This window comes from Microbaculum marinum, from assembly GCF_037855135.1.
Classification (GTDB): Bacteria; Pseudomonadota; Alphaproteobacteria; order Rhizobiales; family Tepidamorphaceae; genus Microbaculum; species Microbaculum marinum.
On sequence record NZ_JAZHOF010000001.1, the window covers coordinates 398,803 to 453,711 of the forward strand.

The 54,909-nt window shown below is 67.2% G+C and carries 58 protein-coding genes and 1 tRNA gene (2 of these 59 cut by a window edge); 21 read left to right on the forward strand and 38 right to left on the reverse strand.

All coding sequences use genetic code 11. The features are described from left to right. The 9 genes from V3328_RS01840 to V3328_RS01880 form a co-directional block, all read right to left on the reverse strand. Positions 1-182: the 5' portion of a GGDEF domain-containing protein gene (locus V3328_RS01840; protein WP_340327936.1), read on the reverse strand. Its footprint begins 1,006 nt before the window's first position; the window shows 182 of its 1,188 coding nt (coding positions 1-182); its start codon is at positions 180-182; the stop codon falls past the left edge of the window. Between the two features lie 172 nt (positions 183-354). Then, positions 355-1,251, reverse strand: coding sequence for a 3-hydroxybutyryl-CoA dehydrogenase (locus tag V3328_RS01845; RefSeq protein ID WP_340327937.1), 897 nt, complete (start codon positions 1,249-1,251; stop codon positions 355-357). Positions 1,252-1,345: 94 nt separating this feature from the next. Beyond that, complete coding sequence (locus V3328_RS01850) at positions 1,346-2,290, reverse strand: electron transfer flavoprotein subunit alpha/FixB family protein (protein WP_340327938.1); 945 nt, start codon at positions 2,288-2,290, stop codon at positions 1,346-1,348. Continuing rightward, positions 2,290-3,039, reverse strand: a complete 750-nt coding sequence (locus tag V3328_RS01855) for an electron transfer flavoprotein subunit beta/FixA family protein (protein WP_340327939.1) — start codon at positions 3,037-3,039, stop codon at positions 2,290-2,292. Before V3328_RS01855 ends, V3328_RS01850 begins: the two co-directional genes overlap by 1 nt. 212 nt (positions 3,040-3,251) lie before the next feature. Beyond that, complete coding sequence (locus V3328_RS01860) at positions 3,252-3,971, reverse strand: rhomboid family intramembrane serine protease (protein ID WP_340327940.1); 720 nt, start codon at positions 3,969-3,971, stop codon at positions 3,252-3,254. 30 nt (positions 3,972-4,001) lie between these two features. After that, positions 4,002-4,589 (reverse strand): cob(I)yrinic acid a,c-diamide adenosyltransferase, encoded by a 588-nt coding sequence (locus V3328_RS01865; RefSeq protein WP_340327941.1) that lies wholly within the window; start codon positions 4,587-4,589, stop codon positions 4,002-4,004. Positions 4,590-4,611: 22 nt separating this feature from the next. Then, positions 4,612-4,809 carry a twin transmembrane helix small protein gene (locus tag V3328_RS01870; RefSeq protein WP_340327942.1) on the reverse strand — a complete coding sequence of 66 codons (198 nt, stop codon included), beginning with the start codon at positions 4,807-4,809 and terminating at the stop codon, positions 4,612-4,614. A gap of 49 nt (positions 4,810-4,858) precedes the next feature. Further along, complete coding sequence (locus tag V3328_RS01875) at positions 4,859-5,368, reverse strand: TspO/MBR family protein (protein WP_340327943.1); 510 nt, start codon at positions 5,366-5,368, stop codon at positions 4,859-4,861. Between the two features lie 39 nt (positions 5,369-5,407). After that, a complete protein-coding gene (locus tag V3328_RS01880) occupies positions 5,408-6,340 on the reverse strand; it encodes a LysR family transcriptional regulator (protein WP_340327944.1) in 933 nt (310 codons plus the stop codon). Positions 6,341-6,517: 177 nt separating this feature from the next. Between V3328_RS01880 and V3328_RS01885 the strand changes: the two genes are divergently transcribed. Next, complete coding sequence (locus V3328_RS01885; protein ID WP_340327945.1) at positions 6,518-7,522, forward strand: NAD-dependent epimerase/dehydratase family protein; 1,005 nt, start codon at positions 6,518-6,520, stop codon at positions 7,520-7,522. A gap of 18 nt (positions 7,523-7,540) precedes the next feature. On the opposite strand, the gene V3328_RS01890 is transcribed toward V3328_RS01885, so the two are convergent. Continuing rightward, positions 7,541-8,581 (reverse strand): hypothetical protein, encoded by a 1,041-nt coding sequence (locus V3328_RS01890; protein WP_340327946.1) that lies wholly within the window; start codon positions 8,579-8,581, stop codon positions 7,541-7,543. Positions 8,582-8,777: 196 nt separating this feature from the next. Here V3328_RS01890 and V3328_RS01895 point away from each other — a divergent pair, with 196 nt between their 5' ends. Both V3328_RS01895 and V3328_RS01900 read left to right on the forward strand, forming a co-directional pair. Continuing rightward, positions 8,778-9,815, forward strand: a complete 1,038-nt coding sequence (locus V3328_RS01895) for an SDR family oxidoreductase (protein WP_340327947.1) — start codon at positions 8,778-8,780, stop codon at positions 9,813-9,815. 285 nt (positions 9,816-10,100) lie between these two features. Then, complete coding sequence (locus V3328_RS01900) at positions 10,101-11,189, forward strand: linear amide C-N hydrolase (RefSeq protein ID WP_340327948.1); 1,089 nt, start codon at positions 10,101-10,103, stop codon at positions 11,187-11,189. A gap of 42 nt (positions 11,190-11,231) precedes the next feature. Here the strand turns inward: V3328_RS01900 and V3328_RS01905 are convergent, their stop codons facing one another. From V3328_RS01905 to V3328_RS01915, 3 genes are all read right to left on the reverse strand, one after another. Next, complete coding sequence (locus V3328_RS01905) at positions 11,232-12,398, reverse strand: osmoprotectant NAGGN system M42 family peptidase (protein ID WP_340327949.1); 1,167 nt, start codon at positions 12,396-12,398, stop codon at positions 11,232-11,234. Continuing rightward, complete coding sequence (ngg, locus tag V3328_RS01910; RefSeq protein ID WP_340328257.1) at positions 12,395-14,164, reverse strand: N-acetylglutaminylglutamine synthetase; 1,770 nt, start codon at positions 14,162-14,164, stop codon at positions 12,395-12,397. The genes V3328_RS01905 and ngg overlap by 4 nt, the downstream gene beginning before the upstream one ends. Before the next feature lie 120 nt (positions 14,165-14,284). Beyond that, positions 14,285-16,060 carry an N-acetylglutaminylglutamine amidotransferase gene (locus V3328_RS01915; RefSeq protein WP_340327950.1) on the reverse strand — a complete coding sequence of 592 codons (1,776 nt, stop codon included), beginning with the start codon at positions 16,058-16,060 and terminating at the stop codon, positions 14,285-14,287. A gap of 271 nt (positions 16,061-16,331) precedes the next feature. Here V3328_RS01915 and V3328_RS01920 point away from each other — a divergent pair, with 271 nt between their 5' ends. Next, positions 16,332-16,877, forward strand: a complete 546-nt coding sequence (locus V3328_RS01920; RefSeq protein WP_340327951.1) for a MarR family winged helix-turn-helix transcriptional regulator — start codon at positions 16,332-16,334, stop codon at positions 16,875-16,877. Between the two features lie 30 nt (positions 16,878-16,907). Here the strand turns inward: V3328_RS01920 and V3328_RS01925 are convergent, their stop codons facing one another. Next, positions 16,908-18,167 (reverse strand): adenylate/guanylate cyclase domain-containing protein, encoded by a 1,260-nt coding sequence (locus V3328_RS01925; RefSeq protein ID WP_340327952.1) that lies wholly within the window; start codon positions 18,165-18,167, stop codon positions 16,908-16,910. 141 nt (positions 18,168-18,308) lie between these two features. Beyond that, positions 18,309-19,061 (reverse strand): hypothetical protein, encoded by a 753-nt coding sequence (locus V3328_RS01930; RefSeq protein ID WP_340327953.1) that lies wholly within the window; start codon positions 19,059-19,061, stop codon positions 18,309-18,311. Positions 19,062-19,333: 272 nt separating this feature from the next. Between V3328_RS01930 and V3328_RS01935 the strand changes: the two genes are divergently transcribed. After that, a complete protein-coding gene (locus V3328_RS01935) occupies positions 19,334-19,678 on the forward strand; it encodes a MarR family winged helix-turn-helix transcriptional regulator (protein ID WP_378758885.1) in 345 nt (114 codons plus the stop codon). 29 nt (positions 19,679-19,707) lie between these two features. Here the strand turns inward: V3328_RS01935 and V3328_RS01940 are convergent, their stop codons facing one another. From V3328_RS01940 to V3328_RS01950, 3 genes are all read right to left on the reverse strand, one after another. Further along, positions 19,708-20,178: a hypothetical protein gene (locus V3328_RS01940; RefSeq protein WP_340327954.1), complete on the reverse strand. Its 471-nt coding sequence runs from the start codon at positions 20,176-20,178 to the stop codon at positions 19,708-19,710. A 360-nt stretch (positions 20,179-20,538) separates the two neighbouring features. After that, positions 20,539-22,209, reverse strand: coding sequence for an acyl-CoA dehydrogenase family protein (locus V3328_RS01945; protein WP_340327955.1), 1,671 nt, complete (start codon positions 22,207-22,209; stop codon positions 20,539-20,541). An 83-nt stretch (positions 22,210-22,292) separates the two neighbouring features. Continuing rightward, positions 22,293-23,522, reverse strand: coding sequence for an alpha/beta hydrolase (locus tag V3328_RS01950; protein ID WP_340327956.1), 1,230 nt, complete (start codon positions 23,520-23,522; stop codon positions 22,293-22,295). A gap of 134 nt (positions 23,523-23,656) precedes the next feature. Between V3328_RS01950 and V3328_RS01955 the strand changes: the two genes are divergently transcribed. Next, complete coding sequence (locus V3328_RS01955; RefSeq protein ID WP_340327957.1) at positions 23,657-23,893, forward strand: hypothetical protein; 237 nt, start codon at positions 23,657-23,659, stop codon at positions 23,891-23,893. A gap of 21 nt (positions 23,894-23,914) precedes the next feature. Here V3328_RS01955 and V3328_RS01960 read toward each other — a convergent pair whose 3' ends face one another. From V3328_RS01960 to V3328_RS01970, 3 genes are all read right to left on the reverse strand, one after another. Then, positions 23,915-24,271, reverse strand: coding sequence for a hypothetical protein (locus V3328_RS01960; RefSeq protein WP_340327958.1), 357 nt, complete (start codon positions 24,269-24,271; stop codon positions 23,915-23,917). A 176-nt stretch (positions 24,272-24,447) separates the two neighbouring features. Further along, positions 24,448-25,614, reverse strand: coding sequence for a hypothetical protein (locus V3328_RS01965; RefSeq protein ID WP_340327959.1), 1,167 nt, complete (start codon positions 25,612-25,614; stop codon positions 24,448-24,450). 127 nt (positions 25,615-25,741) lie between these two features. After that, positions 25,742-26,659 carry a DMT family transporter gene (locus tag V3328_RS01970; protein ID WP_340327960.1) on the reverse strand — a complete coding sequence of 306 codons (918 nt, stop codon included), beginning with the start codon at positions 26,657-26,659 and terminating at the stop codon, positions 25,742-25,744. 171 nt (positions 26,660-26,830) lie between these two features. On the opposite strand from V3328_RS01970, the gene V3328_RS01975 reads away from it, so the two are divergent. Then, a complete protein-coding gene (locus V3328_RS01975) occupies positions 26,831-27,856 on the forward strand; it encodes a YihY/virulence factor BrkB family protein (protein WP_340327961.1) in 1,026 nt (341 codons plus the stop codon). A 21-nt stretch (positions 27,857-27,877) separates the two neighbouring features. Here the strand turns inward: V3328_RS01975 and V3328_RS01980 are convergent, their stop codons facing one another. Continuing rightward, entirely contained in the window at positions 27,878-28,345 is a 468-nt protein-coding gene (locus tag V3328_RS01980; RefSeq protein ID WP_340327962.1) for a hypothetical protein, read from the reverse strand. 113 nt (positions 28,346-28,458) lie between these two features. Next, complete coding sequence (ccrA, locus tag V3328_RS01985) at positions 28,459-29,757, reverse strand: crotonyl-CoA carboxylase/reductase (protein ID WP_340327963.1); 1,299 nt, start codon at positions 29,755-29,757, stop codon at positions 28,459-28,461. Between the two features lie 338 nt (positions 29,758-30,095). Here ccrA and V3328_RS01990 point away from each other — a divergent pair, with 338 nt between their 5' ends. After that, positions 30,096-30,353 carry a GlsB/YeaQ/YmgE family stress response membrane protein gene (locus V3328_RS01990; RefSeq protein ID WP_340327964.1) on the forward strand — a complete coding sequence of 86 codons (258 nt, stop codon included), beginning with the start codon at positions 30,096-30,098 and terminating at the stop codon, positions 30,351-30,353. 119 nt (positions 30,354-30,472) lie between these two features. Continuing rightward, positions 30,473-32,467, forward strand: a complete 1,995-nt coding sequence (locus V3328_RS01995; protein ID WP_340327965.1) for a protein meaA — start codon at positions 30,473-30,475, stop codon at positions 32,465-32,467. Between the two features lie 174 nt (positions 32,468-32,641). On the opposite strand, the gene V3328_RS02000 is transcribed toward V3328_RS01995, so the two are convergent. The 4 genes from V3328_RS02000 to V3328_RS02015 all read right to left on the reverse strand — a co-directional run bounded on the left by V3328_RS02000 (position 32,642) and on the right by V3328_RS02015 (position 35,313). Continuing rightward, positions 32,642-33,244, reverse strand: coding sequence for an OmpA family protein (locus V3328_RS02000; protein WP_340327966.1), 603 nt, complete (start codon positions 33,242-33,244; stop codon positions 32,642-32,644). 20 nt (positions 33,245-33,264) lie between these two features. Continuing rightward, a complete protein-coding gene (locus tag V3328_RS02005) occupies positions 33,265-33,684 on the reverse strand; it encodes a cysteine rich repeat-containing protein (protein ID WP_340327967.1) in 420 nt (139 codons plus the stop codon). Between the two features lie 171 nt (positions 33,685-33,855). Next, positions 33,856-34,497: a class I SAM-dependent DNA methyltransferase gene (locus tag V3328_RS02010; RefSeq protein ID WP_340327968.1), complete on the reverse strand. Its 642-nt coding sequence runs from the start codon at positions 34,495-34,497 to the stop codon at positions 33,856-33,858. Positions 34,498-34,695: 198 nt separating this feature from the next. Continuing rightward, a complete protein-coding gene (locus V3328_RS02015) occupies positions 34,696-35,313 on the reverse strand; it encodes a response regulator (RefSeq protein WP_340327969.1) in 618 nt (205 codons plus the stop codon). A 374-nt stretch (positions 35,314-35,687) separates the two neighbouring features. On the opposite strand from V3328_RS02015, the gene V3328_RS02020 reads away from it, so the two are divergent. Next, positions 35,688-36,653, forward strand: coding sequence for an AEC family transporter (locus V3328_RS02020; protein WP_340327970.1), 966 nt, complete (start codon positions 35,688-35,690; stop codon positions 36,651-36,653). A gap of 13 nt (positions 36,654-36,666) precedes the next feature. Here the strand turns inward: V3328_RS02020 and gluQRS are convergent, their stop codons facing one another. Next, positions 36,667-37,575, reverse strand: coding sequence for a tRNA glutamyl-Q(34) synthetase GluQRS (gene gluQRS / locus V3328_RS02025; protein ID WP_340327971.1), 909 nt, complete (start codon positions 37,573-37,575; stop codon positions 36,667-36,669). Between the two features lie 113 nt (positions 37,576-37,688). On the opposite strand from gluQRS, the gene V3328_RS02030 reads away from it, so the two are divergent. Together V3328_RS02030 and V3328_RS02035 are read left to right on the forward strand one after the other, a co-directional pair. Next, positions 37,689-38,342, forward strand: a complete 654-nt coding sequence (locus V3328_RS02030) for a DNA-3-methyladenine glycosylase family protein (RefSeq protein WP_340327972.1) — start codon at positions 37,689-37,691, stop codon at positions 38,340-38,342. Positions 38,343-38,569: 227 nt separating this feature from the next. After that, positions 38,570-39,124: an HNH endonuclease gene (locus tag V3328_RS02035; protein ID WP_340327973.1), complete on the forward strand. Its 555-nt coding sequence runs from the start codon at positions 38,570-38,572 to the stop codon at positions 39,122-39,124. A 79-nt stretch (positions 39,125-39,203) separates the two neighbouring features. Here V3328_RS02035 and V3328_RS02040 read toward each other — a convergent pair whose 3' ends face one another. The 3 genes from V3328_RS02040 to V3328_RS02050 form a co-directional block, all read right to left on the reverse strand. Further along, entirely contained in the window at positions 39,204-39,569 is a 366-nt protein-coding gene (locus tag V3328_RS02040; protein ID WP_340327974.1) for a hypothetical protein, read from the reverse strand. Between the two features lie 130 nt (positions 39,570-39,699). Next, the gene (locus V3328_RS02045; RefSeq protein ID WP_340327975.1) at positions 39,700-40,197 is read right to left on the reverse strand and encodes a disulfide bond formation protein B; all 498 of its coding nucleotides are present in this window, start codon (positions 40,195-40,197) and stop codon (positions 39,700-39,702) included. A 65-nt stretch (positions 40,198-40,262) separates the two neighbouring features. Next, positions 40,263-40,844, reverse strand: a complete 582-nt coding sequence (locus V3328_RS02050) for a YqaA family protein (protein WP_340327976.1) — start codon at positions 40,842-40,844, stop codon at positions 40,263-40,265. A gap of 170 nt (positions 40,845-41,014) precedes the next feature. On the opposite strand from V3328_RS02050, the gene V3328_RS02055 reads away from it, so the two are divergent. The 4 genes from V3328_RS02055 to V3328_RS02070 all read left to right on the forward strand — a co-directional run bounded on the left by V3328_RS02055 (position 41,015) and on the right by V3328_RS02070 (position 43,177). Next, positions 41,015-41,101: transfer RNA gene (locus tag V3328_RS02055), tRNA-Leu, on the forward strand. Between the two features lie 175 nt (positions 41,102-41,276). Next, positions 41,277-41,777, forward strand: coding sequence for a DUF421 domain-containing protein (locus V3328_RS02060; protein ID WP_340327977.1), 501 nt, complete (start codon positions 41,277-41,279; stop codon positions 41,775-41,777). A gap of 154 nt (positions 41,778-41,931) precedes the next feature. Further along, positions 41,932-42,600 (forward strand): hypothetical protein, encoded by a 669-nt coding sequence (locus tag V3328_RS02065; RefSeq protein WP_340327978.1) that lies wholly within the window; start codon positions 41,932-41,934, stop codon positions 42,598-42,600. A 142-nt stretch (positions 42,601-42,742) separates the two neighbouring features. Then, positions 42,743-43,177, forward strand: a complete 435-nt coding sequence (locus V3328_RS02070) for a CBS domain-containing protein (RefSeq protein ID WP_340327979.1) — start codon at positions 42,743-42,745, stop codon at positions 43,175-43,177. 265 nt (positions 43,178-43,442) lie between these two features. On the opposite strand, the gene V3328_RS02075 is transcribed toward V3328_RS02070, so the two are convergent. From V3328_RS02075 to V3328_RS02090, 4 genes are all read right to left on the reverse strand, one after another. After that, positions 43,443-44,306, reverse strand: coding sequence for a DUF305 domain-containing protein (locus V3328_RS02075; protein ID WP_340327980.1), 864 nt, complete (start codon positions 44,304-44,306; stop codon positions 43,443-43,445). 191 nt (positions 44,307-44,497) lie between these two features. Continuing rightward, positions 44,498-45,430, reverse strand: a complete 933-nt coding sequence (locus V3328_RS02080; protein ID WP_340327981.1) for a sensor domain-containing diguanylate cyclase — start codon at positions 45,428-45,430, stop codon at positions 44,498-44,500. Positions 45,431-45,778: 348 nt separating this feature from the next. Beyond that, entirely contained in the window at positions 45,779-46,360 is a 582-nt protein-coding gene (locus V3328_RS02085; RefSeq protein ID WP_340327982.1) for an EF-hand domain-containing protein, read from the reverse strand. A 145-nt stretch (positions 46,361-46,505) separates the two neighbouring features. Further along, complete coding sequence (locus tag V3328_RS02090) at positions 46,506-47,390, reverse strand: sulfotransferase domain-containing protein (protein WP_340327983.1); 885 nt, start codon at positions 47,388-47,390, stop codon at positions 46,506-46,508. Between the two features lie 289 nt (positions 47,391-47,679). Here V3328_RS02090 and V3328_RS02095 point away from each other — a divergent pair, with 289 nt between their 5' ends. Together V3328_RS02095 and V3328_RS02100 are read left to right on the forward strand one after the other, a co-directional pair. Continuing rightward, complete coding sequence (locus V3328_RS02095) at positions 47,680-48,399, forward strand: response regulator (protein WP_340328259.1); 720 nt, start codon at positions 47,680-47,682, stop codon at positions 48,397-48,399. Next, complete coding sequence (locus V3328_RS02100) at positions 48,396-49,763, forward strand: ATP-binding protein (protein WP_340327984.1); 1,368 nt, start codon at positions 48,396-48,398, stop codon at positions 49,761-49,763. Before V3328_RS02095 ends, V3328_RS02100 begins: the two co-directional genes overlap by 4 nt. 30 nt (positions 49,764-49,793) lie before the next feature. Here V3328_RS02100 and V3328_RS02105 read toward each other — a convergent pair whose 3' ends face one another. Continuing rightward, the gene (locus tag V3328_RS02105; RefSeq protein WP_340327985.1) at positions 49,794-50,300 is read right to left on the reverse strand and encodes a hypothetical protein; all 507 of its coding nucleotides are present in this window, start codon (positions 50,298-50,300) and stop codon (positions 49,794-49,796) included. A 464-nt stretch (positions 50,301-50,764) separates the two neighbouring features. Between V3328_RS02105 and V3328_RS02110 the strand changes: the two genes are divergently transcribed. From V3328_RS02110 to V3328_RS02120, 3 genes are all read left to right on the forward strand, one after another. Next, positions 50,765-51,760, forward strand: coding sequence for a sialic acid TRAP transporter substrate-binding protein SiaP (locus V3328_RS02110; protein WP_340327986.1), 996 nt, complete (start codon positions 50,765-50,767; stop codon positions 51,758-51,760). A 203-nt stretch (positions 51,761-51,963) separates the two neighbouring features. Continuing rightward, complete coding sequence (locus tag V3328_RS02115) at positions 51,964-52,530, forward strand: TRAP transporter small permease (RefSeq protein WP_340327987.1); 567 nt, start codon at positions 51,964-51,966, stop codon at positions 52,528-52,530. Between the two features lie 15 nt (positions 52,531-52,545). Next, on the forward strand, positions 52,546-53,823 hold the full coding sequence (locus V3328_RS02120) for a TRAP transporter large permease (protein ID WP_340327988.1): 1,278 nt from the start codon (positions 52,546-52,548) through the stop codon (positions 53,821-53,823). Positions 53,824-53,826: 3 nt separating this feature from the next. On the opposite strand, the gene V3328_RS02125 is transcribed toward V3328_RS02120, so the two are convergent. Both V3328_RS02125 and V3328_RS02130 read right to left on the reverse strand, forming a co-directional pair. After that, on the reverse strand, positions 53,827-54,792 hold the full coding sequence (locus V3328_RS02125) for a dipeptide ABC transporter ATP-binding protein (RefSeq protein WP_340327989.1): 966 nt from the start codon (positions 54,790-54,792) through the stop codon (positions 53,827-53,829). Then, positions 54,789-54,909, reverse strand: the 3' end of a protein-coding gene (locus V3328_RS02130) for an ABC transporter ATP-binding protein (RefSeq protein WP_340327990.1). Its footprint extends 905 nt past the window's final position; only the last 121 of its 1,026 coding nucleotides appear in the window; the start codon falls outside the window, past its right edge; it ends in the stop codon at positions 54,789-54,791. The genes V3328_RS02125 and V3328_RS02130 overlap by 4 nt, the downstream gene beginning before the upstream one ends.

The window sequence follows — 54,909 nt, forward strand, 5'->3', positions numbered from 1 at the left end:
GGCTTCAGCACATCGTGGAACGCGAAGATCCCGATGGCGATGCCGACAAGGAAGTTCGCTGCGGACCAGAAGAGGGCCGCGCTGGTGCCCCGGTACCACCACCACGCCAGCGCCAGAAAGCAGCCGCTGAGCATGGATACGAAGGAACCGGCGACCATCAGGGTATTGACGTCCAGGTGCATGTGCCCGGATCCGATCGATATTTGGAGGTCTTCCGATTGTCGTGCGCCCGCCGGAAGGGTGTCCCTGCCGGCGCGACGATGCATTGCGGCACCGGCAGAGCCTTAGCAAATTGTTAAGGAATGGGCAAAGGCGATATCCGGCCGGGCGCCCCGCGACCGGCGCGGCCGGGGCTCAGCGCGTCGGGACGGGAACGTCGCCGCGATAGTCGTAGAAGCCGCGCTGGGTCTTGCGGCCGAGCCAGCCGGCCTCGACGTACTTCACAAGCAGTGGGCAGGGACGGTACTTGGAATCGGCCAGACCCTCGTAGAGCACCTGCATGATCGAGAGGCAGGTATCGAGGCCGATGAAATCGGCCAGCTCCAGCGGCCCCATCGGGTGGCGGGCGCCGAGGCGCATTGCGGTATCGATCGCCACCACCGAGCCGACGCCCTCGTACAGGACGTAGATCGCCTCGTTGATCATCGGCAACAGGATGCGATTGACCATGAAGGCGGGGAAGTCTTCGGAAACGGCGATGGTCTTGTCGAGCTTGTCGACATAGACCCGTGCGGTTTCGAAGGTCGTGTCCTCGGTGGCGATGCCGCGGACGAGCTCGACCAGTTCCATGACCGGAACCGGATTCATGAAGTGGATGCCGATGAAGCGTTCCGGCCGGTCGGTCGAGGAGGCCAGCCGGGTGATCGAGATCGACGACGTGTTGGTGGCCAGCAGCGCTTCGGGCTTCAGCAGCGGACACAGCCGCTTGAAGATGTCGCGCTTGACCTCCTCATTCTCGACGGCCGATTCGATGACGAGGTCGACTTCGCCGAGGCCTGCAAGGTCTTCCGAACCGCTGATCCTCGCGATGGCCTGCTGGCGCTCCTCCTCGGTGATGCGGCCGGAGGCGACCTGCCGGGCCATGTTGCCGTTGATGGTGGCAAGACCCGACTCGATGCGTTCGAGGCTGACGTCGTGGATCTTCACGTCGAACCCGGCAAGCGCGCTGACATGGGCAATGCCGCTGCCCATCTGTCCGGCACCGATCACGCCCACCGAGCGGATTGCCGTATCGTCGCTCCCGTCCGTCACGCTCGCGTCACTCCGAATTGCAATGCGCACGAGCTAGCACGTTACCCGGGCCGCGTGAAGTACGTTCCTGCTGCATTGCAACCACGGCGCCCCGTCACTTTCCGGCTTTCGCCAGCTCCGCTTCGAGTTCCGGCAGCAGCTGGAAGAGATCGCCGACGAGGCCGTAGTCGGCCACCTGAAAGATCGGCGCTTCCTCGTCCTTGTTGATGGCGACGATCACCTTGGAATCCTTCATGCCTGCCAGATGCTGGATGGCGCCGGAGATGCCGACGGCGACGTAGAGCTCCGGCGCGACCACCTTGCCGGTCTGGCCGACCTGATAGTCGTTGGACATGTAGCCGGCATCGACGGCGGCGCGGCTGGCGCCGATCGCAGCGCCGAGCCTGTCGGCGACCGGCATCAGCACGGTCTCGAAGTTCTCGTGAGAGCCCATGCCGCGGCCGCCGGACACGACGATCTTCGCGGAGGTCAGTTCCGGACGGTCGGACTTGGTCAGTTCCTCGCCAATGAACTCGGAGACCGAGGGGAGGTCGGGCACGGAAACCGTCTCGACGGCAGCCGAACCGCCGGTGCCGACTGCCGGAAACGCGGTGGCACGGACCGTCACGATCTTCTTGGCGTCGTTCGACTTCACCACCTGGATGGCGTTGCCCGCATAGATCGGCCGCTCGAAGGTATCGGGAGCTTCCACCGCGGTGATCTCGGAGACCTGCATGACGTCGAGCAGGGCGGCGATCCGGGGCATGAAGTTCTTGGCGCTGGTCGTCGCGGCCGCGACGACGGCGTCATAGTCGCCGGCGAGCGACGTGACGAGCGCGGCCATCGGCTCGGCCAGACGATGCTCGAGCGCGTCGGCCTCGGCGACGAGCACCTTGCGGGCGCCATCCAGCTTGCCCGCCTGTTCGGCGGCCGCGCCGCAGCCCTTGCCGGCCACCAGCACGTCCACGTCGGAGCCGATCGCCGTTGCGGCGCTCATGGCCTTCGCGGTGAGGTCGCTCAGGCTCGAATTGTCGTGTTCCGCAATCAGTAGGACCGCCATCAGATCACTCCCGCCTCGTTCTTCAGCTTGTCCACCAGTTCGGCGACGCTGCCGACCTTGACGCCGGCCTGGCGCGCCGGCGGCTCGGTGGTCTTGAGCACCTCCAGCCGCGGCGCGATGTCTACGCCGTAGTCGTCGGCGGTCTTCTCGTCGATCGGCTTCTTCTTCGCCTTCATGATGTTGGGCAGCGAGGCGTAGCGCGGTTCGTTCAGACGCAGGTCCGTGGTGACGATCGCGGGCATGTTCAGCCTGATCGTCTGCAGGCCGCCGTCGACTTCGCGGATCACCGTCATGGAGCCGTCGCCGATCTCGATCTTCGAGGCGAAGGTGCCCTGTGGCCAATCGAGCAGGGCGGCCAGCATCTGGCCGGTCTGGTTGGCGTCGTCGTCGATCGCCTGCTTGCCGAGGATCACCAGCCCCGGCTGCTCGGCCTCGACAACGCCCTTGAGGATCTTGGCGACCGCCAGCGGCTCGACCGGACCGTCCGCCTTGACGAGGATGCCGCGGTCGGCGCCCATTGCGAGCGCGGTGCGGATCGTCTCGGACGATTGGGCGGGGCCGATCGACACGGCGACGATCTCCTCGACCTTGCCCGCTTCCTTCAGACGGATCGCCTCTTCGACGGCAATCTCGTCGAACGGGTTCATCGACATCTTGACGTTGGCAAGCTCGACGCCCGATCCATCGCCCCTGACGCGGATCTTGACGTTGTAGTCCACAACCCGCTTGACGGGCACCAGAACCTTCATGAAGCGAAACTCCCTCGGTGGAGAACCCGGACGGTTCTCGACATCGGACCGGACTCGGGCCGGGCCGGTCGCTGAAAGACGCGACGGATGGCGGATCCGTGCGACGAATGGCGGGCAGACGCCCGCTGTTCGAAGCGCGGCGGACGGTACTCACGCCATTCTGGCAAGTCAACGCCGTCCGGCGACCTCAATTGTCGCGCCGGCGGCACCGGTTACCGCCGGTTGGGCTGGGTGGCGGTGACGAGGCCGCGATCGAACAGCGGAACGCCCCGGCGGCGCATGAAAAGCACGAGGACCGCACCCGTCACCAGGCCGCCGATATGGGCCCACCAGGCGACCTCCTCGTCGCTGCCGGTGGAGGCGACCATGACCACCTGCAGGACGACCCAGAATCCGAGGACCCAGGAGGCGGGAAGTCTCAGAGGCAGCCGCCAAAGCACCAGCACCCAGACCTTCACCTTCGGATGCAGCATCAGGTAGGCGGCAATCACGCCGGAGACCGCGCCGCTGGCACCGACCAGCGGTGCGACGGAGCGGGGCTGGACAAGGTCGTGCGCAAGGCCGGCGCCGGCGCCGCAGAGCAGGTAGAAGGCGAGGAAGCGCCAGTGACCCATGGCGTCCTCGACATTGTCGCCGAACACCCACAGGAACAGCATGTTCGACACCAGATGCAGGAAGCCGCCGTGGACGAACTGATAGGTGACCAGCGTCATGCCTTCCGGCACGACGGCGTATTGGCTCGGGAGCTCCCGGAAGTCGTTGAAGACGGCGGGGATGACGCCGAAACTGTAGGCAACCGGTTCCAGCCCATCGACGAAGATGCCGCTGGTGAAGAAGACATACACCAGGACGTTGACGGCGATCAGTCCGACCGTGACGTACTGGTACGGCAGATGCCTGAGCCGGTTGTCGTCGCTGATCGGAACGAACATGGCATGTTGCCTCCGCTGCCCGATCGCTGCTCAGCGATTCTGGCCCTTTACCCACAGCACTTCGTCGGCCCCCTTGCCGTTTGCCCAGCGGCTGGCGACGAACAGAAAGTCCGAGGCCCGGTTGGCATATTTCAGGGCTGCGGCGCTCACCGCTTCGCCCTCCGTCATCGCCAGTTCGACCATCATCCGCTCGGCGCGCCGCATGACGGTGCGTGCGAGATGCAGATGCGCGGCAGCCGCGCTTCCGCCGGGCAGCACGAACGAGCGGAGCGGATGCAGATCGGCGTTCAACGTGTCGATTTCCGATTCCAGCCGCGAAACCTGGCTCTCTGTGATCCGCAGCGGCTCCCAACCCAGATCCTCGCCCGTATCGGGGGTGCAGAGGTCCGCGCCGAGGTCGAACAGGTCGTTCTGTATCCGCGCCAGCATCGAATCGAGGTCGGCAAGCTGCGGATCGGAACCGGTCGAAAGCCGGGCGAGGCCGATCGCCGCGTTGGCCTCGTCCACCGTGCCGTATGCGGAAACACGCAGGTCGAACTTCGGCCGGCGCTCGCCTGTCGACAGCGCCGTCGTGCCGTCGTCGCCGGTCTTCGTGTAGATCTTGTTCAGAATGACCACGTGCGTGCTTTCCCGGTTGCCGCTACGAGCGACCCATCAGCCATATCGTGACCACGGCCACGCAGATGGCCAGGAACTGCAGGCCGACACGCCAGCGCATCAGTTTCTGGGACGTGTTGGGACTGCCGCCGCGCATCATGTTCCACAGACCGGCCAGCAGCACCAGGAACACGACGCCCAATGCCACCGGCAGCGCATAGGTTACGAAGACTTCGGACATGGCACGACCTTATGGCCGGAATCGGGGTCGAGGTCACCCCTCCGTTTATTCAACTGTTCATCGTGAAAATAGCGAGATTGAGGGCGGCGGCGAAACAGACCCAGGCCAGGTAGGGCAGCATCAGGATGCCGGCGGGCCGGGAAATCCGCCAGAAGGCCCGGACGGTCCACGCGATGGCGGCGAGCAGCGCGGCAATGACGACAAGCCCCGATCCGGGGCTTTGGGCGGCGAAGAACGCCCAGGACCAGGCGCCGTTGAGTGCGAGCTGGACGCCAAAACCGACGAGCGCCCGCCGCTTCGATCCAGGATCCGCGGAGGTCCGCCAGACCAGCCAGGCGGCAACCGCCATCGCCACGTAGAGGATCGTCCAGACGATCGGAAACGCGACGTCGGGCGGCGTCCACGAGGGTTTGACTAGATTGGCGTACCAGGGCTCCAGATTCGGCGCGGTGGCCAGGGAGCCGAGATAGCCGACCGCCAGGCACGCCAGGACGATGCCGGCGAGGGCGGCAAGGTCGACGAGCGACGTGCGGCGTGGGGCCGTGGTGGGGGATCGCATCGTTTGCCGGACCTGTCGTTGCGCCTGTTGACGGCCTGTCTACGCGGAAATCGCCCTGCCCGGATCAACGCACCGGGTCGCGCTCAGCTTCAGCGACGACAACCGGTCGGCGAGAAAGTCGTAGACGAAGCGGATGCGGCGCGAATGGCGCAGGTCCCGGTGGGCGGTCAGCCAGATCGGCAGGTCCAGCGTCTCGTTGCGGAGTTCCGGAAACAGCTGAACCAGACCGTCGCGCTGGCCGAGGAAGATCGGGCCGATGCCGACGCCGAAGCCGCGCCTGACCATTTCCCACCCCGCAGCCTGCGAATCGCAACGGTAGGCGAAGACGTCGCGGTCGATCTCGACCCCCACTCGGCGGAAGCCGCGGATGATGACGTCGATGCGGTCGAAGCCGATCAGCGAGTGCTCCGAAAGGCCGGCGACGGTATCCGGCCGTCCGCGCCGGGCAAGATAGTCGGGGTGGGCGAACAGGCCGATGCCCATTTCCGCGACGAGCCGGGTGATGACGTCGTTCTGTTCGGGCCGGAACATCCTCAACGCGATGTCGGCTTCGCGCAGCAGCAGGTTCTCCGGCGTCATGCTGGCCACCACGTCGATCTTGATGCGGGGCTCCGCGATGTGAAGGTCCGCGAGGATGCCGGGCAGGACATAGACCGCGACCATTTCGCTTGCGGTGATCCGGACCGAGCCTTCGATCGCTTCGGCGCGACCTTCGGCGACCCGCCGCAGGCTCTCGGCCCGGTCGCGCATCGCCTGCGCATGCTCTACCAGCGACAGTCCGACTTCGGTGATGCGCAGTCCGGCGGAGGTCCGATCGAACAGGCGCACGCCGAGGGAGGCCTCGAGCTCCGCGATGTGCCGCCCGACCGTCGGCTGGCTGATGCCGAGGACGCGCGCCGCCCCGGACAGGCTCCCCTCCTCGGCGGTCGCCAGGAACGACGGTACGCGGCTCCAGTCGAGACTGCTGTACATGCCGAAAGTCCTCTGAGCATGCCCCCGCGCGCATCGCGCACCGCAACATATGGTGGGCGTCATTCATAACTGAATACCGCCAAGTCAATTCTGCTCAATTCCAAAGTTTTCCCGGTGCGCCCATTTCTGAATCCGAGGGTGCCCGCAGCGGCTGCTCTCGCAGAGAGGAGCAATACCATGGAATACCTGGCGAATACCCCCACGGCCCTGGTTGTCGGTGCACACGGCCGATTCGGCCGTGTCGTCGCCGGCGAGTTCGCGCGCCGGGGGTGGCGTGTCCGCGGGCTTGTGCGGCACGGCGGTGCGGGCGGCGATGCGGTCCTCCCCGCCACGGTGGACGTGACGGGTGGGGACGCCAGGTCTGCCCATGACATGATCGCCGCGGCGGACGGCGCAGATGTCATAGTGAACGCCGCCAACCCGGCCTACCGGAACTGGGACCCGGCGGTGCTGGAAATCGCCGAGGCGGTGATCGCAGCCGCGCGCACGAGCGGCGCCGTCCACCTGTTTCCCGGCAATGTCTACAACTACGGCTGGCCAATGCCGGAGCTGCTCAGCGAGATGACGGCGCAGCGGCCCTCGACCCGCAAGGGCAGCATTCGGGTGGAGGCCGAACGACGCTTCAGGGAAGCCGCCGACGTGCACGGCGTGCGCACGATCGTGCTGCGCGCAGGCGACCTCTACGGCGGCACCGGGCGCGGCAGCTGGTTCGACCTCGTCGTCGCCGAGCACCTGAGCAGCGGCCGGATGACCTACCCCGGGCCGCTGAACGTCCCGCACGCCTGGGCGTACCTGCCCGACCTTGCCGCGACCTTCGAGGCGCTGGCCAGACGGCGCGGAGAGTTCGACGCCTTCGAAGCCTTCCATTTCCCCGGCCACACGGTCACCGGCGAGGACATGGCGGCAGCCTTCGAGGCGGCGCTCGGCCGGCCGGTCCGCAGCAACCGGATGCCCTGGTGGGTCGTCCGCCTGGGGGCTCCGTTCGTGCGGGACTGGCGGGAAATCAGCGAGATGGCCTATCTGTGGCACGTGCCGCACCGGCTCGATGGCGCCAAGCTCGAAATGGCGCTGGGCGACATTCCGACAACCTCGTTCGAACGGGCGGTGTCCGACAGTCTCGCCGCCCTCGGCTTCGAGACGCGGCCGATGGAGCCTTCGGCGAGATCGCTGGTGCCGGTGTAGATAGCGGATCGCGGTCGCTCAGACCGGCGGGGGCGCCGGCGGTGGCGGGGCCTGAGTGGGATGGTCGGGATGGGTCCCGGGTCCCCCGTCGCTCCGGCCGAAATCCGGGGTGCGGACGAAGTCGCGCGCCTTCTCGCCGAGTTCGCGGAACTGCCCGGAGACCTCTTCGAGGTGCGCGCGCCAGTCCTGGCGGGGCGTCTGGCCCTCGGTGGCCCGGAAATAGACCTGCATCAGCGAGGCGATCGCGAACGGCTCCAGAACCGCGGCCTTCAGGCATAGCGCGAAGATGATCGCGAAGACGAAGCCGAAACCGGAAATCGTGCCGGGCAGCAGGTAGACGACGGCGGCGGCCGGCGCCAGGAAGATCAGGAACATGACGAAGGCAAGTCCCCAGACCATCGCCGCGAGCCAGACCGCGTTCTTCAGGATCCACACCGCGTTCTGGGCGTAGAGGACCAGCGCATCCTGGGCGGTCGCGTACGGGTTTTCCGATCGCACCTGGATATTGTGGGCGAGGATCACCTCGTCGACGAATCCGATCGCCACGCGCACCACCGCCCGGACGAAGCGGGCAAGGCCCTCGAGCCCCGGCACCGGCAGGATGGCGGCGACGAAATCGACGATGCCGGCGACGACGCGGATCACGCCCTTGACGAGCTGGTCGATGACGAACAGCACGTTCGCCTCGGCGAAGCGGGCCTGCACGATGGCCCGCGCCGCGCCGACCTGTGCCATGCCGCCCGGCGGATTGCCGCCGTCGAGGACCTCGACGAGCATGGCGATATGGCCGGCCTTGACCATGTAGAGGATCCATTCGCGGATGAAATAGAGGAAGGCCGAGACTATCGCGAACCCGGCTATCCCGCCGACGACCGTGGCGCCTGCCTGGAAATCGTCGGTCCCCAGGGCGCCTACGCCCCAGCCGACGGTGGCGCCGATGCCGGTGACGAAGACATAGGCGAGCGAAATGGCGCCGTAGACGATCATGCGCGCGATGATGAACGGCCAGGTCCGGACCAATGCCGAAATCGTCGTCGCAACCGAAAAATCCCAAAGCATCCGTACCTCACCAGAATGCGGGTGAATCGGGGGACTTCGTTAATGGCACCGAGGCGGACCCCATGGCAATGCCGAGCCGTCGCTATCGCACGCCTTTTGCCGGGCGCGTCCCGTGGGTCCGACCCCGTCGGCCCAACCAGGGCTCGCTCGCGGCACGAACTGGGATAGGATGAGCCGCTGTCGATCTGGAGCGCCGATGCAACATCGCGGGACGGTCTTCCTTACCGGGGCGTCGGGCTTCATCGCCCGTCATGTCGCATTGCGCCTGCTCGAGGAGGGCTATCGCGTCCGCGGCTCCGTGCGGACCCTGGAGCAGGGCAGCGAGGTCATCGCGGCGATCCGGCCGCATCTCTCCGATGCCGCCGATATCGACGCGCGACTGACATTCGTGCAACTCGACCTGCTGCGTGACGACGGCTGGGACGGGGCTGCGACGGGCTGCGACGCCCTGATCCATACCGCGTCGCCGTTCCCCTTCAGGCGCCCCGACCACGAGGACGATGTGATCCGGCCCGCGGTCGACGGGACGCTGCGCGCACTGCAGGCTGCGCGCCGGGCGGGCATCGGCCGCGTCGTGCTGACGTCCTCGGTGGCGGCGGTGATCAATACCGACCTCGGGCCCGGACGCGACGCTTACGACGAGCGCGACTGGAGCGATCCGGGCGGCCCGCGTGCCTCGCCCTATGTGAAGTCGAAGACGATGGCGGAACGGGCCGCCTGGGAATTCGTCCGGCGGGACGGGCCGAAGATCGCGCTGACCGTGATCAATCCGGGATTCGTGCTGGGGCCTCCCCTCGGCGGCCGGTCCGGAACCTCGCTGATGGTCATTCAGCGGATCCTGCGGGCGAAGGATCCGATGGTGCCGCGGCTCGGTTTCGCCCTCGTCGACGTTCGCGACGTCGCGACCATGCACGTGCGGGCGCTGGACCGCACCGAAACGTTCGGCAAGCGCATCATCGGGGCGGGTCGGTTCTTCTGGTACGCCGACATGGCGCGCGTCGTGAAGGAGGCCTATCCGGACAGGAAGATCGTCACCCGCACGGCGCCGGACGCACTGATCCGGTTTCTCGGCCTGTTCGACGGCACGCTGCGGTCGCTCGTCCCGAATCTCGGTCGCCGCGACGCGATCAGCGCTGCGCGGGCACGGCAGCTGCTCGGGATCGAGTTCATCGATCCGGAGGACAGCATCCGGGAGATGGCTGCCTACGTGCTGAAGAACCGTCTTGCATCGTGATCTGCAGTGATGGTTAATCGACTTAGTTAGGCTTGCGGATCCGCGCTTCTAGGGATTAGTCGCCTGACTGTCCGGGAGTCGCCCAGGCCATCGTGGTTGGGCCAGCGAAACCGGCCGCTGCGCATTTTGCCGCCTTTACCAGGATTTAAGGCGGCTTGACCTTAAGTCCGTGGGCTCTCTGTACTCGCCGGTCGAAGCGATCAGGGACGACCTTGCCACAGCGACCGGGTCGGCATCATCCCGCAACGCCGATCCCGGCGCACCCAATCGAACAGGGAGTGTTCCATGATACGTTCAGTTACCGCGATCCTGGTTGCCGGATCGATGGTCTTCGCGCCGGTTGCCAATGCCTGCACCGGAATCCAGCTCTCCGCCAAGGACGGCACCCAGGTCGCCGGCCGCACTCTTGAGTTCGGTGCACCGATCGACTGGTACGTTACGACCGTCCCGGCGGGAACGGAGATCTCGGCAGAACTGCCGGCCGGATCGACCGGCCTCACCTACAAGACCAAGTACGGCATCACCGGCATGACGGCCTACCAGTCGACCGACTTCGTCGACGGGCTCAACGAGCAGGGCCTCTCCGTCGGCCTGTTCTACTTCCCGGGCTATGCGAGCTACCCCGACCTGAGCGAGGAAAACAGCGCCAAGGCGCTGGCGCCGCAGCAGTTTGCGACGTGGCTGCTCGCCAACTTCTCCTCGGTCGACGAGGTGAAGGCGCACTACGACGACGTCGTGCTGGTGGCCGCCACGTTCGAGCAGATGGGCGAAGTCATCCCGATGCACGTCCGGGTCATCGACAAGTCCGGCAACGCACTGGTGATCGAGCCGACCGACAAGACCCTGAAGGTTTTCGATGCTCCGCTCGGCGTCATCACGAATTCGCCGACCTACGACTGGCACATGACCAACCTGTCCAACTTCATAAACCTGTCCGTCGTCAACGTCCCGCCGGTCAAGCTGGACGGTGTCCAACTCGAGGCGGCGGGCCAGGGCGCCGGGATGCACGGCCTTCCGGGCGACTTCACGCCGCCCTCGCGCTTCGTGCGGGCCGCGGTGTTCTCCAAGTCGGCGATGCCGGTCGATACGGGGGCCGAGGTGCTGGACCAGACCTTCCACATCCTCAACAACTTCGACATTCCGTACGGCGCCGTGCGGGGCGAGGACAACGGCAAGCCGGCGCCCGACTACACGCAGTGGACGTCGGTTGCGGACATGACCAACGGAACCTGGACCGTGAAGACCTACGACGACCAGAACCTCCGCGTCGTCGACCTGAAGTCGGCGCTGGCGGCAGCGGACGGCAAGGTCGTCCACATCGATCCGAAGCAATGGTCGCAGACGTACCAGAACATCTCTTCGGACTTCAAATAGACGTGGCAGCCGGGGCGATCCGCGCGGACCGCCCCGGCTACCTCAGTCGGATTTCAGCATCTGGCCCGAGACATTCGGCGACAGCCGTTGGCGTGCCTTGCGCGTCGACTGGCGCGTGAAGCCCGTCCTGTCCGCGGTTTCCTCGAAGTCCCGTTTGATCATGACCGGGCTCGCCGCATAGGCCGTGATCAGCTCGGCGAGCGATCTGAGCGCGTGCATGTGAATGCGCTCGTATCCGTGTGATGCATCGACGCCGAAGGTGATGAGGGCCGTCCGCGCGTCCGCGCCGGCCTCGATCGCGCTGGCGGAATCCGAGCGGTAATACCGGAACACGTCCTTCTGGTAGCGGATGTCGTTCTCCCGGCAAAGTTCGACCAGCTTTTTCGTCAGATGGTAGTCGAAAGGACCCGTCTGGTCGGCCATGGCGATGGTGACGCCGAACTCATCCGAATTCTGACCAGGCGCCGTGGTCCCGTTGTCGACCGAGACCATCGAGGCGATGTCGTGCGTCAGGATCGCGGAGGCGCCGTGCCCGACTTCCTCGGCGATCGTGAACAGCCAGTGGATGTCGACGGGCGTCTTCGACTTCTTTTCCTGCATCGCCTTGAGTGCGGCCAGCATGACCGCGACGCCGGCCTTGTTGTCGAGATGCCGGGATACGATGAAGCCGTTGTCCAGGAACTCGGGCATAGGATCGATGGCGACGATGTCGCCGACGTCCACGCCGAGGCGAACCAGATCGTTCTTGTCGCGGGCGAGGGCGTCGACACGCATCTCCACGTAGTCCCAGCCCACAGGCATGTTGTCGACTTCGTCGTTGAAGGTGTGGCCGGAGGCCTTCAGCGGCAGGATCGTGCCCCGATATCCGCCCTTTTCGGTGAAGACGTTGGCCCGCGCGCCCTCTGCGAAGCGTGCCGACCAGTGACCGATCGGCACCAGCGACAGCCGGCCGTTGTCCTTCAGGCCCTTGACCTGTGCGCCGAGGGTATCGACGTGCGAGACGATGGCGCGTGCGCCGCGCTCGGTCTTGCCGGGGCGGATCGCGCGGATCGCGCCGCGCCGCGTCATCTCCACAGGCAGTCCGAGCGTCTCTATCTCGGAGGAGACGAAACGGACGATCGTGTCGGTGTAGCCGGTCGGACTCGGGATCTCGAACAGCCGCTCCAGGGTGTCCATGAGATACTCCGAATCGATGGTCAGTCGCGTCATTCCCTGGCTTCCCTCAGGCTTTGTGTCCGGCTCTTCTTCTGGTCGGCGTTCTCCACGGCCTGGCGCACACCTGCCGGCAGCGACAGCGGAAACAGCAGGTCGACGAAGCGCTCCGCCGTCGGCTGCGGCTCGTGGTTGGCAAGGCCCGGGCGCTCGTTTGCCTCGATGAAGGCATAGTCGGGTCCGCTCGTCGAGCGAACCATGAAGTCGATGCCGACGACCGGGATCTCGATCGCCCGTGCCGCCTTGACCGCCGCGGCAACCAGTTCCGGGTGGACGGTGTCGGTCACGTCGTGGATCGTGCCGCCGGTGTGCAGGTTGGCGGTCCGGCGCACCTGCAGTTCCTCGCCATCGGACAGCACGGTGTCCATGTCGCGGCCGCCGGCGCGCACAGTGCGCTCCGTTTCACCATCCACGGGAATGCTGGATTCGCCGCCGGTGGCCGCCGAGCGGCGACGGCTCTGGACCTCGATCAGTTCGCGGACCGTACGCCTGCCGTCTCCGACGACATAGGCCGGGCGACGGATCGCGGCGGCGACGAGCCGGTAGTTGATCACGATGAGCCGCAGGTCGCGCCCCTCGACGCATTGCTCGAGCAGCACGGTGTCGGAGACCTGTGTGGCCGCTTCGACGGCCCGGTCGATATCTTCCATGGTCGACAGGCCGACGGCGATCCCGCGACCCTGTTCGCCGCGCGCCGGCTTGACCACGACCTGGCCGTGACGGTCCAGGAACGCCGAGATCTCGTCACGGTTCGCGGCTGCGGAGATCTGCTCCGGAACGCGGACGCCGGCGGCCTCGACGACGCGTCGCGTGACCGCCTTGTCGTCGCAGATCGACATCGCCACCGCCGAGGTGAGCTCGGTGAGGCTTTCGCGGCAATGGATCGACCGGCCGCCATAGGACAACCGGAAGAAGCCGCCTTCGGCGTCGGTCACCTCGACGTGGATGCCGCGCCTGCGGGCCTCCTTGACGATGATCATCGCGTAGGGGTTCAGCTTCGTGTCGATGTCGGTCCCGATGAACAGCGTCTCGTTTATCGGATTCTTGCGCTTCACCGTGAAGAACGGGACCCGCTCGAAGCCGAGCTTCTCGTAGAGTGCGATCGCCAGTTCGTTGTCGTGCAGCACCGACAGGTCGAGGGTGGCCGCGCCGCGCGCCGCGAAATGCTCGGCGAGCCGGCGCACCAGCGCCTCGCCGACGCCGGGCTGTCGGGCCTGGGGATCGACGGCAAGGCACCACAGCGAGGAGCCGTGCTCGGGATCTTCGAAGGCGCGCATGTGGTCGATGCCCATGACGGTGCCGAGGATGTCGCCGGTCACGTCGTCCTCGGCGACGAAGAAGGAGATCGACCGGGCATCGCGCTGGGCCCAATAGAATTCCGGCGGGATCGTCACCATGCCGCGCGATGCGTAGATGCGGTTGATCGCCTCCGCATCCGACTGCGAGGTCAGGCGGCGCACGAAGAATCCCTGCGGCGAGCGCGGCGAGGGCCGGTAGGTTGCCAGGTTGAGCCGGAACGTATGCGACGGATCCAGGAACATGTCCTGCGGACCGCTTGCCAGCAGCACGTGCGGATCCCGCACGTAGAAGGCAATGTCGCGCCGATCGGGCTGTTCGGCCCGCAGCGTCTCGGCGAGTTTCTCGAGATCGGGAAAGGTCTGCGCGAAGATCAGGCGGCCCCAGCCGCAGTCCAGCGCGACGTTGTGCCGGGTCTCTTCGGTGCCGTGCGGCGCGATCGGCGGCTTAAGGCCATGCTCGCGCATCCGCTTCAGCCGCTCGGAATAGGCACCGCGGCCCTTGCCGTCGCGGCCCTTGTGGTCGCGTGGCTTCGCGTCGCGCTCCGGATTGGCGTCACGTCGCTTGTCGTCGGCCATGATCAACCTTCAGATATCGTGGGATTGCAGCCACATCTCCAGCAGCGCGACCTGCCACAGTTCCGATCCGCGCAGCGGGGTGATGTGCTCGGTGGGATCGGTGAAGAGCCGGTCCAGGTAGTCCTCGCGGAACAGTCCGCGCTCGCGGGCCGCCTGGCTGGTGAGCGCATCGCGCACGAGGTCCAGGTACGGGCCTTCGATGTACTTGAGCTGCGGTACCGGGAAGTAGCCCTTCTTGCGGTCGATCACCTCGCTCGGCACCACCAGGCGCGCGGCGTCCTTGAGGACGCCCTTGCCGTTCTCCGCCAGCTTGAAGTCCGGCGGAATGGTCGCCGCCAGCTCCACCAGCTCATGGTCGAGGAAGGGAACGCGCGCTTCGAGCCCCCAGGCCATCGTCATGTTGTCGACCCGCTTCACCGGGTCGTCGACCAGCATGACCTGCGAATCGAGCCTTAGTGCCCGGTCGACGGGGGTGGCCGCTCCATCGCGCATCAGGTGCTCGGAAACCAGTTCCCGGCTGGCGTCGTCGGGGCAGATCCAGTGTTCGCCGAGCTGCGTGCACAGCACCTCGTGGCTGCGGTCGAAGAACACCTTGGCGTAGTCCGAGACCACGTCGTTCGAGCTGGCCAGCGGCGGGTACCAGTGATAGCCGCCGAACACCTCGTCGGCGCCCTGGCCGGACTGCACGACCTTGATGTGTTTGGAGACCTCGCGGCTGAGCAGGAAAAAGCCGATATTGTCGTAGGAGACCATCGGCTCGGACATGGCGTGGATCGTGTCAGGCAGCGCCCCGATCAGGTCGGCGGCCGGCACGAAGATCTGGTGGTGGTCGGTCTCGAACCGCTTGGCGATCAGGTCGGAGTAGACGAACTCGTCGCCCTTCTCGCCGTTGGCCTCCTCGAAGCCGATCGAGAAGGTCATCAGGTCCTTCTGGCCCTCCTCGGCCAGCAGGCCGACGATGACGCTGGAATCGACGCCGCCGGACAAGAGAACCCCGACCGGCACGTCGGCGACCATGCGCCGGCGCACGGCGGTGCGGAGGGCGTCGAGCACCCGGTCGCGCCATTCCTCGCGGGTCACACCGCTGTCCTCGGGGCGGCGCTCGTAGGGCGGCTGCCAGTAGATGCGGTCCTTCGAGGTGCCGTCGGGACCGATGCGCCGGATGGTCGCCGGCGGCAGCTTGCGCACGCCGTTGAGGATGGTGCGCGGCGGCGGCACCACAGCGTGGAAACTCATGTAGTTGTGGAGCGCCCACCGGTCGATCGAGGTGTCGACGTCGCCGCCGGCCAGCAGGGCGGGCAGCGAGGAGGCGAAGCGCAGCGTCCTGCCCGTCTCGGCGTAGTACAGCGGCTTGATGCCGAAGCGGTCGCGGGCGACGACGACGGTGCCGCTGTCGCGCTCGACGATGGCGAAGGCGAACATCCCGTGGAACCGCTCGACGCAGGCCTCGCCCCAGGCGTGGTAGGCCTTGAGGATCACCTCCGTGTCGCCGTGCGAGAAGAACCGGTAGCCCTTTTTCTCAAGCTCCGCGCGCAGTTCCGGGTAGTTATAGATGCAGCCGTTGAAGACGATGGTGAGGCCCAGCTCGGGATCGACCATCGGCTGGCCGGCCTTGTTCGACAGGTCGATGATCTTCAGGCGGCGGTGGCCGAAGGCGACCGGCCCCTGCGCGATCACGCCGCTGCCGTCTGGGCCGCGGGGGCTCAACGCCTGCGTCATCCGCGACACCGCACCGGTGTCGGCGAAGCTTCCGTCGAAGCGGATCTCCCCGGCTATCCCACACATGCCTGCTCTCACACTCCTTTTGGCACACCTGTCGCAACGGTGTCGTCACCGTGCTGTCCCCGTTCCGTCGCTGTGCCGTGGCCCTGCCGTCGTCGCGCCGGGAGCGCGCACCGGACGGCGCGGGATCTGGGCGCCGGATCGGACTTTTGTTTAGAGCAGAAATTATTTGATGTCAAATCGTTTTTGTTGTAACGATTGCCCCGCGATGACAGAACGACAACCGACGAGCGGAACGAACGTTCCGCGCAACGATGCGAACGGGAGCGACCGGATGGGAGTCGACCCGCAGGGTGCCGACCCGATGCGAGCCGACCGGCCGGTAGGCGATCGGGTGGGAGGCGATCCGACCGCGGGCGAGGCCGGCAGGGTGATGAAGTCGATCAGGCGCATCGTGCGGGCGATCGACATGCGCTCCAAGAAGGTCTCGCGCGAGACCGGCCTGACCATCCCGCAGATCGTCATCCTGCAGGCGATCCGCGATCTCGGCGAGGTGACGACCGTCGCCTTGTCCCGCCACGCCGACCTGAGCGCGGCAACGACGGTGACAGTGCTGGACAAGCTGGAGGCGCGCGGGCTGGTGACCCGGCGGCGCAGCGCCGTCGACCGGCGCATCGTCCACACCGCGCTCACCGAGAAGGGCGCGCAGGTGCTCTCAGACGCGCCGCCGCTGTTCAACAAGGCGTTCAGGAAGGGCTTCGCGGAGCTCAGCGCCGCCGAGCAGGAGACGATCGTCGCGGCCTTCGAGGCCGTGGCCGACCTGATCGACCCCGAGCAGGTGGCGCTGCACACCGGCGACGACATGGCCGAGATACGCTGAGAACCATCCGGCCGAATGGGCCTGCCGGCCTCAGCCGCCGCGGCCGACGCCCGACAGCGCGTCGGACCGGGTGTCCTCGGCGTCGCTGGATTCGAGCGTGAACAGTTCCTGGGGCCGGCTGACGCCGCGCAGCGCGTAGCGGCCGACCGAGACGAGGCGGTCGCGGTCCGCCCCGGCTGCGGCGGCATGGAAGACGGAGGAGACGAGGACGTTGCGCTCCGCCGAGCGGCACAGCGCGGCGATGCGGCTCGCTTCGTTGACCGCCGGGCCGACGACGGTGAAATCGAGCCGGTCGCGGCTGCCGATGTTGCCGTAGAAGACATCGCCGACATGCAGGCCGAGATAGGGTTCGGTCACCGGAACGCCGCGGGCGCTGCGCTCCTCGTTCAGCGCGGCGACGCGCTCGCGCATCAGGCTCTCGGCGGCGAGCGCGTCGTGGCAGGCGGCCGCCTGGTCGCGTCCCTTGAAAATCGCCAGCGTCCCGTCGCCGATCAGCTTGAGGACGTTGCCGCCGGCCTCGTGAACCGAGGAAATGACGGCCTCCGCGTAATCGTTGAGGAGGGGAATGATCGCCTCGGGCGCCGCCGTCTCGGTGATGTGGGTGAAGCCGCGCAGGTCGCTGAACCACAGGACCGTCGATATCCGGTCGGCGGTGCCCCGCGCGATCCTGCCGCTCAGCACCCGGGCGCCGGCGTCCTGGCCGAGATAGGTCTCCACCAGCGTCCCGGCGATGCGGGTCAGCGAGGCGCATTTCATCGCCAGCGCCAGCGAGGGGACGAGCTCCCGCAGCACCTCCAGGTGGACGTCGGCGAAGCCGTCGGCATGGTCGGAGGTCCAGGAGGAATAGATGCAGTCCATGTCGCCGATGATGCCTTCGGCGGCGAAGCGGTTGATCAGCGCCAGATAGTCCGTCTGGCCCGCCCCGCGCAGCTTCTCGAGGATCGGGAACTCGAGTTCGCCGTCGGGCGGCAGCCGGCGGCGCAGCGCGTCCTCGCCGCTCTCGAACAGGTGGTTGAACGGGCTCGTGCGCCAGCTCTCGGCCGCCTCGTCGGACTCGTCGCTGCGGCCGTATTCGAGGATGTCGACGTCGCGCTCGTCGCGGCGCCAGAGGAACACGCGGCCCTCGTAGACCGGGTGCAGCGTGTCGATCAGCATGTTCGCCTTGGCGATCGGCATGCCGGCGGCGTGCAGCTTGGCGCAGAACGCGCGCAGCAGATCCGGCTCGGTGCTGCCGGCGAGGCCGGCACCGGTGATCCACGCGGCGATCCGCGCCCGGGTATCCCTGTCCATTGCGCGATCCTATCGCAGTTCCGCCCCGAAGGGGGATGCGCCGGTTCTTAGGATTCTGCGCCCCGAGGTCAATTCCCCGTGCCGGGGCGGCGTGCGATGGCACGCGCCCGCCCGGTCCCGGGCGACAAAGGCTTTTGCCCGTCAGCAATGGTAAGGGCCGTAGCCGAATCTCTCGAGCAGAAACCACTCCCGATCCTGGACCAGCCTACGAACGTCGTCACTGATGGCAAGGCGCTGCTCCCGGTCCGGGCGGTCGGAGGCGTTGACGGGGGTGCCGCCTTCCAGCAGTTCCCGCACCGCCAGCTCGGGCTCAATCAGAAACGGAGCGAGCCGACCCCGACACAATTGCGCAAGGTCGCAATTAAGGCTTTCGGTCCTGAGCACCACGAACGGTAGACTCGCCGTCTCATAGACAAGGTTCAGGTCCTCCCTCCTGCCTATCCTGGCGAGGTTTCGGTCGGGCCGACGCACCGCAAGTCTCACGAACCGGAAGGTCTGAAGGCCGATGATCCGGGCGGGCGCCTTTTCATAGTCGGCGCCGATGTACATCGCGTTCTCGGGGGCAAGCACGAACCGGACCCAGTCCTCGAACGCCGCCGGGGAGCCGGAGTACAAGCCGGAGGCATGGTCCGGCAGGGTCCGCCCCAACCTGTTGCGCAGCCCTCCCTTGCCGCCCACTCCGTGAAAATACAGGCTCAAGTACTGATCGAGCGGGTCGCGCACGCTGATGAACATCAGACCGCGGTCGCCGCCCCCGAGCTTGCGTGGCCGGTACGGCTTGTGCTTCCGGAAGTGCAGTTCCGGTAGCCGGACGTGGCGTCTCAGGAAATCGCTGACGAAGGACGAGCCGGTCTTCTGGAGGTCCAGATAGCAGAATTCCCCGAAATCGTGCATCGGACAACCATCGGTGGACAGGTGTCGCGGGAGCGCCGGAAGCCTGGAGCTACGGCATCGCACGCAGCACACCTTTTCACGGCATCAAGGTCAATTCCCCATGTCGAGCAGGCGGCGGGCGATGACCTGGGCCCGGATCTCGGCTGCGCCCTCGAAGATGTTGAGGATGCGGGCGAACTCGACCCGGCATCGCCCGTGCGGTCAACTCGCCGTCGAAGACAGTATCGCACGAGACCGGCCTGACCATCCCGCAGATCGTCATCCTGCAGGCGATCCGCGATCTCGGCGAAATCGCCACGGTGGCGCTGTCGCGGCACGCCGACCGGAGCGCGGCGACGACGGTGACGGTGCTGGACAAGCTTGAGGCGCGCGACCTGGTGACCCGCCGGCGCAGCGCCGTCGACCGGCGCATCGTCCACACCGCGCTGACCGAAAAGAGCGCGCAGGTGTTCGCCGCCGCGCCACCGCTGTTCAACAAGGCGTTCCGGAAGGGCTTCGCGGAACTCACCGCCGCCGAGCAGGAGAAGATCGTCCAGGCGTTCGAGGCCGCGGCCGACCTGATCGACCCCGAACAGGTGGCGCTGCACACCGACGATGACATGGCCGAGATCCGCTGAGGGGCCGCAGCACTGCGTTTCGCGCAGCCTCAGTTGCTTGGGTCTGCCACATAGTTGCCTTTCCAGACGATCGTGCAATCCGGAATGCCCCACATGTTCTTCATCGTCACAGTCATATTGATGTTGGCCGTGCCCTGCTTGATCGTTTTGGGCGAGAGCTTGAGACTAAAACTGTTCGCGGACTGGGTGGACGAAAACTGTCCGCCCGTCGTCGAGACCCCCGTATATGTGTACTTGCCTTTCTTTTTGTTCTTGGGAATGGCGAACGAGGCAGCGCCACGGCTCCAAACCCATGAAAAATAGGTCGTCGCAGCCGAATTGTTTTCCAAGCCGCCGGGCCGGAGAGCAGACTTCGCCGAAAATCCGATCGCTTCGTTGCAAGACGGAGTTGAACTGTACGTTGTGAGTGCGCCTTGCCAGTAGGTTCCATCCGGGCCCGCGGAGGCTTGCGACGCCGACACCGTAATCAATGCGGCGAAAATGACTGCCGTCTTATACATTTGTCCGTTCCTTCTATTGTGCGAACATTAGTAAGGAAACTAAACGCATCTATTCAGACATTTGTCCGAACCAGGACATGAGCGAAAGCGTGTTCTTGCGGCAGGATCGACCAATTCGCGGGTCGCTCGAGCGGTCAGAATCTCATAGCAGGCGCAAGAAAAAGTCGATCTAAAGCTTATAGTATCCCAAGGTTAGTTTCAACCAATAGTTGATAGCTGGACTCACGCCGGCCGAAAGGGTCGCGTTGGTCGGATGGGAGGTTGTGAGGGCGGGAGGTGGCAGGCAGCGGGCAGGTCCGGCTGCTTCAGGAGAGGCTTTCCGATCCGGGTGCTGGCAGATCGGCCGGCCCCGCCCCGAGGTCAATTCCCCATGTCGAGCAGGCGGCGGGCGATGACCTGGGCCTGGATCTCGGCTGCGCCCTCGAAGATGTTGAGGATGCGGGCGTCGCAGAGCACGCGGCTGACCGGGAATTCCAGCGCGAAGCCGTTGCCGCCGTGGATCTGCACGGCGTTGTCGGCGGCGGCCCAGGCGACGCGGGCGCCGAGCAGCTTGGCCATGCCGGCCTCCAGGTCACAGCGCCGGCCGGCGTCCTTCTCGCGGGCGGCATAGTAGGTGAGCTGCCGGGTGACGAGGATCTCCGCCGCCATCATCGCCAGCTTGTCGGCGACGCGGGGAAAGGAGACCGTGGCCTTGCCGAACTGGATCCGCTCGGTTGCGTAGGCGAGGCCCAGCTCCAGCGCGCTCTGCGCCACGCCGATGGCGCGCGCGGCGGTCTGGATGCGGGCGGATTCGAACGTCTGCATGAGCTGCTTGAAGCCCTGGCCCTCCTCGCCGCCGAGCAGGTTCTCCGCCTTCACCTCGAAGCCGTCGAAGGAAATGTCGTATTCCTTCATGCCGCGATAGCCGAGCACCTCGATCTCGCCTCCGGACATGCCCGCCGCCGGGAACGGATCCTCGTCGGTGCCGCGCGGCTTCTCGGCCAGGAACATCGACAGGCCCCGATAGCCCTTCTCGTCAGGATCGGTGCGGGCCAGCAGCGTCATCACGTCGGCGCGGACGGGATGGGTGATCCAGGTCTTCTGGCCGGTCACGCGATAGACGTCGCCGTCACGAACCGCGCGGGTCTTCAGGCTGGCAAGGTCCGACCCGGTGTTGGGTTCGGTGAAGACGGCGGTCGGCAAGATCTCTCCCGAAGCGATCAGCGGCAGCCACTTCTGCTTCTGCTCCGGCGTGCCTCCGGCGAGGATCAGCTCGGCGGCGATCTCCGAACGCGTGCCGAGCGAGCCGACGGCGATCCAGCCGCGCGACAGCTCCTCGGAGACGACGCACATCGATTCCTTGCCGAGCCCCAAGCCGCCGTATTCCTCGGGAATGGTCAGGCCGAAGACGCCGAGCTCGGCGACGTGGTTCACCACCTCCATCGGAATGTAGGCGTTGGCGAGGTGCCATTCGTGGGCGTGCGGCACGACCTCGGATTCGGCGAAGCGGCGCATCTCGGTGCGCATCGCCTCGAGCGTCTCGTCGAGGCCGGGGTCGCCGACGTCGCCCGCACCCTGCTCGCGCATCAGCTCGACCAGCCGCGCCCGGTTGCGGGCGGTGTTGCCGGTCGCGATCAGGTCGCGCACCGTGTCGGTCATGAACTCGCCGACGTCGGCCTCCGAGAGGCCGAGATCGTGCAGCCGGACGAACTCGTTCTGGCTCATCGGAATGCCGCCGGCGATCTGGACGAGATACTCCGAGGCGCCGATGCGCACGCACAGATCCTCAACCTCGCCGAAGCGCCCCTCGGCGGTCAGGCGCCCGGTGTAGGTGCCGAGCTGGCGGACGGCTTCCGCATAGGTGGCGAGCCAGGCGAGGCCGTGCGCCGCGCGCTGGTTCGCCTCCAGCTTTTCGGCCGACACCCTGCCGTCGTCCACGACCATCTCCGCGACGGCGGCACGGGCGCGCGACAGGAGCCGGCCGGCCGCATCGGCAGCCTCGGTCAGGGACGCGGAGAGATCGGGCGTATCGGCGGTGGCGGGCAGGGACATGCGGGCGATCCGTCAGGGTTGTTGCAGTGCGGCAAAAATAACCGCTGGGGCATGGAACGCAACGGGGAAGGGCGGGCGGCCCGTCAGGCGTCGCGCGAAGCGCTCGGCAGGAACGCATCGAGCCGCCGGAAGAGCACGTCCCAGGCGGGTTCCTGCTCCAGCACGACATGGTTGCCGCTGTCGAGCAACAGGAACTCCGCACCCGGTATCCCGGCGGCGAGGCGGCGGCCTTCGTCGAGCGGCTGCACGCTGTCGTTGCGGGCGTGGACGACGAGGGTCGGCACGCGCACCTGCGGCAGCAGCGCAGCGACGTCGAAACTGTCGATCGCGGCGCGCAGGCGCGCGGCGTTCTCCGGCGACGTCGTCAGGCGCTGCAACTCGGCAAGCGAGTCCAGCTGCTCGCTGGTGCCGTCGGGGATGAACATCGATGCGAAGGACTTGATGAAGGCGCTGCCGGGCTGACCCCAGCTGTGCCGGATCAGGGTCAGCAGGGCCTGGCCCTTCTCCCGTTCCCCGACATCGCTCCTGAGGAGGCGGCCGACGACGAAGCCGCCGTGCAGGACGAGGTGGCTCACCCGCTCCGGATGGCGGACCGCATAGGCGATCGACACGGGAACTCCCTGGGAGGAGCCGAACAGGGCGAAGCGCTCCAGCCCGGCGGCATCGGCGACGGCGGCGAGATCATCCACCAGATCGTCGAGGGCGAAGCCCTCGACCGACCAGTCGGACAGGCCGTTGCCGCGCTGGTCGTAGCGGGTGACGCGAAAGCGGCTGCCGAGGGCGTCGAGGAAGGGCCGCCAGATCGGGCTGTTCCAGTCGTGTTCGAGGTGGGTCAGCCAGTGCCCCGCCCGCACCAGCGGGTAACCGGCGCCGCTCGTCGCATAGGCAATGCGCGTCCCGTCGGCGGACGTGCAGACGCGCACCACCTGGTCGCCCGGCCGTCCGGCGGCGGGCGCCTCGCGCGCACTGTCCTTGCCGGCCGGCGGCGGCTGGGTGTCATCCGGAACGGTCTCGACGGCGGGGAGGAGCTGGAAGCCGCGGCGCGGCACGGTCCTGATCACCGCCTGCCTGGTGCCGTCGTCGCCGAGCGCCGAACGGGCGGCGCTGATGCGCACGCTCACCGCAGAATCGGAGACGGCCCGCCCTTGCCAGACAACGTCGATCAGTTCGTCGTGCGAGATCAGCCGGCCGGGATTTTCGGCCATGTGCCGCAAGAGGTCGAAGACCTGCGGCTCGACGGATTTCTCGACGCCGTCGACCCGCAGCCGATGGCGCAGCGTGTCAATCTCGCAGTTCGCGAACCGGTAGATCACCGATCCCGCCCCGCAGCGCCGCCCGCCGCCGTGGAAGAATTCGCGAAAACACAAGGACTTCTGAAGGCCGTCTTCAAGCGCGCGCTCCGCTTCGCCGGCATCGTCCCTCGCACAGCAACGGAAAGGGCAAGGCGATGTCGGACACCACCTCAGGCCAGATCCGCAGGCGCGGCGACGGCTCGATCGATACGGGATACTATGCGGGCAGCGGACGCTCCGCCAGAAGCCGGGCCTTCCACCACCTTGTCGGTGCGGCCTGGGGGAGGATGTGGCGGATGTGCGTCGGCCCGGCCGACGGCGATCCCAGCGGCGTCCATCAGGGGGCGGGAGACCCCGCGTTCCGCGGCGGCCACCTGCCGGATCGCAGGTGACCTGCTGCTCACGCAGCCGCTTCAGTTCGGCGACAGGACCTCGGTCCCGATGCCGGACTGGCCGGTGACCGTCCAGCGGCCGGTCAGGGTGCCGTCGGGGAGGATGTCGTAGACCACCAGGCCGACGCTGTCGCCCATGACGTAGCCGGCGACGAAGACGCCCTTGTCGCGCATGCACACGCCGTCGGCGCCGTCGCCCCCGGTGTTCCAGCGGATCGTGCAGGTGACGTCGCTCTGAAGGGTGACGGTTGCGGTGCCGGTGTATTTCGAACCGTCGAGATTGGTGCCGCTGACGCGGTAGCGGCCGCCGATGTCCTGCGCAACGGCGCCGGAGTGAAACAGGGCCAAAACCAACGCTGCCGTCAGGATCCTGATCATGGTGCTTCCTCGCGTGCCGCCATCGGCAAGGGCGCGAGACTATCGCAGTGCCACGAACCGCACCACTGAATTGCACCGGAACGAGGCGGCGCCGTTCCCGGATTGCGCTGCGCTTCATCCGCGCTACGGGCATCCGGTGCAGGCAAACGGTCCCGCCCCGGACCAGCGCGCCGGCCTCACCTCATCCGCCGTGCGAACACGTCGTAGTGGCCGTTGAATTCATGGTTGCCGGACCACGTCACCAGGAACCTGTCATCGGCGAAGCCGGCAATCGCCGGATCGTCCTGATTCCACTGGGTCGTGGTGTTCACCTGGAATTCCGGACCCCGCTTCTTTCCGCGCTTGTCGAACTTCTGTCCGAAGATGCCGAAATAGTGGCCGTCCTGTCCGTATGCCGGCCAAACCGCGACAAACCAGCCGTTGCCCAACGGCGCGAGGGCGGGATTGGAGTGAGTGTTTTCGCCATAGGTGTTGAGCTGAAACTCCGCGCCCTGTTTCACGGCCTTTCCGGAGAAGCGCTGGCCGTGGAGGTTGGTGCCGGACCTCCATGCGACGACAAAGCCGCCGTTGGACAGGGCAGTCACCGGCGGCTGCTGCTGATGGTGCTGGAAGGCTATCGTGTCGGTGTTGACCCGGAGAATGCCGCTGACGGGTTTGCCCTTTCTGTTGTAGCGCCTGGCGTTTATCTCCTCCAGCCACCAGACCACCACGAAACCTCCGTTGGGGAGGCCGGTTACGCCGGTATAGCCGTGCGGTGCCTGCTTAGGGCCCGTGTTCACCTTGAAGGTGCGGGCCATCTTGTCGCCGTGACGGTCGTAGCGTTGCGCCAGCAGGCTCCGCTCCTCCTTCAGTGCGGTGAAGACGACGACAAACCCGCCGTCGGCCAGAGCGGCAATGGAGGGGTTTGCCTGTGTCTTGACGGAGTATCTGCTTACGAGGAACTCCTTTCCTATGCGCTTTCCCCATTTGGTGAAGCGCTGGCCGCGAATGCCCTTGAGTTCCGATTGCCAGACAACCACGAAGTCACCATTCGCCAGGGCGGCGATGGAGGGGCGCGTCTGGTCGCCCGCGGTCCTGGTGTTGACGACGAACTCGCCGCCGGCCTGCCGTCCCTTCCTATAGCGCTGGGCGCGAATGTCGAATTCGCGGGCATCCGGAAAATAGGACTGCCACACGACGACGAAATCCCGCCGCGACAAGGTGGCGACACCGGAGTCGGACTGGCCGTATTCCGAGCGCGTGTTGACCTGGAATTCCTTGTCGAGCTTGCCCGCCGATGCCTGACCCGAGGCCAGCGCGACGACGGCGAACAGGAGAATCAACCCACCCAGCGAAAACCGCATCGCCCCATGCCCCGTGATCGTTTTACCGTGCAATGAATGACTTATCGCGGATGCCCGCGCCGGATCAACTTGGCGGACACGGCTGGACCTGCACGGTTTAGTCTCCGCCCCTGCGAGCGGATCCCACCTACCCCTTGACCCGCGTCGCCAGGGCGACGCCGGCGACGGTGACGACCATGCCGCCGATCTGGACGGGGGTGAGCGTCTCGCCGAACAGCGGCCAGGCGATCAGGGCGGTGACGGGGGGCACCAGGTAGAACAGCGTCGCCAGTTTCGCCACGGCGCCGCGGCGGATCAGCGCCATGTAGAGGAGCACCGCGCCGATCGACAGGACCAGCACCAGCCACGCCATGGCGAAGATCACCTCGCCGGTCCAGTCGATGCGCAGGCTTTCCGTCGCCAGCGCGCCGACGCCGACCACGACGGCGGCGCCCAGATACTGGATCGCCGTTCCCGCGCGCAGGTCGGCATGGGCGGAGCGGGCCTTCTGCCAGATTGACCCGACGACGATGCACAGCACGGCGAACAGGGTGACGCCGACGGTGAGCGGGGTGATGCCGGTGCCGCCGAACTCGAGCTTCGGGCCGAGCACCAGGGTCAGGCCGACGAGCCCGATGACGAGGCCGAGCCAGTGGGCGCGCGTCACCGTCTCGCCGAGCACGGGTCCCGCCAGCAGGCCGGTCAGCAGCGGCTGCATCCCAACGATCAGCGCGGCGATGCCGGCCGGCAGGCCGTGATAGATCGCCCAGAACACGGCGCCGAGATAGCCGCCGTGAATCAGCGCGCCGGCGATCAGCGAATCCAGGATCGCCCTGCCGCCGCGCGGCCAGGCGGCGCCGCCGACCAGCGCGGCGACGAGCAGGATGACGCCGGCAAGGGCGAAGCGGACGAACAGGAAGGTGAGGGGATCGGAGCCGGGCGCGGCCATCCGCGCGCCGATGAATCCGGTCGCCCAGAGCACCACGAACAGGCCGGGCATGACGCGCACGAACAGCGAGGGATCGGGAGCCGCCGAATCGGGGACGGGCTGGGACGGGGCACGCATGGCCGCCGGTTATCGCCTCCGCCATGCCCGCACAAGCGCCGAGGACGCGCTGCCGCCATGCGCATTTGACAATTCTCGGCCAAAAGCCGAGTTGGACACTACGATGGGCCATCGTCTGCCGGCCGGTTGGGGCGGCAGCATGGCGATCAACGGAGCCGGCAAGCAGTCGCGATGGATGACGAGCGCACGATCGACGAGGAACTGCGTGCGGACGGCACCGTGGTCGCGGATCCCGGTCCGCCGGACAACCGGTCCGTCTCCGAGACCGAAAGGCAGGCGACGGCGGCGCCGGTCAGGCGCTACCTGCACGTCCGCGCGGCTCGGGCAGGCTGGTGGGTGTCGAAGGCGATCTACAAGGCGGCGGAGCGGTTCCTGTGGGACGACGGCCTCTACATGGCCAGTGCGCTCGCCTTCTCGCTGATCCTGGCGATCTTTCCGTTCATCATCTTCATGACCGCGCTGACCGGCTTCGTCGGCGGGCCGCGGCTCGCCGCCTGGCTGACCACGACGCTGTTCGGCGCGCTGCCGGCGCAGGTCGCCGAGGCGCTGGAGCCGGAGGTCTGGAACGTGCTGATCCGCGATGCCGGCGGCGGGCTGCTGACCTTCTCGCTGCTGGTGATGCTGATCAGCGTGTCGAGCGCCGTGGAGACGGTGCGCGGCGGCCTGAACCGCGCCTACGGCCTGCCGGAGGACCGCTCGGTGTTCCGCACCCGCATCGAGAGCATCGCCTACGTGATCCTGCTGACGCTGGCGCTGATCATCGTCGCCTTCGTCGCGGTGGTGGTGCCGGTCGGCTACGCCGCGCTGATGCAGCACCTGCCGGAGATCGAGCAGCTCCACCTCAACTTCGAACTCGCCCGGCGGACGCTGCTGATCCTGGTCCTGGTGCTGATGCTGTACTCGATCCACCGGCTGCTGCCCGCCCACAAGTCGCCGCGGCCGGCGTTCTGGCCCGGCATCCTGGCGACGCTGATCCTGTGGTGGATCGGCGGCAAGCTGTTCTCCTGGTATCTCGGCTCGTTCGCCAACTACGCGCGGGTCTATGCCGGGCTGGCGGGCATCGTGGCGGCGATGATCTTCTTCTACCTCGCCAGCACCATCCTGCTCTACGCGGGCGCGCTGAACCGGGCGCTGCACGAGGGCAGGACGCGGCCAAAGCGGCTGAGCGCGCTGCTGTTCAGGCGCTGGCGGAAATAGCCGGCCGCCGCCGCTTCGGCCTCAGCTCCCCGCAGCCGACGGGGTGCAGCCGCGCAGCCGTTCCAGCGCGTTGCCGGCGACGATGGAGGCCCGGTCGATGGCGGCCTCGGTCAGCGCCTCCCGGCGGCCGCGCAGGTCCTGCAGGGTCGCCTCGAGCGCGTCGAGGCGTTCGGCCAGCGCCTGGGTGCGCTCGTCGAGATCCGTGCGTCGCTCCTCGAGCGCCGTCCTGAGCGCGACCATCTCGGTGGAGACGACGCGCAGTTCCGCCAGGGTGTCGGCCGGGTCGAGCCCGGTCGAGGCGATCGCCGAGCGGGTGACGTCGGAGGCGACATCGGCAGCGATGGTGCGGGTGCGGTCGATCAGCAGGAGCCCGACAACGGCCGCGACGATGAACAGGATCAGCGTGGCGTTGATCAGGGCCAGGAACAGGTTGCCGGCCGCGCGCCCCAGGCGGGCGCCGAATCCGGGACGTGCCGCCGCGTCGGTCATGTCGAATGCCTCCTCTCCACGGTTGGGTGCGAGACACTCTATAACCGGCGCGGCCTCACGCCGCATCCGTCGGCACGGTTGCCGCCGCAGAACGGTCCGCGGCGGCCGGCGCCTCAGTCGCCGCCGCCGGCCTCCAGCACGTCCTCGAAGGTCCTGAGGCCGGTCGCCGGCGAACTGACCAGCACCGCCATGTTGCCGGGGGCGTGCTGATTGTTCCACATCTTCATGTGCGCCTTGGGGATCTGCGCCCAGGGGAACACCTCGGACATGCAGGGATCGACGCGGCGCTCGATGACGAACTGGTTGGCCTCGCTGGCCTGCTTGAGATGGGCGAAGTGCGAGCCCTGGATGCGCTTCTGGCGCATCCACACGTAGCGGGCGTCGAAGGTCAGGTTGTAGCCGGTGGTGCCGGCGCAGAACACGACCATGCCGCCGCGCTTGACCACCAGGCAGGAGACCGGGAAGGTCGCCTCGCCGGGGTGCTCGAACACCATGTCGACGTCGTTGCCCTTGCCGGTGATGTCCCAGATCGCCTTGCCGAAGGCGCGCGCGCCCTTCAGCCAGGCGGCGTATTCGTCGGAATTGACCTTGGGCATCTGGCCCCAGCAGTCGAAGTCCTTGCGGTTGATGACGCCGCGCGCGCCGAGCGCCATCACGTAGTCGCGCTTGTCCTCGTCGGAGATCACGCCGATGGCGTTGGCGCCGGCCGCCGCGCAGAGCTGGATGCCGAACACGCCCAGGCCGCCCGAGGCGCCCCACACGAGCACGTTGTCGCCGGGCTTGAGGGCGTGCGGCTGGTGGCCGAACAGCATCCGGTAGGCGGTCGCCAGCGTCAGCGTGTAGCAGGCCGATTCCTCCCAGGTGAGGTGCTGCGGCCGCGGCATCAGCTGCTGCGCCTGGACGCGGCAGAACTGGGAAAACGAACCGTCCGGGGTCTCGTAGCCCCAGATCCGCTGGGTCGGGGAGAACATCGGGTCGCCGCCGTTGCATTCCTCGTCGTCGCCGTCGTCCTGGTTGCAGTGGATGACGACCTCGTCGCCGACCTTCCAGCGCTTCACCTTGGCGCCGACCGCCCAGACGATGCCGGAGGCGTCGGACCCGGCGATGTGATAATCGGCCTTGTGGATGGCGAAGGGGGTGACGGGCTGGCCGAGCGCCGCCCAGATGCCGTTGTAGTTGACCCCGGCGGCCATCACCAGGACGAGCACCTCGTTGGAATCGATCTCCCAGGTCGGCACAACCTCGACCTGCATGGCCTCGTCTGGCGGGCCGTGCCGGTCCTGCCTGATCGCCCAGGCGTACATGTTCCTGGGCACGTGTCCCAGCGGCGGGATCTCGCCGATCTCGTATAGGTCCTTCGTTTCCGCCCGGTAGACGGGCGGACCCGCGACTTCTGCGGCGCTAGCCGACATATTCACCTCCCTTTCCTGCAGTCGCCGGCAATCGCCTCGGCAACCGGACCGGCGACCAGATCCGATGCGGCGGTCTGGACCCGCCGCCGCGAACCTGGCTTGCACTACCAATGCCCCAATCCGGTGCTGCAGTGCAACAAGAACTGCTCGATCGCCGCGACACCGGCCTCCGCGCTTCGATGTGTCGGGGCGGGAAATCGCGGGCGCGGGCGCGGAAGACGGGTACCTGCCGACTCACGGGAAATGCGATATGGTGTCCGGCGGGCGAATCGGCCTCGCACGACCGGCACGGATCGCCCGAAGGGGAAAGCGCCCCGCGGGGGCGACAGGAGGGTATCATGACCTTAACGTTAACGGCCGTCATCGTTTGGCTCATCATCGGTGCCGTAGCCGGCTGGCTGGCCGGGCTGATCATGCGCGGTGCGGGCTTCGGCCTGATCGGCAACATCGTGGTGGGCATCGTCGGCGCGGTGATCGGCGGCTGGGTCTTCGCCCAGTTCGGCATCATCATGGAAGGCATCATCGGGCAGATCATCGGCGCCGTCGTCGGCGCGGTGATCCTGTTGTTCATCATCGGCCTGATCAAGCGGGCCTGAACCGCGGCGTCCGATGACGCCGCCGCGCGGTTTCCTTAACCGTTTGTCGTGTTGCATCGCAGCGAGAGCGGCGGTCTTATAGGGTCGAGCCTCCGCTGGAGGCATTCGAGGACCCGCAGATGACAGACACGCCAGCCCCGCCCGAACGCGACCGACCCTGGATCTTCCGCACATACGCGGGCCACTCGACGGCGGCGGAATCCAACCGCCTCTATCGCGGCAACCTGGCGAAGGGCCAGACCGGCCTGTCGATCGCCTTCGACCTGCCGACGCAGACCGGCTACGACTCCGATCACGAACTGTCGCGCGGCGAGGTCGGCAAGGTCGGCGTGCCGATCAGCCATCTCGGCGACATGAAGGCCCTCGTCGACGGCATTCCGCTCGAGCGGATGAACACCTCGATGACGATCAACGCAACGGCGGCGTGGCTGCTGGCGCTGTATGTGGCCGCCGCCGATGCGCAGGGCGCCGACCGCGCCAAGCTGACGGGGACCACCCAGAACGACATCATCAAGGAATACCTGTCGCGCGGAACCTATGTGTTCCCGCCGGCCCCGTCGATGAGGCTTACCACCGACATGATCGCCTGGACCTGCCGGGAACTGCCGAAATGGAACCCGGTCAACGTCTGCTCCTACCATCTGCAGGAGGCGGGCGCGACGCCGGTCCAGGAACTCGCCTTCGCGCTTGCCAATGCGATCGCCATCCTCGACAGCGTCAGGGCGTCCGGCGCCATCCCCGAGGAGCAGTTTCCGGAAGCCGTCGGCCGGATCTCGTTCTTCGTCAATGCGGGGATCCGGTTCGTCACCGAAATCTGCAAGATGCGGGCCTTCACCGAGCTGTGGGACGAGATCACGGCCGAGCGCTACGGCATCGAGGATGCGAGGTATCGCCGTTTCCGCTACGGGGTCCAGGTCAACTCGCTGGGGCTGACCGAACAGCAGCCCGAAAACAACGTCAGCCGGATCCTGCTGGAAATGCTCGCGGTGACCCTGTCGAAGGGCGCGCGCGCCCGCGCCGTGCAACTGCCGGCCTGGAACGAGGCGCTGGGCCTGCCGCGCCCGTGGGACCAGCAGTGGTCGCTCAGAATGCAGCAGATCCTGGCCTACGAGACCGACCTGCTCGAATACGGCGACGTCTTCGAGGGCTCGACGGTGATCGGCGCGAAGGTTGCCGAGCTCAAGGCCGCCGCCCGCGAGGAACTGCAGTCGGTGCTCGACATCGGCGGCGCGGTCGAGGCGGTCGAGTCCGGTTACATGAAACAGGCGCTGGTCGCCTCCAACACCGAACGGCTGGAGGAGATCGAGCGCGGCGAGCGCACGGTGATCGGCGTCAACGCCTTTACCGAGAGCGAGCCGTCACCGCTGTCGACCGGTACCGGCGCGATCCTGACCGTTCCCGAATGGGTCGAACGCGACCAGATCGAGCGGCTGAACGCGTGGCGCAGCGAGCGCGACCGGATGGCCGTCGACGCGGCGCTCGACGAACTGAAGCGGGCCGCCTCGGAAGGACGCAACGTCATGGACGCCTCGGTCGCCTGCGCCAAGGCGGGCGTGACCACCGGGGAATGGGGCTGGGCGCTGCGCGGCGTCTTCGGGGAGTTCCGGGCGCCGACCGGTGTCGGACGGGCCGCACGCAACGACACCGAAGGCCTCGACGAGATCCGCGCCGAGGTCGACCGCGTCTCCAAGCGGCTCGGCCGGAGGCTGTCCTTCCTGGTCGGCAAGCCGGGGCTGGACGGACATTCGAACGGAGCCGAGCAGATCGCGGTGCGGGCGCGCGACGCCGGCATGGACGTCGTCTACGACGGGATCCGCCTGACGCCGGCCGAGATCGTGGCGGCGGCGAAGGCCGGCCGTGTCCATGCCATCGGCCTGTCGATCCTGTCGGGCAGCCACGTGCCGCTGGTCACCGAGGTCATGCAGCGGCTGCAGAAAGAGGGCATCGACGACGTTCCGGTCGTCGTCGGCGGCATCATTCCGGAAGACGACGCGGAGACGCTGAAGGCGAGCGGCGTGATGGCGGTCTACACGCCGAAGGATTTCCGCCTCAACGACATCATGGGCGAGATCGTGCGGATCGTGGAAGAGGGGATCGAACGGGAGGTCGCCTGAGAGGCAGGACAGGTCGGCGCCGATCCGCCGACACGGCGCGGCGCATCACGTCACGCCGCATGGCGCCGCGCGACCCGCAGAAGCCCGGGTTCAGCCCGGCCGATCAGCGGCCCGGAGAGAGGCGGCCTGCGTGGGGCGCTGCGCAGACATCGAGAGCCTGCGCAGCGTCCGTCGTCACGGCAGCTTGGAGGAGGGCAGCGGCCCGAGATTGACGAGCTCGACGCGCCTGTTGATCGCGGCGTAGGGGTTGGCCGGATCCTCGAGCTGCTCCTCGCCGAGGCCGAATGCGGTCAAGCGCTCCGGCGGTACCCGGAAGAACGTCACCAGCGCGGTGCGGATCGCATCGGCGCGCTTCTGGCTGAGGTTCAGGTTGTACTCGCGGGCGCCCTTGGCGTCGGTATGGCCGATGATCAGGAACTGGTCGCCGGCGAGGACCGGGTTGTGCAGGGCGTCCGCCATGGCGCCGAGGACCTGATAGGACTCCGGCTTGATCACGTCGGAATCGAAATCGAAGAGGATCTGCACGTCGAAGTTCGGCAGGTTCGCGAAGTAGTCCAGATACTTGTCGCGGCCGACATTGTCCTCGGTGTTCTCGGTCTTGATCTCGACAAGCACCTCCTGGCGCATCTTGTTGATGTCGAGGACGGTGGTGCGGTTGCCGAGACCCTGGAGCGTGCTGATCAGGTCGCGCTGCGTGACGACGGACTGGGCGTTGGCGCTGCCGGCGCAGAGCACGGCGACGGTGGCGGCCGCGATGGCCGTTGCGATGGATTTCATGATCGATCTCCGAATATCGCTCAACGCCAGCCGGCGTCGGTGATGGCCTGGTTGCAGTTGGCGTGCACCTTGTCGTTGAACTTCAGCAGGCAGCGCAGGATGCGGCCGTTGCCGGGGTCGTACTCCTTGCACAGGCGCTTGATGTCGCTGGCGCAGAGCTGCGGCACGGCGGCCTGGGCGGCCGCGCGCTTGTCGAGCGAGGCCATGGTCGCGGCAAAGGTGGTCTTGCAGTTCTGCGAGACGCGGGCCTCGTTCTTCTGCATGCATTCGCCCAGGCCGTTGCCGAGATTGATGCCCTTGCAGAACTTGCCGATGTCGGCGCCGCAGGCCGCGCCCAGTTCGCCGACGGCCTGCTGGTAACTGATCGTCTGGGCCGCGGCCGGCGCGGCGAACAGAACGGCCAGCGCGATGCCGGCCACGAATGTCCTCAATTTAGCCATACTATTGCCTCCCTCGAGATCGCGAGACCATGTCCCAAGCGCGGGTCGCACGCAACCCCCGACGATCGGCGAACATGCCGTTTAGTTAAGGGTCTCAAAGGCGAGGACAGACCACGGCTTCGCACGCCGTGGCGCGCGCAGGCGGGGAGGGACTGAGGGTCGGCCGATGGCCTAGACGATGCGGACGGTGAGGACGTGGACCCGCTGACCGCGCAGTCGCTGGAAATGGCCGGATTCCTGGTGGTCGAGCACCTCGATCCGCCCGTCGCGTTCCAGCTTCGCAAGCTCGGCGTCGAATCCGGCCCGGGTCCAGATCGTCGAATAGACGGTGAAGGCGAAGATCGCGCCGGGCGCGAGGGCCGCGAGGATGGGCTCCAGCGCGTCGGCGCCGACATGGCCGTGGGTGAACAGCCCGGAGGAAACGGCGCCGGAATAGCTGCGCGGTTCGACGGGCAGCGGCCTGGTCACGTCGGCCTCGATCAGCCGCCGATAGATGCCCTTCTCCTCGGCGCGGTCGAGCATGGCCTCGGAAAAGTCGATGCCGTCGATCTGCACGTCGACCCGTTCGAGTAGGGCCTCCGCGGTCAAGCCGGTGCCGCAGCCGAGGTCGAGGACCGCGCCGGCTGCGCCGCCCGGACGCTGCCAGTGCCGGACGAAGGCGTCCGCCGCCAGTTCGTGCGCATGGTAGCCGAGCGCGGACACGAGAACGCGGTTGTAGACGCGGGCCGTCATCCAGTAGACGGACTTCAGCGTACCGGTCCAGGCGCCTTTCAGCGCCGTCTCGAATTCGGCAGAAATGCTGTACGTGGACACCTGAGTGACGCTCCCGCTGACCTGTTGGTCCCCGTGTTCCCGCGTCGGCCCGCACCCCGGCAACACCCGGCGGGCCGCCCCGGTCTTGGGTTAGGAACTTCAAATGGTACGCGTCGGTTCCGCAGAAACCGGTCCGGTGCCCCGTTTCATCCGATGCGGCGCCTGCCGCAGGCCGGACGGAGCAGCCGGTTCGGCCTGCTAGCGAGCGGTCTCGTCCTCGACGTCCCGCTCGATCGCCGCGATCAGCGCCATGGCGATGCGGTTGGTGTCGAGCGGCGTTTCGGCGACCGCGGAAATTCCGGCCGCCTCCAGCACGTCCTCCTCGAGGTCGGCGCCGCCGAGCGCGACTAGCGGCGGCATGTCGTCGCCGACCAGCATCTGCATCGCCTTGGCGGTGGCGAGCCCGCCCAGGCCGTCCATCGCGACGTCGAGCATGATGGCGTCGAACGGCTCGCGGGCGAAGCGGTAGATCGCCTCCTCGCCGCAGCCGACCGCGACATGCTCCAGGCCGAGCCGCTCGAGCAGGACGCCGACGAGCAGCCGGTTCACCGGGTTGCCCTCGACCAGCAGCACCCGGGGCTTCAACGCGGACGCGCCGTGTCCCGGCCGCCGCGAGGTGACGGCCAGCGCCGACAGGGGGACCGACAGCGCCGGCGCCGACTCCGGATGGTTGGCGACCAGTTCGGCGAGGGCCGCGATGCCGGCCTGATCCTCGAAGGTCCCGTCGTCGGCGGCCACCCCGTCGCCGGCCCCCCCGTCGCCGTGGCTCGCCGCGGCGCCTGGTTTTCCGGTACCCGGTTTCTCGTGCACAGTCATCTGTCCCACCGAAAGCCTAAGGTCGGAGTCCGTGTCGGTCGCATGCTCATGGCTTCCGCCTCCGCCGACGGAACATGACGCCGCCGGCGGAGGCGGCGCCTCCCTGTATTAGGTCCAGCATCCTAGAGTTGGGCCTTTAAGGGAAGGTCAAGGTACATGGTTTCCGCGGTTTAAGGTAAACGGTCGCGGCAGAGCGCAGAGCATTGGCCACAGCATTGCCGGCAGTGCATGGTACGTCGTCGCTGCCCGCGCTTGCCCGGTTGCGCGCGGACGCATAGACCGTAGGGGCGAGGACGAGCCGTTTGTCTGGCGCCGTGCTTCGGCGCCGCCACAATAACCTCCCAGCCTGCTCGATTGATCCAGACCCGCTCCGAATGACGCACGCCATCGCCCAGATCTTCTGGATCGTCCTGCCCGTGTTCGGGCTGATCGGCCTCGGCTACCTCGCCTCCCGGACCGGCTACCTGTCGGAGCAGATCGGCGAGGGGCTCGGCGATTTCGTCTTCAAGGTCGCGATCCCGCTGCTGCTGTTCAAGACGCTGGCGACCGCCGAGTTCGCCGGCCATTCGCCCTGGCTGCTCTGGCTGTCCTACTACAGCGGACTGGGCGTCACGTGGGCGCTCGCCTACCTGCTGATCCGGCGGGTGTTCGGCCGCGACGAGAAGGCGGGCATCATCGCCGGCATCTCGGCCAGCTATCCGAACGCGGTGCTGCTGGGGCTGCCGCTCGTGTTCACGGCGCTCGGCGAGGAGGGCGGCGTTCCGCTGCTGATGATCGTCGCCATCCAGCTGCCGCTGATGATGACGGCGAGCACGGTGCTGATCGCCTGGGCGGAGCAGCGGGACGGCACGGCGACGCAGGCGCTGTCGGCGGCCGCCCTGGCCCGGCACGTAGTCGTCAACCTCGCCAGGAACCCGCTGGTCATCGGCATCGTCGCCGGCAGCGCCTGGCGGGCGCTGGAGTTGCCCTATGCCGGGCCGCTGGAAATACTGGGCGACAGGATCGCGATCGTGGCGCTTCCCTGCGCGCTGTTCGCGCTGGGCATGAGCCTGACCAAGTACGGCATTCGCGGCCATATCCTGCCCGCGGTGGTGATCACGGTGGTGAAGCTCGTGGTGATGCCGGCGATCGTCTGGGTGCTGAGCGCGCTGGTGTTCGGGCTGCCGCCGCTCGTGGTCGTGGTGGCGACCCTGGTGGCGGCCTGTCCGACCGGGGTGAACGCCTGGCTGATCGCCAACCGCTTCCGCACCGGGCTGGCGATATCGGCGAACTCGATCACGCTGACCGACGCGGCATCCGTCCTCACCCTGTCGATCTGGCTGTGGCTGCTCGGGTTCTGACCCCGGTCCAGCGTCACAGTCCCGCCATCCGCCGGACGTCGCGAGGCGTCGCGCCGGCGTCACGCAAGGCGCGCAGGCCGGTGTCGCCTGCCGACTTGGACAGCTTGCGGCCTTCGGCGCCACGCAGCAGGCGGTGATGGGCGTAGCGGGGCTCGGGCAGGTCCAGCAGCCGCTGCAGCAGCCGGTGTATCGCGGTCGCCTCGTAGAGGTCGCGGCCGCGCGTGACATGGGTGATCGCCTGGAGCGCGTCGTCGACGGTCACCGACAGGTGGTAGCTGGTCGGCGTCTCCTTGCGGCACAGCACGACGTCGCCCCAGCCCGACGGGTCGGCGCGCACCGCCTGGCCGCGCGAGGCCGGATCGAATGCCGGCGTGTAGAACGTGTCGCCGTATTCGCACCACTGCAGGCCGCCGCCGGCGCGGGCGACCGCCGCGGCCATGTCGAGGCGCAGGGCGACGCCCGCGCGCGCCAGCTGCCGGACGTCGAGGCGGAGCGGTCCGGCGGGGCGGCACGTGCCCGGATAGAGCGGGCTTCCGTCCGGATCGCGCGGCCAGAGAGCGCCGGCCGCCTCCCGCGCGGCGACGGCGTCGGCGATCCGCCTGCGGCTGCAGGTACATGGATACAGGAGGCCGGCGTCGGCCAGCCGCGCCGCGGCCCGGAGATAGGCATCGACATGCTCGGACTGGCGGCGGACGGGCTCTTCCCAGCCGATCCCGAGCCAGGCCAGGTCGTCGCAGATCGCCGCCTCGAACTCTGGCCGGCAGCGGGTCGGATCGATGTCCTCGATGCGCAGCAGGAAGCGTCCGCCGAGGCGGCGGGCGGCCTCGTGGGCCAGCAGCGCCGACAGGGCATGGCCGAGATGCAGCCGGCCGGTCGGGCTGGGGGCGAATCGCAGGACGACGGGAGGGGCCGGGGCGGGCATGCGCTGGATCGGGACGGCTCACGGACGCTGACAAACCGGCACCGGGCCGGGCGGGAACCTCTCTTCGCACGAAGGCGATGGCAGGCAAAGGCATCGCGGCTATGGTGGGCACCATGGAGACACCGTCAACCGGGCTCGACACGCCGGACTCGATCGCGGTCGCGCTTGCCGAGCTGTCGGCGCGCGATCCGGTCATCGGCGAGGTTCTGCGCCAGTGCGGGCAGCCGCCGCCGCGCCGCCGCGACCCGGGATTCGAGGGGCTAGCCCACATCGTCGTCGGCCAGCAGGTCTCGACCGCCAGCGCATCTGCGATCTGGGCGCGATTGCGGGCGCTGGTCGAGCCGTTCGAGCCCGAGACCCTGTCGCGGCATACCGACGAGGGGTTGCGCGGCGCCGGTCTGTCGCGGCCGAAGGTCCGCACGCTGCGCGCGGTCGCGGAGGCGGCGACGTCCGGCGCGATCGACTTCGCCGAACTCGGCGGGCTCGACGCCGATACCGCCCACGCGCGGCTGTGCGCCATCCACGGGATCGGTCCCTGGACGGCAGACATCTACCTGCTGTTCTGCCTTGGACATGCGGACGCCTGGCCGGCCGGGGATCTCGCCCTGCAGCACGCAGCCGGTGCGGCGCTCGGTCTGGACGCCCGGCCGGACGCCAGGCAGATGGCCACGCTGGGAGAGCGGTGGCGGCCGTTGCGCGGCGCCGCCGCGCTGCTGCTGTGGGCCTACTACCGGCACCTGCGCGGGCGGGCCGGCGTCGCCGTTTGACGCCGCCGCGCCTGCCGAGGCACGCGCCGGGTCACAGCGCCGGAGGGGCGAACCGTCAAGGTCGTTGAAATCGCCGAAGGAATTCGCGCGACGTGGTTCATGACGCAGCTTCACAAGCCTGACATCAGGCATATACTATATGTCGTCGCGTCGACGATCGGCGGCGCTAGACCAGTGATTCGCCGACCGGAGACGAGCGTAGAGACTCGTGAGGTGGAGTGTAGGTCGTGACATTCGTCTCGCCCGAGGCATGTCCCGCTCTGGTGCTCAATGCGGACTTCCGCCCGTTGAGCTATTTCCCGCTGTCGCTGTGGTCGTGGCAGGACGCCATCAAGGCGGTGTTCCTCGACCGGGTCAACATCGTGTCGGAATACGAACGGGTGGTGCGAAGTCCCACCGCCGAGATCCACCTGCCCAGTGTGGTCTCGCTGAAGGAATACGTCCGACCCGCCCGTCACCCCGCATTCACCCGCTTCAACCTGTTTCTCCGCGACCGCTTCACCTGCCAGTACTGCGGCTCCCCGGAAGACCTGACCTTCGACCACCTCGTGCCGCGCTCGCGCGGCGGGCAGACGACGTGGGACAACGTCGTTGCCGCCTGCTCGCCGTGCAACCTGAGGAAGGGCAGCCATCACCCCCGCGATATCGGCATGTGGCCGACGCAGATGCCCTTCCGTCCGACCGTCTTCGACCTGCAGAAGAACGGCCGGATGTTCCCGCCGAACTACCTGCACCAGAGCTGGATGGACTACCTGTACTGGGACACCGAGCTGGAGCCGTAGCGGCCGGACGCAAAAAGGCGGGCCACTTGCGATGGCCCGCCCTCAGCAAAGTCGGTACGGCGTTCGCCGGATCAGCGCATCAGCACTGGACGATCAGCGAGAACTCGGTATTGACGGCGGAATTGTTCTCGTTTTCGTAGACGAAGACTTCGATCGTGCTGTTGTTCCTGGGGCGGGTCCAGAAGGTGATCGAGGCCGGCCCGAGGGCATTCTTGTTGTGACTGCCGGCCGTGGCGACGGCGGCGCACTTGCGGATGTTGTTGTTGAAGAAGACGTAGTAGACGCCTTGCGCGACGAGCTTGGCCCGCTTGACGTTGTCGCCGCGCACGACATTGCCGTTGGCATTGATGACAGCCTGGCCCCCGTTCTTGGCGGCGAGGGCGTAGCCCGGCGCGACCATGCTCATTCCAACGAGGCAGCTCAAGACAATGGCGAGTTTTTTCATCGTTTTCCCCAGAGGGTTGCAGACATGTTTCGGTGCAGATAGCGAGCGCCGAACGAATTGAGGCGCACCGCCTTTCTGCAACGCCCTTTGCGGTCGCAAGTTCCAAGAAATCGAAGAAGGTCGTGTCCGGCTAGCGGCGGAACGCGGCGCGCAAGGAGACGGCGGCCAGAGCCAGGGAGATCAGCACGTTGTAGCCGGCAAGCGACAGGCCGAGGATGCGCAGGGCCGCCTCGTCGCAGCGGACGAGCGGCGTCGACTGAAGGCTGTCGAGCAGGTTCCCCGTGGTGACATCGCCGCCTGCGCCGGCGGCGCAGTCGGCCGGCCCGGGCCACCATTTCCATTCGACCCCTGCGTGGTAGGCCGCCAGGACCGCGCCACCGAGGAACAGTAGCCCGACGATGCCGATCAGGGCCCGCGCCGGCCAGGAGCCGGGCCGCGCCCGGGCCACGATCAGGCAGACGAGCGCAAGCGGTATGCCGACGTAGTAGGGAATGCGCTGATCGAGGCAGAGCGGGCAGGGAGGATAGCCCGCATACTCGAAGGCCCAGGCGCCGAGGATGGTCGCCGCCCCGACGGCGACGACGGCGATTGCGGCCAGCTGGACTGGGTCGGTCTTTCGTATCGGCATCGACGGCGCGTCCGTTGCGGATTGACGCGGCGGTTCCCCGGCAGCGGAGGAACCACCGGGCACGCTCATAGCAGATAGCGAACGCCGACGAACCCGCCGATCAGCAGGATCACGAAAATTGTGAACAGGAGGCCGAGCCAGCGCTCGATGAAATCGCGGATCGGCGGGCCGAGCCACCACAGCAGCCCGGCGACGGCGAAGAAGCGCAGGCCGCGCGACAGGACGCTTGCGGCCAGGAAGACTGGCAGAGACAGGCCGGTGGCGCCGCTGGCGATCGTGATCACCTTGTAGGGGAACGGGGTCAGGCCCGCGAAGAAGACGATCCAGGCTCCCTGATCGTTGTAGCGCTGCGCAAACGAATCGAATTGGTCGGCATATCCGTAGAACTCCAGGATCGGCAGAGCGATCGAGGTGAACAGGAAGGCGCCGATCAGCCAGCCGAACAGGCCGCCGAGGATCGACGCGGCGGTGCAGATCGCCGCGTAGAGCCAGGCGCTGGCGCGCCGTGCCAGCACCATCGGGATCAACAGGACGTCCGGGGGAATCGGGAAGAACGAACTTTCCGCAAACGATACCGCCGCCAGGGTCCAGGTGGCGTAGCGGCTCGCAGCGAGCGACATGATCCTGTTGTAGAGACTGCGCAGCATGGAAAGGGCGTGTACGCACTTAATCGGGCGAAGTCCATCCGGAGATTCCACGGTCCGGTACTGCACTTGCCCGACGCGCCTCCCGGGGAGAGAACTGCGGGCCCAAATGTCGAACGCGCTCCACCGGCAGCGTTGACCGGCGTCGAACGAACCCTATTATCGCCGCCCGTGCCCCTGTGGCGGAATTGGTAGACGCGGCAGACTCAAAATCTGTTGCCTGCGAGGGCGTGCTGGTTCGAGTCCGGCCAGGGGCACCATCCATCCTCATTCCGCCAAGTAGCTCCACCGGGGCCCCGTAGAACCGGGTGCGCGATACCTGCGGCCGAGGCCGTCGCGGACCATCGGGAGGGGACGCCGGACAGCGGCCGGGCGGTTCCAATTGAACCGCGGCCACGGTTGTCGGTTAACATGGCACCAGATCGGGAGGGTGGCATGGACTGGAGCGGAATGTTCTTTCAGAACTGGGAAGGCCTCGCGAGGACGCTCGTGGTCGGCATCCTGGCGTATTCGTGCCTCGTTCTGTTCCTGCGCATCTCCGGAAAGCGGACGCTGGCGAAGCTGAATGCCTTCGATCTCGTGGTGACGGTTGCGCTCGGCTCGACGCTGGCAGCGGTGCTGTTGCAGAAGAGCATCCCGCTCGCCGAGGGGGCGCTGGCGCTGGCCCTGCTGATCGTGATGCAGTTGTGCGTCACCTTCCTGTCGGTGCGCTGGAGGGGGTTCTCCAAGGCCGTGCGATCGGAACCGGCGCTGCTGGTGCGGGACGGGGAACTGTGCCTGCAAGCGATGCGGCGCGAACGGATCACAGAAGGCGAGATAGACAGCGCGGTACGGTCCAGCGGCGCCGCAAACCTGTCATCGGAGCACACGGTCATCCTGGAAAGCGACGGCAGCATCAGCGTGGTGACCGGGATTCCCCACCGTCTGAAGGAGTAGTGTCCACAAGACCGAGGGGGTAGTCTTTGCAGACTTCGACCCCGACGGAACGGCGGCGGGGAGGAATTCGCGGGAATTTCCAATCGGAAGGCCGCCCCGATTGCGCCGGCGAAGGCAACCATGAGCGGATGGCCGCGGAAACATTCGGCAGAACATGTGGAGTTGGCTACAGGAGCATAGCGGTGCGGTCAGCGCTCTTGCGAGCATAGCGACCCTGCTTGTCTGGGCCGTCTATCTCGACCTGATACTCAGAAGCTACCGCAGCAACAACAGACCGAAGATCCTGATCAACTTCGGCGGCAGCAAGCTCGACACAGCCACGTGCCTGGTCGCCAACATGAGCGCGCAGGCGGTCTACATGGATTCCGTCGTCGTGACGCTGCACGTGGGCGAGCATTCCTACACGACAGTCCTGAGCGAGCAGGACCTGGCGCTGACGGAGCGGCTCGATCAGCGCGCCGAGCGTCTCCAGGGCCCCCTGAAGACCGGCGAGCACGTGGACATCGGGCAGTTCCGGCAACTCGCGGCGCGCGTCGCAAAGGACGTTCCCCATGGCGAAGCGACGTTCGATCTTGCCGACCGTGCCGAGCGCATGGACATCCTGGTGGTGGGGGTATTCACTGGCGCGGACAGGCTGATAGCGGCGCAGCGCAGCTTCGACCTGGTCGGTGCGGGGGACCAGCGGCGGATCCGTCCACGCAGCTTCGCCGCGGAACAGATCCGGTCCGGCCGGCGCCGCCGGCAGATCGAGCGGTTCATGCTCGATCGCCACGAAGCCAGGGCGGCCGCGACCGCAGACCCAGACACGGACGCTGCGGGTTAGAGCTGCCATGCCGTGATCCGCTCCCGAAAAGGGAAATACAGGCCGCCGGGCGCCGGTTTCGCTGCCGGCCAGGAACACTTCGCGCAAGATCGCGTTGATAACTTCAGGGTGCTCTGGGGCGACGCCAACAGGGTATCGAGCCATGACCTTGGTCATCAATCTGCTGCAGGAAAAGGGACAGGCCGTCCACACCGTCGATCCGGGCGCCAGCGTCTACGACGCGATCCGGAAGATGGCCGATGAAGACATCGGCTCCCTGGTCGTCGTGGAAAACGGACAGATGGCGGGCATCATCACCGAGCGCCACTATGCCCGCAGCGTCATCCTGCGCGGCAAGGCGTCGGCAAACACCCCGGTGAGGGACATCATGGCGCGGCGCGTCCATTGCGTCGGGCCGGAGGATTCGCTCGAAACCTGCATGGCGATCATGACGGAGAGCAGGGTCCGCCATCTGCTGGTCATGCAGGGCGAGGACCTCGTCGGCCTGATCTCCATCGGCGACGTCGTCAAGGCGATCATCTCCGAACAGAAGTTCATCATCGAGGAACTGGTCCACTTCGTCGGCGGCGGCCGGTAGGGCCCCGACGCGCGCCCTCGCCGATGACCGCGGAAAAAGCCCGGGCCGATGGAACCCGGTGCCGGCGCGGGCGTTCCTCCTTATCGCCGTCCGGCACTCCGGACGAAGGAGTGGGGGTAACTTCAATGACTGATATCGTCTCGGCGGTCGTCCTGAGCGTATCGATCTTCCTGATCGTGGTGCTCGTGGCCGGCTGATCCCGCGCACCGACGGGGCGCCGCTCGCACCCCGTCGGCGGACGCCAACGCGTCCTCGATCCGCCCGCCTATCCTGCGGCACACGAGTAGAAGCCGCGGTAGCCGACGGTCGGCCCCTCCTCGAGCGCGAAGATCAGTTCGGCATCCGATCGCCAGTCCGCCTCGTCGCCCAGCGGGCGCACGGTCATGGTGAGGCCCGGGACCTCGAACGTCGCATCGCCGGCGGCGGCGTCTCCCGTGCCCTCGAGGGCGATGAGGACGCCGTTGAGCTTCATCGCGCCCGAGCCGCCGTCGCGCGAGGCCCACAGGATCGGATCGGTCTCGGGGCTGCGGTTGAAGGCGCAGCGCGCGCCCTCGCCGAGAAGCCGGTCGGCCTCCGCAGCCGGCATCGGCGCCGGGTCGAGCTCGGCGAGCAGCGTGTTGGCGAGGGCGTCGTCCAGCGTGCCGGCCTCTGCCGCCGGATCCTCGTATATTTCCGCCACCGTGTCGCCGCGCGAGACCTCGGCGATCAGGTAGCGCATCTCGGCGATCTCGCGGCGCTGCGCCGCGATGATCTCGTCGGCCAGCTTGCGCACGCGGGGATCCCGGATCTGGGCGCGCTCGGATGTCATGACGGCGATCGAGTGGTGCGGGATCATCGCGCTCATGTAACTGGGGCCCGAAACGGTGACCTGGCTGCGGACCAGCCACAAGGACAGCGCGAACACGATCACGGCGCCGGCGAAGATCGCGATGTTGAGGCGCCTGCTGGAATACATGCCCAGCATGAAGGCGAGCATGACGACCGCCATGGTGGCGCCCATCAGGATCGCCATGTAGGTGCGCGTCTCGGAATAGAAGACGTGCTCCCAGGCGTAGGTGTTGAGGTACATCAGGACGAACATCACCACCGTCGAGGTGAGGATCATCGCGCCGAAGCGAAGGTAGGACATGGCGGTTCCTCCAGTGGAAAGGCCCGGGCCGGGAGCGGGGGCGCCGGTATCGCGGGCGAGGCCGCGGGCGCCACACCAGCCTGCGCGGCCGAGCGGGCGCCAGACGTGTGCAGTCCCTGTGCAACAGGTCGGGCGCGAGGAAGTTCCAATGCCGGGCGGAATCGCACTCGCCCCGGCGGCGGATCCCGCGTCTAGCCGGACGCGGTGGTCGGGCCCTGCACGGCGCCGTGGATGTGTATCCGGTTGCGCCCGGCCTCCTTCGCCGAATAGAGCGCATCGTCGGCCCGGGCGTAGAGATCGGTGACCGTGTCGCGGGTCCGCGCGGCGGCTACTCCGGCGGAGAAGGTGTAGGCGAGGTCGGTCTGCGCGCCCAGCGGCCGGGAGCGACGTACGGTCGACAGGATGCGCTCGATGATGAGCACCGCCTGCGCCTCCGAGGTATCCGGCAGCACCAGCGCGAACTCTTCCCCGCCCAGCCGGCCGAAACAGTCGGTTCGCCGGACGAAGCGCCGGACGAGGCCGGTGAAGTCGCGCAGGACCATGTCGCCGGTGTGGTGGCCGAACCGGTCGTTGATCTGCTTGAAGTGGTCCAGGTCCAGGATCGCCAGGCAACCCGACTGTCCGTCGCCGGTTCGATGCTCCAGCATGTCGGCTATGCGCGCCATCGCGAAGCGCCGGTTGGTCACACCGGTCAGGTCGTCGGTGTAGGAGGCCTTGATCGCGGCATCGCGCTGCTGGCGCACCGCGCGGTGGTCCGGCCGCAGATCGGTGATGTCGCTGGCCACGCACAGCATCCAGCCGTCGGCACGGACCGTTTCGGTCATCCAGAACCAGCGCCCGTCCCACAGGTCGGTCTCGAAGGCGCGGTAGCCGACCTTGCCGCGCCGGCCCTGCGTGCTGACCAGCCATTCCTCGAAATCGGCGACGCTGATCACCGTGCCCCTGCGCGCCTTGAAATTCCGCCGCATCAGGTCGGCGAAGGTGAGCATCTCGTCGGGCTCGACGAAAAATGCCGACCGGAACGCCGCGTTGGCATAGCGAAGTCGGTCGAAACTGTCGTAGACGGCAACCAGGAGAGGAGTGCTCTCGTACAGTTTCGCGAGTTTCTCGAGGGCCTCATCCATCGACCAATGTCCGATCTCGACGAAACGTCACCGAGCAGCGCTCGATAGGGGCAGGAGTCCGGCGCCGACCGACCCTGGTTCATTCCCGAGAAATCGACCGCGATGCGGATTCGATGCGCGGTCGCCCGAGTGAACGACAATTCACAGTCAGGGTTACCTTGAGTCAAGAAGCGAAGATAGAACGGGCAACGATTCGCAGAGGCCCGCACCTGTCATGCGGGACGCTGCGCGGCCGTGGCATCGGGGAGGCAAAAAAAAGCGCGACCCGGACGGGGGCGATGGCCGGGCCGCGCATTTCCCTCCTGCCTGTCTGCGGGAGCAGGAAGGAAACTGAAGGTTCAGGATGGATCAGTTGTCGTCGTCTTCCTCGTCGTAGCGGCCGTGGCTGAAGCCGCCGCGGTGAAAGTCCGGGCGATCGTCGATCGACAGGGCGCCGTCCTCGTTGCGGTCCAGGAACCGGACGATGCGGGTCGTCGGCCCGTCGAATTCTTCCTTCGTGATGACGGCGTCGCCATCCGGATCGAGAAACTGGAAGGCACGCACCGCGACCGGTTGCGTCAACTCCCGCAGCAGCGAATCGAACTCCTCGAGCGTCAGCCTTCCGTCGCCGTTGGCGTCGTGCTTGTCGAACTGGGCGGTCCGCGCGCTGTCTATCTCTGCGTCCGTCAGCCTGCCGTCCTTGTCGGCGTCGGCAAGCTGGAAGGCCCGTTTCATGATCATCGGGCCCATCATGCCGTGGGCGAACATCGGGTTGCCGGTCATCGGGCCCGGTCCGCGACCGGCCGGGCCGCGGGTATGATGATAGCGACCGCTGCACTCGGAATCCGAAGCGCGCTCGCAGCGATCGCTGCCGGCGTTCACAGCCGAGGAGATCCCGATGACGGCCATGACCGCGCCCAGGGCAACGATTAGGGAAGTCGAGGTCTTCATCCGGTCGCTCCGTGTGGCGTGCGGTCGTTGGCCTCAATATGAAGGGGAACAAGTCGCAAGAGTTTGTCCGAACGGCCCGAATGTGTATCGAATTGTATCAGGGGGCACCGTCCTGCCAGGACCCGTCTCTCGGGCCTGCGGAAGGTTATGACGAGGAATGGGCTGCGATCACGGACCCGCTCAGGCCGATGGGGGCAAAGTCCACCGACGGGTAGTAGCTGGCCTGCCTGACGATCCGGGCGCGCTGGGCTTCGCTCAGCATCCTGCCCCGACCGATCTCGGCGCGGTTGAAGAGGCTGTCCCTGGCGTCGGCCGCAGCGATGGCGCCGCGAACCTCGCCGCGCGCCGCTGCGATCCCGAGGCGGTCCAGCAGTTCGGACACGATGGCGACCGGATCCGCATTCAGTTCCTCGTAGTTGAGACGCACGGCATCGGCGCAGCCCGTCCAGCTCACGTAGAAGTCCATGTACCAGGGCACGGCCATGTCGACGAGAAAATCGAGGACCTGTTCGTCGGGAAGGGACCGCAGTTCCGGCGTCACGAAGGCCTGCGGGATCTCCGGCCAGCGATGCTTGACGTGATCGAGCAGGCTCACGACGCTGTCGAAGATGTCGCGCACCAGAACCACCGGCTTCATCCGGAACTGGTCGACAAGACGCTGCGTGTCGTCGTGGTAGCGCACGTGGTGCTGGGCGACGAAGTGGCCGAAGCTTGCGCGGGCGACCCGCCAGGCGGAGAGTTCCTGCTCGCCGCGGCCGGTGCTTTCGGTGATCCAGGCGGACTTGATGCCCGGCAGTTCGGACAGGATGGTGCGCAGCCATGTCGAACCGGACTTCGGGAAGCAGGCGAGCAATATGCGGTGGCGAGGGCCCAGCATCCGCTGCACGCGGCAGGCGCCGCGCAGAAGTTCCTTCTCGATGTGCCCAAGTCCAGCGTTGCCGTAGGTCTCGACGAGGCCGGCGACGGGCCGCCGACTCGCTGTTGCCGCAAGCCGGTCCCTGCCCGTATTCCAGCGATGTGTGCCCCTCAAGGGCGCGCTTCGACGGAGGTAACGGCGGAGGTTGCGGATCCGGCAGCGCAGCGTGGCCCTGCGGTCCGCAGGGGTGTGCGGCCGGAGCGGGAGCGTTTGCCTCCGCCGATCGGGCAGCAAAATCCGGAAAGGGCTCGTGGCATTGCTATCCCCACATAACGATTGACGACCCAGCCCGAAGTTCAGCAGATAGCGGATCGACAACACAGCGTCGACGAAAAGATGACGTTGTTACAATATATTACACTTTCCCGCCCAACGATTTGACGCGCGGATGTATCACACCGAAATGGAAGGCAAGCCGCACATTCTGGTCGTGGACGATCATCGCGACATCCGCGAGCTGGTCGGCCGTTACCTCGTCAAGAACGGCTTCCGCACGACCACGGCCGAAAGTTCGGAAGACGCCCGCAAGGTTCTGCGCAGCGCGGCGATCGACCTGGTCGTGCTCGACATCATGATGCCGGGAGAGGGCGGCCTGTCGCTGTGCCGCTACCTGCGCGAATCCACAGCGGTTCCGGTCATCCTGCTGACCGCGATGGCGGAGGAGACCGACCGGATCGTCGGACTGGAAATCGGCGCGGACGACTATCTGACCAAACCCTTCAATCCCCGCGAACTGCTGGCCCGCATCCGGTCGGTGCTGCGGCGCACGCAGTCGCTGCCGCCGACCCGCGAGCCGCCGGGCAAGGGCCGCTACCGGTTCGAGGGCTGGATGCTCGATCCGGCGAGGCGCGAGCTGACCGGCACAGACGGCGTCGCGGTGCCGCTGTCGACCGGGGAGTTCCGGCTGCTCGTGGCTTTCCTGGACAGGCCCGGCGTGGTGCTCAGCCGCGACCAGTTGCTCGACATTACCCGCGGCCGCGAGGCGGCGCCGTTCGACCGGTCGATCGACAACCAGGTCAGCCGGCTGAGACGCAAAATCGAGATCGATCCGAGGTCGCCGGAACTGATCAAGACGGTGTGGGGCGGCGGCTACAGCTTTTCCGGCAGCGTGGAACGCGAATGAGACTGCCGCCGCGAAGCTTCACCGGCCAACTGGCGCTGCTGCTGTTCCTGGCCCTGGTCGTCGCGCAGGTGGTCGCCTTCCTGCTGTTTGCCGGGGAGCGCATGCGGGTGGCGCGCCAGGCCTATCAGGAGACGGTGGTGGAGCGGGCGCTGGTGCTGCGGCGGCTGCTCGTCGACATGCCGGCCGGGCTGCGGCCGCGGCTGCTCGAGGTCGCCAGTTCGCGGTTCGTGCGGTTCTGGACGAGCGACCAGCCGCAGACCGGCAATGGCACGGATCCCGCCTCCCGCTATCTGGGCACGGAGCTTGCCAAGGCGCTCGACCTGCCGAGGCGCAGGGTGCGCGTGGCCGTCGGGTTCGACGCCGACGACTCACGCTGGTGGAATCCGTTCGACACCACCCCGCCGCCGCCGCCGCAGATCGGCTGGTTCAAGGCTGCCATCGGCATGCCGAACAACGAGTGGATGAACATCGCAACCGCGCCGCCGCCTGATCCGAGGCCGTTCGGCCGGGCGCTGTTCATCAGTCTGGGCCTGTCGACGATCGCGACGCTGCTGGCTGCGGTCCTGGTTGCCGGCCGGATCGTACGGCCCATGAAGAGGCTTGCGGAGGCGGCGGACAGGCTCGGCCGCGGCGAGGCGGTCGGCGCATTGCCGGAAACAGGTCCGGACGAGGCCCGCCGGTCGGCCCGCGCCTTCAACGAGATGCGCGAGCGCCTCGACCGGTTCGTCAGGGACCGCACACAGATGCTGGCTGCGATATCGCACGACCTGCGCACCCCGATCACCAGCCTCAGATTGCGGGCCGAACTCGTCGACGACGAGGAGACGCGCGACAAGCTGATCGAGACGATCGAGGAAATGCAGGACATGACCGAGGCAACGCTGGAGTTCGTGCGCGCCGAGCGCACCGAGGAGGACACCCGGCCGGCTGACCTCGCCGCGCTCGTCGACAGCCTGGCGGCGGACCTGGTGGAGATCGGCTACGACGTGGAAGTGTCGGCCGAGGGCGTGCGGCCGGTGGTGCGCGGGCGGACCGTGGCGCTGCGCCGGGCGATCCGCAACGTCATCGAGAACGCGGTGCGCTACGGCGGCCACGCCCGGGTGACCGTCAGCGTGCCCGACGGCGCCGCGCCGAGGGAGGCCCTGATCGTCATCGAGGACGAGGGGCCGGGCCTTCCCGATGCGGAACTCGAGCGGGTCTTCGAGCCGTTCGTGCGCGGCGAGACGTCACGCAGTCGCCAGACCGGCGGGATCGGGCTTGGTCTGGCGGTCGCCCGCACGATCTTCCGCTCGCACGGCGGCGACATCAGGCTGCGCAACCGGGAGGAAGGTGGCCTGCAGGCGGTGTTGTCGCTGCCGGTCTAGCTTCCGGCGCCGGCGGCAGCGCCTCCCCGTTCAGTCGAACTCGAACGAGTAGGTCAGCGTGAAATTGCCCTCGTCGACGAGCGTGCTCCTGATCCGGATCGCCAGCAGGTCGCCCTTGCCGATCGAGACGACCTTGCTCTTCTTCGTGGCGCAGTCGCCGGTCCCCGTCACCTTGCAGGTCAGGACCGTGTTCGCACCGTTGATCCTGAGGTTCACCCGGAGATTGCCGCTGACGGGAATGGTCTGCGTGACGACGTGGACGCGCAGGTTGCTCAGGTCGCCGGCAGGCATACGGACCTGGACGGCGGTTTCGCCCTGTCCGGTGGAAGGATAGTCCGGCGGCAGGGCCGTCGTCATTCCCGGCGACGTGAAGATGGTGTCGACGTTGGGCCCCTGATTGAAGCCGCCGGTCAGTACCTGGGTGCCGTTGTCCAGCGCGGCAGCGGGCGCTGCGGCAACGAGCGTGAGCGCAAGCCCGAAACCGAGCGCTGCGGCGGTCGAGCGGACCGCAAGACGTGAAACGTGCGAAGCAATCATCAGTATGCCCCTCCCAAAGGTTTTCCCACGACAGTCCCGGACACCCGGTCTTCGGGCTCCGGCAAACTGCCGTTTGACAATCCTCGCGTGATAGCAGGCGAAGCACCCCGCGTCCCCTCACAATCGCGACAGGGCCGAGCGGCCCGATGAGACGGCACGGCCAGGTATCCAAGGCGGGAGGTCCGAAGCAGCCGAGGGCCGCCTGACCCATCGGGAGCCAGGGCCCGGCCCGGTCCTGCCAGATTCCGTCTTGCCCGAATTTGTCATATAACTATACTAACCATATCCGCAGTTCATAATGTCACATGGGCATGGCTGCGACCGGAACCCGCCGTCGTGGCGGGACGAGCAGGAAACAGGCGTTCCGCAGCGGCCGCCGATCCGGCGGAAACGCGTCCGGCAGGAGACGCATCCGCGGGCCGGCATCCAGAAGACCGTCCGGGACGCCCAGAGGGAGGAAACAAATGGATCGTTCAATCGATCGACGTATCGTTCTGGGCATCGCCGCGGGCATCGTCGCCGGCGCCGGGCTGCTGGCCGACCACGTCTCGGCGGCGACGGACCTGAAGTGGGCGCACGTCTACGAGGAGGGCTCCGCCTATCACCAGTGCGCGCTCTGGGCGGCCGACGAGATCAAGGCGAAGACCGACGGGCGGGTGAACATCTCCGTGTTTCCGGCCTCGTCGCTGGGCAACGAGGCAGACATCAACGAAGGCCTCACGATCGGCTCGGTCGACATTATCTACACCGGGCCGAACTTCGCGGAACGCGACTACGGGCCGATCGCCATCTCCGACTACCCGTTCATGCTGAAGGACTACGCGCACTGGCAGGCCTATCGCGACAGCGACCTCTTCAAGGAGCTGTCGGAAGGCTACAAGGAGGCGACCGGCCACACCGTGATGGCGATCACCTGGTACGGCTACCGGCACGTCACCTCGAAGTTCCCGATCACCAAGCCGGACGACATGAAGGGCCTGAAGATCCGGGTGCCGGATTCGCCGGTGATGGTGATGTTCCCGAACGCGGTCGGCGCCAATCCGACGCCGATCGCCTTCGCCGAGGTCTACCTGGCCCTGCAGCAGGGCGTGGTCGACGCGCAGGAAAATCCGCTGCCGACGATCAAGTTCAAGAAGTTCTACGAGGTCCAGTCGAACATCAACCTGACCGGCCACATCGGCAACTCGCTGATCATCATCGTCTCGGACAGCGCGATGGGCAAGATCGGCGACGACGCCGGCGTCGTCGAAGAGGTGATGAAGGCGGCCGCGGCCAGGTGCGCCGACGAGATCAACCAGGCCGAGACGGACCTGAAGCAGTGGTTCCGCGACCAGGGCATCGAGGTCAACGAGGTCGACAAGGACGCCTTTCAGAAGGCGGTCCTGCCGATCCTGACGGACGAGTCCCGGGTGCCCTATACCCGCGACCAGTTCGACCGGCTGCAGGCGCTCGCGAACTGAGCCGGGACAAACCTCGGCTGCAGGGTGCCCGTCCCACGATCGTCTCCTTCCTCGAGGAGGAGGGTGGGATGGAGCAACGCGTTCCGAACCTGCCGCTCCACCCCCACCCCGACCCTCCCCTATCAAGGTGGAGGGAGTCACCTCGGCCGACGCTTCCCGATCGAGGGGAGCAGCCCCAGCCGGTGTTACGCCAAGGATCTTGAATGGGCCAGGGTAACGAAAACGACCGAGCGCGCCCGCACGCGACCTCCATCGCCGTCGAGCCGGAACAGACCTCGATCGCCGACATCAGGTGGATCGACGCGCCGGGAATCCTGGTGTTCTGGGTGCTGGCCATCGTCGTGTTCCTGCAGTTCTTCACGCGCTACGTGCTCAATGACTCGCTTGCCTGGACCGAGGAGGTGGCGCGCTATCTGCTGATCCTCGTCTGCTTCCTGGGCTCGGTCAGCGCGGTCAAGCGCGGCAGCCACATCGCGCTGGAGTTCCTGATGCGGATGGTGCCGCCGGCCTGCGCCAAGGCGCTGTCGGTTGTCTCGGCGGTCATCACCTGCGGCATCTACGGGACGCTGACCTGGATCGGCATCGAGCTGACCCAGAAGACCCGCCAGAAGATGGTGACCCTGCCTGTGCCGAAGGCGTGGATCTACACGATCTGCGTCGTCGCGCTCGCCGTGATGACGGCCTACGCGGCGGTCTGGGCGTGGCGCAAGCTGCGGCGCTCGCCCGGGCAACTCGTCGCCGATCTGGACCGGCACCTGACAACCGACTGAGGGGCCGCCCGCCAGATGTCCATCCTGCTGATGATCGCGCTGCTGTTCGTCCTGATGATCATCGGCGTGCCGGTGGCGGCGGCGCTGGCGCTCGCCTCGCTCGCCTTCGTGGCGACGAATGGCATGCCGCCGATGATCGTGCTCGCCAACATGGTCAACGGCGTCAACTCGTTCCCGCTGATCGCGGTGCCGTTCTTCATCCTCGCCGGCAGCCTGATGAACACCGCCGGGATCACGACGCGGATCTTCAACTTCGCCCGCGCCGCCGTCGGCTGGATGCATGGCGGGCTCGGCCACGTCAATGTCGGGGCGAGCGTCATCTTCGCCGGCATGTCGGGCGCGGCGGTGGCCGATGCCGGGGGACTCGGCAACATCGAGATCAAGGCGATGCGCGACGCCGGTTACGATCCCGACTTCGCGGTCGGCATCACCGCGGCGTCCTCGACCATCGGCCCGATCATCCCGCCGTCGCTGCCGCTGGTGGTCTACGGGGTGATCGCCGACACATCGATCGGCCAGCTGTTCGCCGCCGGGCTGATCCCGGGGCTGCTGATGGCGTTCTCGCTGATGCTGATGGTCGCCTGGTACGCGCGCCGTCGCGACTATCCGCGCGACGAGCGTTTCAGCCTGCGCTGGTTCGCGCTCAGCTTCCGCGACGCGTTCCTGCCCCTGATGACGCCGGCGATCATCATCGGCGGCATCATCGGCGGCGTGTTCACGCCGACGGAGGCCGCGATCGCCGCCGTCGCCTATGCGATGCTGCTCGGCCTGCTGGTCTACCGGACGCTGAACTGGCGGAACATCCTCAGAGTGTCGATGGACACGGTCGAGACGACGGCGGCGATCATGCTGATCGTCGCCGCCTCGACGATCTTCGCCTGGATCCTGACCGCCAACCAGGTGGCGCTGCATTTCGCCAACGGCCTGCTCGGCATCACGGAAAACAGGATCGCGCTGATCCTGCTGATCACGCTGATCGTGCTGGTGATCGGCTGCTTCATGGAGACGATCGCCGCCATCACGATCCTGACGCCGGTGCTGCTGCCGGTCGCGGTGCAGCTCGGCATCGATCCCGTGCACTTCGGCATCATCCTGATCCTCAACCTGATGATCGGGTTGCTGACGCCGCCGGTGGGCATGGTGCTCTACGTGCTCTCGAAGGTCTCCGGCGTGCCGTTCGAGCGATGCGTCACGGCGACCGCGCCGTTCCTGGTGCCGCTGGTCGCCGTGCTGCTGCTGCTGACTTTCGTGCCGGCGCTGTCGATGTGGCTGCCGACGCTGGCGTATCGGTAGCGGCTAATCCGTCACCGCGAAGCAGGCGACCCGCGCGCGGCCGTGCGGCTCGAGCTGCGGGACCTCGACGCGGCAGCGGTCGAAGGCGAGCGGGCAGCGCGGGTTGAACGAGCAGCCGGGCGGCGGGTTGATCGGCGAGGGCAGTTCGCCCTTCACCGCCACGCGCTCGGCGCGGCGCCTCGGGTCGGCGACCGGCGTGGCGGCGAGCAGGGCGCGCGTATAGGGGTGGCGCGGCCTGTCGAAGATCTCGTCGCGCGGGCCGACCTCGACCGGCCGGCCGAGATACATGACCATGATGTCGTCGGCGACGTGGCGGACCACCGACAGGTCGTGCGAGATGAACAGGTAGGCGAGGCCGAACTCCTCCTGCAACTCGGCGAGCAGGTTGAGGATCTGCGCCTGGATCGAGACGTCGAGCGCCGACACCGGCTCGTCGAGGACGAGGATGCGCGGGCGCAGCATCAAAGCGCGGGCGATGGCGACACGCTGGCGCTGGCCGCCGGAGAACATGTGCGGATAGCGGCCGTAATGCTCGGGCCGCAGGCCGACGCGGGTCAGCATGTCCAGCGCCTTGCGCCGCCGCGTCGGCGCGTCGTCCTTCGTGTTGATGACCAGCGGCTCCTCCAGCGTGGTGCCGATCTTCTTGCGCGGATTGAGCGAGCCGTAGGGATCCTGGAAGACGATCTGCACGGCCCGCCGCAGGTCCTGCGGGTGCGCGGCGCGGTCGCCGGTGACGTCGACGCCCTCGACGAGCAGGCTGCCACCGCTCGGCGCCTCGATCATGGTGACGAGACGGGCAAGCGTCGACTTCCCGCAGCCGGATTCGCCGACCACGGCGAGGGTCCTGCCCGCTTCCAGCCTGAAGCTTGCGCCGCGCAGCGCCTTGACCTCGAGCGGTCCGGAAAACATCCCGCGTCCGATGGCATAGGACTTGGACAGGTCGCGTCCCTCGAGAATCGCTTCGCTCATGCGTTCGTCTCCTCGGGCGCCGCGGCCAGCGACCCGTCCGGATCCGGATGGCCGGTCGGCCTGCCGTGATCGAGCGGATAGTGGCAGAGCGCCTCGCCGAACTCCCCGCCCGCCCGC

Excerpts from the sequence above, each read along its gene's own strand:
- V3328_RS02000 (WP_340327966.1), bottom strand. The coding sequence starts at position 33,244 with ATGAAATCCATCGCAACGGCCATCGCGGCCGCCACCGTCGCCGTGCTC.
- V3328_RS02060 (WP_340327977.1), top strand. The coding sequence starts at position 41,277 with ATGGACTGGAGCGGAATGTTCTTTCAGAACTGGGAAGGCCTCGCGAGG.
- V3328_RS02075 (WP_340327980.1), bottom strand. The coding sequence starts at position 44,306 with ATGTCCTACCTTCGCTTCGGCGCGATGATCCTCACCTCGACGGTGGTG.
- V3328_RS01850 (WP_340327938.1), bottom strand. The coding sequence starts at position 2,290 with ATGGCGGTCCTACTGATTGCGGAACACGACAATTCGAGCCTGAGCGAC.
- V3328_RS01960 (WP_340327958.1), bottom strand. The coding sequence starts at position 24,271 with ATGATCAGGATCCTGACGGCAGCGTTGGTTTTGGCCCTGTTTCACTCC.
- V3328_RS01975 (WP_340327961.1), top strand. The coding sequence starts at position 26,831 with ATGGATGACGAGCGCACGATCGACGAGGAACTGCGTGCGGACGGCACC.
- ccrA (WP_340327963.1), bottom strand. The coding sequence starts at position 29,757 with ATGTCGGCTAGCGCCGCAGAAGTCGCGGGTCCGCCCGTCTACCGGGCG.
- V3328_RS01880 (WP_340327944.1), bottom strand. The coding sequence starts at position 6,340 with ATGTACAGCAGTCTCGACTGGAGCCGCGTACCGTCGTTCCTGGCGACC.
- V3328_RS01970 (WP_340327960.1), bottom strand. The coding sequence starts at position 26,659 with ATGCGTGCCCCGTCCCAGCCCGTCCCCGATTCGGCGGCTCCCGATCCC.
- V3328_RS02095 (WP_340328259.1), top strand. The coding sequence starts at position 47,680 with ATGGAAGGCAAGCCGCACATTCTGGTCGTGGACGATCATCGCGACATC.
- V3328_RS02105 (WP_340327985.1), bottom strand. The coding sequence starts at position 50,300 with ATGATTGCTTCGCACGTTTCACGTCTTGCGGTCCGCTCGACCGCCGCA.
- gluQRS (WP_340327971.1), bottom strand. The coding sequence starts at position 37,575 with ATGCCCGCCCCGGCCCCTCCCGTCGTCCTGCGATTCGCCCCCAGCCCG.
- V3328_RS01870 (WP_340327942.1), bottom strand. The coding sequence starts at position 4,809 with ATGTCCGAAGTCTTCGTAACCTATGCGCTGCCGGTGGCATTGGGCGTC.
- V3328_RS01895 (WP_340327947.1), top strand. The coding sequence starts at position 8,778 with ATGCAACATCGCGGGACGGTCTTCCTTACCGGGGCGTCGGGCTTCATC.
- V3328_RS02040 (WP_340327974.1), bottom strand. The coding sequence starts at position 39,569 with ATGAAAAAACTCGCCATTGTCTTGAGCTGCCTCGTTGGAATGAGCATG.
- V3328_RS01875 (WP_340327943.1), bottom strand. The coding sequence starts at position 5,368 with ATGCGATCCCCCACCACGGCCCCACGCCGCACGTCGCTCGTCGACCTT.
- V3328_RS02120 (WP_340327988.1), top strand. The coding sequence starts at position 52,546 with ATGTCCATCCTGCTGATGATCGCGCTGCTGTTCGTCCTGATGATCATC.
- V3328_RS02015 (WP_340327969.1), bottom strand. The coding sequence starts at position 35,313 with ATGACTGTGCACGAGAAACCGGGTACCGGAAAACCAGGCGCCGCGGCG.
- V3328_RS01945 (WP_340327955.1), bottom strand. The coding sequence starts at position 22,209 with ATGTCCCTGCCCGCCACCGCCGATACGCCCGATCTCTCCGCGTCCCTG.
- V3328_RS02115 (WP_340327987.1), top strand. The coding sequence starts at position 51,964 with ATGGGCCAGGGTAACGAAAACGACCGAGCGCGCCCGCACGCGACCTCC.
- V3328_RS01930 (WP_340327953.1), bottom strand. The coding sequence starts at position 19,061 with ATGCACGATTTCGGGGAATTCTGCTATCTGGACCTCCAGAAGACCGGC.
- V3328_RS01990 (WP_340327964.1), top strand. The coding sequence starts at position 30,096 with ATGACCTTAACGTTAACGGCCGTCATCGTTTGGCTCATCATCGGTGCC.
- V3328_RS01920 (WP_340327951.1), top strand. The coding sequence starts at position 16,332 with ATGGGAGTCGACCCGCAGGGTGCCGACCCGATGCGAGCCGACCGGCCG.
- V3328_RS01855 (WP_340327939.1), bottom strand. The coding sequence starts at position 3,039 with ATGAAGGTTCTGGTGCCCGTCAAGCGGGTTGTGGACTACAACGTCAAG.
- V3328_RS01955 (WP_340327957.1), top strand. The coding sequence starts at position 23,657 with ATGTCGGACACCACCTCAGGCCAGATCCGCAGGCGCGGCGACGGCTCG.
- V3328_RS02070 (WP_340327979.1), top strand. The coding sequence starts at position 42,743 with ATGACCTTGGTCATCAATCTGCTGCAGGAAAAGGGACAGGCCGTCCAC.
- V3328_RS01940 (WP_340327954.1), bottom strand. The coding sequence starts at position 20,178 with ATGTATAAGACGGCAGTCATTTTCGCCGCATTGATTACGGTGTCGGCG.
- V3328_RS02065 (WP_340327978.1), top strand. The coding sequence starts at position 41,932 with ATGTGGAGTTGGCTACAGGAGCATAGCGGTGCGGTCAGCGCTCTTGCG.
- V3328_RS02045 (WP_340327975.1), bottom strand. The coding sequence starts at position 40,197 with ATGCCGATACGAAAGACCGACCCAGTCCAGCTGGCCGCAATCGCCGTC.
- V3328_RS02050 (WP_340327976.1), bottom strand. The coding sequence starts at position 40,844 with ATGCTGCGCAGTCTCTACAACAGGATCATGTCGCTCGCTGCGAGCCGC.
- V3328_RS01885 (WP_340327945.1), top strand. The coding sequence starts at position 6,518 with ATGGAATACCTGGCGAATACCCCCACGGCCCTGGTTGTCGGTGCACAC.
- V3328_RS01995 (WP_340327965.1), top strand. The coding sequence starts at position 30,473 with ATGACAGACACGCCAGCCCCGCCCGAACGCGACCGACCCTGGATCTTC.
- V3328_RS01980 (WP_340327962.1), bottom strand. The coding sequence starts at position 28,345 with ATGACCGACGCGGCGGCACGTCCCGGATTCGGCGCCCGCCTGGGGCGC.
- ngg (WP_340328257.1), bottom strand. The coding sequence starts at position 14,164 with ATGCGCGAGCATGGCCTTAAGCCGCCGATCGCGCCGCACGGCACCGAA.
- V3328_RS02110 (WP_340327986.1), top strand. The coding sequence starts at position 50,765 with ATGGATCGTTCAATCGATCGACGTATCGTTCTGGGCATCGCCGCGGGC.
- V3328_RS02080 (WP_340327981.1), bottom strand. The coding sequence starts at position 45,430 with ATGGATGAGGCCCTCGAGAAACTCGCGAAACTGTACGAGAGCACTCCT.
- V3328_RS02125 (WP_340327989.1), bottom strand. The coding sequence starts at position 54,792 with ATGAGCGAAGCGATTCTCGAGGGACGCGACCTGTCCAAGTCCTATGCC.
- V3328_RS01860 (WP_340327940.1), bottom strand. The coding sequence starts at position 3,971 with ATGTTCGTTCCGATCAGCGACGACAACCGGCTCAGGCATCTGCCGTAC.
- V3328_RS02100 (WP_340327984.1), top strand. The coding sequence starts at position 48,396 with ATGAGACTGCCGCCGCGAAGCTTCACCGGCCAACTGGCGCTGCTGCTG.
- V3328_RS02085 (WP_340327982.1), bottom strand. The coding sequence starts at position 46,360 with ATGAAGACCTCGACTTCCCTAATCGTTGCCCTGGGCGCGGTCATGGCC.
- V3328_RS02020 (WP_340327970.1), top strand. The coding sequence starts at position 35,688 with ATGACGCACGCCATCGCCCAGATCTTCTGGATCGTCCTGCCCGTGTTC.
- V3328_RS01915 (WP_340327950.1), bottom strand. The coding sequence starts at position 16,060 with ATGTGTGGGATAGCCGGGGAGATCCGCTTCGACGGAAGCTTCGCCGAC.
- V3328_RS01905 (WP_340327949.1), bottom strand. The coding sequence starts at position 12,398 with ATGACGCGACTGACCATCGATTCGGAGTATCTCATGGACACCCTGGAG.
- V3328_RS01900 (WP_340327948.1), top strand. The coding sequence starts at position 10,101 with ATGATACGTTCAGTTACCGCGATCCTGGTTGCCGGATCGATGGTCTTC.
- V3328_RS02005 (WP_340327967.1), bottom strand. The coding sequence starts at position 33,684 with ATGGCTAAATTGAGGACATTCGTGGCCGGCATCGCGCTGGCCGTTCTG.
- V3328_RS01890 (WP_340327946.1), bottom strand. The coding sequence starts at position 8,581 with ATGCTTTGGGATTTTTCGGTTGCGACGACGATTTCGGCATTGGTCCGG.
- V3328_RS01925 (WP_340327952.1), bottom strand. The coding sequence starts at position 18,167 with ATGGACAGGGATACCCGGGCGCGGATCGCCGCGTGGATCACCGGTGCC.
- V3328_RS01965 (WP_340327959.1), bottom strand. The coding sequence starts at position 25,614 with ATGCGGTTTTCGCTGGGTGGGTTGATTCTCCTGTTCGCCGTCGTCGCG.
- V3328_RS02030 (WP_340327972.1), top strand. The coding sequence starts at position 37,689 with ATGGAGACACCGTCAACCGGGCTCGACACGCCGGACTCGATCGCGGTC.